Below are 57,671 nucleotides of genomic sequence, written 5' to 3' on the forward strand. Positions count from 1 at the left end.
TTGGCACTCGGTGGCGCGGAACGACGTGAAATCGTGCTTGCCGAGCAGATGCTGCGCCCCCTGCAGCATCCGTTTGATGTCGAGCGGACGGTATTCGTGCGTTATGCGCCGAGCAAGATACGTCGGCCGTGCGGGGCGATTCAGAACGCTGTAGTGATAATGCCGACCTGTAGCGGAATAACGCGCATGAAAACTGTTATCCACTGGTCCGGCCCACAGGAAAACAACGTCGGGAGGAAGATTGCTGTTTACGCCACGCACCCACGAATAATCGCTGCGCTCGGCGCTGGTATCGAAGTGGATCACCTGCCCGGCAGCATGCACGCCGGCATCCGTGCGCCCGGCCACCGTCACCTGGATTGGTTCGTCCGCCACTTTGGACAGCGCTGCTTCCACGATGCCCTGCACCGAACGCGCCTGGTTCTGCCGTTGCCAGCCGGAAAAGTTTGAACCGTCGTATTCAAGGATCGCGGCAACACGCATAAGGGGCGTATTCTACCTGCTCATTTTTTCCCTGGGTGGAATTAAAACCACAGCGGATGGCGCCTGCTGAACTCAGTCAATGCCGTCACGTAACAGCATTTTCATGGTCGTGGAATGATGTTCGCGCAGGTACAGCACCACGGTCACGAGCGTGGTCGCGGCCACGAACACCCACGGGTGCACGAACCAGCCGAGCGCGGCAAGGCTGAAATAATACGCGCGCAACCCCTGATTGAAGTCCTTCGAGGCATGAGTACTGACTTTGGCGGCACGCTGCGCATAATCGCTGTCCACGGTTTTTGGCGCAGCGCCAATCAGAACCGAGCAGTAATTAAACTGGCGCAACGCCCAGGTGAACTTGAAAAACGCATACACAAAGATGATACCCAGCACGAGCAGTTTCAGCTCCCACTGTCCCAGCGTGGTGCTGGCCGCGAATGGCAGCGCACGCACGATTTCAATGCCTCGGTCGCTGGCGCCAAGAATGGCCAGTAATCCGGCGAGAATCAGTAGCGTAGTCGAGGCGAAGAACGACACCCCCTGCAACAGATTGCGCAGAATATTGACATCGGCAACACGGTTGTCGCGCAATACCATCTGGCGCATCCATTCCTCACGATGCGCATGCATGACGGCGCGCAGTGAACGTTTGCGCCAGGGTCCGCGGTCCGCGTACCAGGTGTAACCAACCCAGATGATGACGAACCACGACAGGCTCAAGATATCAGCGGTGGGGATGTCGAACATGCCTGCCTCCGTTTTTACCGTCCGGATGACACTGTCTCATGCCTTGAGCTTTTGTTCCACGAGCTGCTTCAGTTCCTCGAGCGAGGCGCAACGGTTGATTTCCTCTCGGGTAATCCACTCTTGCAGGCCGTTTTCAGCTTTGCGGAATATCGCCGGCAGCTTTGGATCACGCAGACCATAGCGCTGTGCCAGTTCGTCCCGGTGCAGGAATTCCACCGGCACAGCGATCCCGGCGACGAAGTTTTTCCATTCGTCGCGCATGCTGAAGGTGGAGTGCGTGATCGCGCAGAGATTGCAGGAATAGGTTTTCGGCGAGACGATCTTGTGACCGATATCAAGCAGCGCGCTTACGAATCCGCTGTCGGCGTTATATACGAAAACGAGGGTTGGTTGTCTCATGGCGAAACCGCCTCCCGCAATTCGACAAATTGTTTAGAGAGCGCCAAGGCCGCTCGCGCGGCCTGACTATTACTCTTTCACTTCGATCCCCTGTACTTCCTGATATCCCTTGGGCAATCTTGATCCACGCTGGGCGCGTTCGCCTTCGTAAAGCTCGATCTCCTCGCGCGAAACAGTGAGGTCGCCCTTGCCGGTATGAACCACGAGCGGTTTGCCCTCGCTGAAGACAACCACACCAGCGATGGCTTCCTCGCTCTTGGCGAATTTCGCCGTGGGTACATTGAGAATCTTGTTGCCCTTGCCCTTGGGCATTTGTGGCAAATCCTTCACCCTGAATACCAGCATCTGGCCAGTGGTCGTGGCTGCCGCGAGGTAATCCTTTTTAATATCGGTCACGAGCCGCGGCATGAGTACTTTCGCGCCCTTCGTCGCCTTGAGCACCGTCTTGCCGGCCTTCTTGTTCGCGACCAGATCTTCGAGCTTGGCGACGAAACCATAACCGGCATCGGTCGCGAGCAGGAACAAGTCCTCGGGGTTGCCCATCATCACGCCGGCCCAGGTTGCACCGGGAGGGGGATTCAGGCTGCTCGAAAGCGGCTCGCCATGGCCGCGGGCGGACGGCAGCTTGTGCGCCGGCAATGAATAAGTACGGCCCGTGGAGTCGATGAACACCGCCAGTTGATTGCTCTTGCCGCGCGCGGCCTGGTGGAATTTATCGCCGGCCTTGTAATCAAGCGTCCTGGGGTCCATCTCGTGGCCCTTGGCGGCGCGCACCCAGCCCTTCTCGGACAGCACCACGGTAATCGGCTCGGTCGGCAGCAGCGCGGTCTGGTCGATCTGTTGTGCGGCTTCGCGTTCGACGAGCGGCGAACGGCGTGTATCGCCGAATTCCTTGGCGTCTTCGATGATCTCGTCGCGCACCAGCTGCTTCAGCAGCCGCGCGGATTTGAGCGTTTTTTCGAGGTGGAGGCGCTCGCGCGTGAGCTCGTCCTGCTCGCCGCGGATTTTCATCTCTTCGAGTTTGGCCAAGTGACGCAACTTGGTCTCAAGTATTGCCTCAGCCTGGATCTCGGTCAGCTTGAAGCGCTTGATGAGCTTCGGTTTGGGCTCGTCCTCGTGGCGGATGATGCGGATGACCTCGTCCAGATTCAGATAGGCGATCAACAAGCCGTCAAGGATGTGCAACCGCGCCGTCACGCGATCGAGCCGGTGCGTGAGCCGCCGGCGCACGGTCTCGATGCGGAACTTGATCCACTCCTTGAGCAGGTCCTTGAGGTTGTACACCCGCGGCCGGCCGTCGAGGCCGATCATGTTCATGTTCACACGGTAGCTGTGCTCGAGATCGGTGGTCGCGAACAGGTGTGACATCAGCTCTACCGGGTCGATGCGGTTGGAGCGCGGCATGATCACCAGGCGCGTCGGATTCTCGTGGTCGGATTCGTCGCGCAGGTCCTCGACCATGGGCAGCTTCTTCTGCTGCATCTGCTGTGCGATTTGCTCGATGACCTTGGAGCCCGACACCTGATATGGCAGTGCCGTGATGACGATGGCGCCGTCCTCGCTTTCCCATTTGGCCCTGGCGCGGATCGAGCCGTTGCCGGTTTCGTACATCGCGCGGATTTCGCTCTTCGGCGTGATGATCTCGGCCTCGGTTGGATAGTCCGGACCCTTGATGTGCTTGAACAAGTCCTTGAGGCCGGCGTCCGGCTCCTCGAGCAGGTGCACACAGGCGGCAGCGACTTCGCGCACGTTGTGCGGCGGGATATCAGTCGCCATGCCAACGGCGATACCGGTGGTACCGTTCAGTAGCACGTGCGGCAGACGTGCCGGCATGATTTTCGGCTCCTCCAGCGTGCCGTCAAAATTGGGCGTCCATTCGACTGTTCCATGTTCGAGCTCGGACAGCAGGATTTGCGCGAAACGCGTGAGTCGCGACTCGGTATAACGCATGGCGGCAAACGACTTGGGATCGTCGGGCGAGCCCCAGTTGCCCTGGCCATCGATCAGCGGATATCGGTAGCTGAACGGCTGGGCCATGAGCACCATGGCTTCATAACAGGCGGAGTCGCCATGCGGGTGGAACTTGCCGAGCACGTCGCCCACGGTGCGCGCCGATTTCTTATGCTTGGAGGCGGCGTTGAGGCCCAGTTCCGACATGGCGTAGATGATGCGCCGCTGTACGGGCTTCAAACCGTCGCAGATGTTCGGCAGCGCGCGGTCAAGAATGACATACATGGAATAATCCAGGTACGCCTTTTCGGTGAAGGCCGCGAGTGGCAGGCGCTCAATCGAGACGGCGCGTGGACGCGCAATCGGCTGCGCCTTGCCACGCTTGCCAGTGGATTTTTTACTGGCGGTGCTTTCCTTGCTGGAGGTTTTCTTGGCCATCAGCGTTTCGCTTCGGCGGTTCGTTTCAACGCCAGATTCATCAGGCTGAATGCCTTAAGTGTTTTCTTGTTAATAAAAGGCATTATCAGTGATGCAAGCACGCCGGAGAAGTGCTCGCGCTGGATGAAGCGCACACCGTCTACGCCATTCGGGATGATGAAAAATGCCTGTTCGCGATCGAAAATCCCTTCGAGCACGCGCCGACGACGCCAGCGCAGTTCGGTGGCGGGGATGGCCTTCACCACGCGCGCCGTAAACTGCGAAGGATGTCCGCCCGGATAGCGCTCCTGAATTTTCAGGCGCTGACCCGGCACCGGTGGACCGTATATGGAAACCAGAAACGGGTTCCAGTGCGGGTAAGCGTTAAAATCGGTCAGCACGCGCCAAACAATTTCCGCCGACGTGGCAACGTCAATGGCAGTCTTGATGGTTGGCATTAGATGACCTCTGCCTTGTTACCATTCTTCTCGAGCCAGTTCTTGCGGTCGGACGCGCGTTTCTTGCCGAGCAGCATGTCGAGCAGCTTGTTGGTGTTGTCGCCGGACTGGATTTCCAGTTGCACCAGACGGCGCGTTTTCGGGTCCATGGTGGTGACGCGCAGCTGGTCGGGATTCATCTCGCCCAAACCCTTGAAGCGCGTGACCATCGGCTTGGCGCGTGAGCCGCTTGATTCGATACGCTTGAGTACTGCCTTTTTCTCTTCATCATCCAGCGCGTAATGAATTTCCTTGCCCGCGTCGATACGGTACAGCGGCGGCATGGCGACGCACACACGGCCGTCCGCCACCAGCGGCCGGAAGTGACGCACAAACAGCGCGCACAGCAGTGTCGCGATGTGTGCGCCATCGGAATCGGCGTCAGCAAGAATGCAGACCTTGCCGTAACGCAGGCCTTCGAGATTACTCGAGCCTGGATCGACGCCGAGCGCGACCGCGATATCGTGCACTTCCTGTGAGCCCAGCACCTCGGCCGATTCCACTTCCCAGGTGTTCAGAATCTTGCCGCGCAGCGGCATGATCGCCTGAAATTCACGGTCGCGCGCCTGTTTGGCCGAACCGCCGGCGGAATCACCCTCCACCAGGAACAGCTCGGTGCGTGACAAGTCCTGGGCCACGCAATCGGCGAGCTTGCCGGGCAGTGCCGGGCCGGAGCCAATTTTCTTGCGCGCGACCTTTTTATCGGCGCGCTGGCGCTCCTGAGCGGATTCAATAGCGAGGGCGGCGATCTTCTCGGCATCAGCCACATGATGATTGAGCCACAGGCTGAAGCTGTCTTTGGCCACGCCCTGCACTAAACCAGCCGCCTCGCGCGAGGTCAGGCGCTCCTTGGTCTGCCCCGAAAACTGGGGATCGCGCAGCTTGAGGGAGAAAACATAACTCGACTTGCCCCAGATGTCCTCGGGCGCGAGCTTCACGCCGCGCGGCAACAGATCGCGGAACTCGCAAAATTCGCGCATGGCATCGGTGAGGCCGGCGCGGAAACCGTTGATATGCGTGCCATCCTGCGTGGTCGGAATGAGATTGACATAGCTCTCCATGATCGGCTCACCGCCCGCCGGTAGCCACACGATGGCCCAGTCCACCTCGCCGTCATCGCCTTTCTGGTGACCGACAAAGGGTTCAGCCGGCAAATATTCCCAACCCTCAATCTGAGTTTTCAGATAATCCTTGAGGCCGTCTTCGTAATGCCACTCTTCGTTGTCCTTGGCATCGGACTCGTGGGTAAAGCTGATGTAGAGGCCCGGACACAGTACCGCCTTGGCGCGCAACACATGCTTCAGGCGCGGGACGTGGAATTTCACCGTGTCGAAGAACTGGGCATCAGGCCAGAAGCGAATGATGCTGCCGGTGACGCCTTTTTCCGCCTTGCCGACCGCCTTCAATTCCGAGGTCTTCTGTCCGTCGGCATAGGACATGCGGTATTCCTTGCCGTCACGCCGCACCGTGACTTCGAGTTTGTGCGACAGGGCATTCACCACGGACACGCCCACACCATGCAGGCCGCCGGAATAGGTGTAGTTCTTGTTCGAGAATTTTCCGCCCGCGTGCAGGCGCGTGAGAATCACCTCGACGCCCGACACGCCCTCTTCCTTGTGCTTGTCCACCGGCATGCCGCGGCCGTTGTCCGCGACCGAGACCGAACCGTCGACATGCAAAGTGACGTCTACCGCGCTGCAATGGCCGGCGATGGCCTCGTCCACGCTGTTGTCGACTACTTCCTGGGCGAGATGGTTAGGCCGGTCCGTCTGGGTGTACATGCCCGGACGGCGACGCACCGGCTCGAGTCCGGTCAGGACTTCAATCGCAGAGGAATCGTAGGCGGTGCTCATGGACGGTCAGATAATCATGAAATGAACAAAGTTCATCGGCATTACTGGGTCAACAGGCGCACGAGATCTTCGGGCGCCCGGGCAGATGCATGCGTGTCGCACATATAATGACGGTAAAGATGATAACGGAATGCGTTTATCGCAGGCTGTGGAATTCTTCGCCACGCCGCCTCTTTAACCGGCGTGAAAACATGCTCCGGGCTTCCAAAAGCATAGGTCTTGTATTCCCGGGTTTCACAGCGCAGACCGTCATAGAAAACACTGCGCGCACCGGAGGGGCTTTCTACCACGAGCGAAAACCGGGCGACGCGATCGACACCGCGCGAAAGAGACGCACGGTCAATATAAATTTTAAGGTTGTCTGTGGCCGGTAAGGGCACCGCCAGGAGGTCCTGGTCCTTCGGATAAGGCGGGAGGATTATCTCGCTTTCCTTCCACTTCTCCACCAGGCTTTCATCGAAATCGAATTGCTCCGGTCCAGTTCCGTATTGATCGCGCTTGGCATGGAGTGGATGAATGGCGGCGAACAACGCCAAGGACAGCAGCAGACGACCGAAGAAAAATCTTTTCCCTCCGATACGACGGACAATAAAACGAGTGGCTCCTTGCATCGGGCGCGCAGTATACAGCAGATGTGCGTCGTGCACGAGGAATCACCCCGCGGGATTATCTCGTCGCGGTTGACAGCACACGCGAATGATATTCGTCAGTCTGACAGGTCCTGCGCCAGGGAGTCGCGCGTCACCGCCGGAACGGGATCGACCAGATGGGTATAGGCCGGGTGATCGATGCCCATCGTTACCGCGGCGCCTTGCTTGACTGCCTTGACCATGTCGGGTGTCAGCTCGAAGCGCAGAAAATGGACGGACGAGGTTTTTTCTTCATCTTCGCGCTCCAGATCCTCGTCTGCGTGCGGGCGCACCGGCTCAAAACCCGCCACACGTGCCCATACCTGGTTTTCCACGCCTTTCAGGCGCTTCAGGGCCACACGGCGCTCCTCGGCATCCGGAAACTCAACCATAAAAGTCGCCTTCCAGTTATGCCCATCCGGGATGAGGGGGTTATAAACCGCCAACTCATCATTGATGCCTTCCGCTTCAAAAATCCGTTCAATGCGGAGCATTTCCTGAATCTGGTACTGCATGGTCATCCGATCCTCGAAATAGAGCGTGGCATTCGGACCGATAGCCACCTGGCGATTCTGCTTGTGCGCCATCACCTGAGCACGGAATCCGGAGCGAAGCTCGGCATATTTTTCAAGCGGATAAAGATCGTCGCGGCTCAGCTTTTTCATCACAGGGTTTTCGATCAGTTGACCGGAGGATTTATTCATCATTGACTCACTCCTTGCCCTTGTGTTCCAGGCCGGTTATGGGTTTTTTGGTAAACAGATAGTCCCGCAGCTCTTTTTCAAATCGCTTATCGTGGCGGCGAATCCATTCGAGCACCATCGCAGCGTGTTCTTTTTCTTCATCGCGGTTGTGTGCCAGGATGGCGCGCAATTCCTTGTCCCGGCAGGCATCTACCCGCTGGTTATACCAGTCCACCGCTTCCAATTCCTCCATCAACGATACGATGGCGCGATGCATGTCGCGGGTTTCCTCAGACAGTTCTTCAAGTGGCTCGTGATAACCTTCGTTAGCCATAGCAGTCACCCTCTATATAGTTAAAGGCCGTAGGCAATACGCAACAATGTCAGCGGATGCTCTGGATTTTTCGCACCGCCCAATCCATTTTCGATCTGATGCCCGGCCATGGGGCAATCGCTGGAATAATGATCCGGCTTGGCCTGCTCAACCCGGCTGACCACGGGTTTGCAGATCTTCATCGAAATCTTGTGGAATTCGCTTTTCACCGCGTAGGTTCCATCATGCCCGGAACAACGTTCAATGGTGTCGATTGTTGTGTTGGGAACAAGATTCAGCGCCTCACGCGTCTTAAGGCCGATATTCTGCACACGCAGATGACAGGGCGCATGATAAGACACGGAGCCCAGTTCCTTCTTGAAATCGGTTTTTAATTTTCCTTCCTTGTGCCGCAACATCAGATATTCGAAGGGATCGAAAATAGCCTCTTTGACCTTGGCCACATCGGGATCGTCGGGAAACATGAGCGGCAATTCCTGCTTGAACATCAACACACAGGATGGCACCGGTGCAACAATATCCCAACCTTCATCCACGAGTTTCGCCAGCACCGGGATATTGGCTTCCTTGGCGCGCGCCACGGATTCAAGGTCACCCAGCTCGAGTTTGGGCATGCCACAGCACTGCTCCTTCTCGGCCAGTTTCACGGGAATACCGTTGTGCTCGAAAATGGCGATCAAATCTTCACCCAAATGCGGTTCATTGTAGTTTCCGTAACATGTGGCAAACAATGCCACCCTGCCACGCGTGCGTCCGGCCGGGACGGCAACCAGGTCATCGCGATTCCGGTTCTTCATGCGCTTGCGCAAGGTATTGCTGTGATACTCCGGCAATACCGCCTCCGGGTGCACGCCCAACACCTTGTCCAGCATTTTTCGCATGGCGACGGAATGGTTCGCGGCATTTACCGCCTGCACCACCACCGGGATACCGGCCAGTTTGCCGACCATGTCGGTATTGGTGAGCAACCTGTCACGTTTCTTGATATCGCCTTTTTTGAATTTCACCGCTTTGGCGCGCAGCATCAAATGCGGAAAATCCACGTTCCATTCGTGCGGCGGTACATACGGGCATTTGGTCATGAAACACAGATCGCAGAGATAACAGTGATCAACGACCTGCCAATAATCCTTCTTCTTGACTCCATCCACTTCCAGCGTCGGTGAATTGTCGACGAGATCGAACAAGGAGGGGAAAGAATTGCACAAACTGACACAGCGACGACAACCGTGGCATATGTCAAAGACGCGCTCGAGCTCTTCCATGAGCGCTTCTTCATTGTAAAACCCGGGATCGCGCCATTCCAGAGGATGCCTCGTCGGCGCCTGGAGACTGCCTTCACGTCGGCCTTCAGTTGGTTGGCTCATGATTGAATCTGCATGCTGATAAATTCAGAATATTTTCTGCTTTACGAGCTTGGCCAGTATTGACAGCCATCAAACCCGGTCAGGGAGAAGCGACGGGGCGCAGAACAAGCCCGCCCCGTCGTTCACGACTGAAGCCTACTTGCCCAGGGTATCGAGGGCTTTCTGGAACCGGTTGGCGTGTGAACGTTCGGCCTTGGCCAGCGTCTCGAACCAGTCGGCAATTTCGGCAAAACCTTCGTCTCGAGCGGCCTTGGCCATACCCGGATACATGTCAGTGTATTCGTGAGTTTCACCGGCAATAGCGGCCTTCAAGTTATCCGAGGTTGGGCCGATTGGAAGACCCGTGGCCGGATCGCCGCACTGCTCAAGATACTCCAGATGACCGTGTGCATGGCCGGTTTCGCCTTCCGCGGTAGAACGAAACACCGCTGACACGTCGTTAAAGCCTTCCACGTCGGCCTTGGCGGCAAAATACAGATAACGCCGGTTGGCTTGGGATTCACCGGCGAAGGCATCCTTGAGGTTGCCTTCGGTCTTGCTTCCTTTGAGTTTTGTCATGATTTATTCCTCGATTTCAGTCGATTTACGGTAATATCAATTTAAAGAAATTTAGTTTTAAAACTTTGATTTACAACAATAAAAACCAATATGATACTTTGATTTAGAATAATTCTAAATTAGAGGAAAGCCCATGTCAACAACCGTGCGTGGCCAGGGACGAGTCCAAATGGAGATTAAGAGGAATCTGGCTATTCTTAGGGTTCGGATGTCATTCATGGTCCTCTTGGGTGCGATGACAGACCGCAAGGCATATTTCTCTGGCAATACACCAGTCACGACCGGTGGTCGTGAACCCACAAGAAATTAACGGATGCCAATATGACAGACGCACGTAAATACCGGAAAACAGGAGGAAAAATAATTTGGCGCATCCAGATATCTAAACTATATTTGAAAGATTCAGCGCAATAGCACTGACGCTTACCTGAATCCACCACGATGGCAACCGCAAGCACGGCAACGAATCTGAGCGGCCTCGCACTGAGGCTGGTGCGCGACAATCTGCTCAGCCCCACGGATGCGGAACGCATCCAAACGGAGGCGCTTGCCAAAAAGACCTCCTTTGTCACACAGCTGGTTGAAAGCAAAAAACTCGATAGCGCCACCATCGCCAAGGTGGCGTCCGAAGATTTCGGCATCCCCCTGTATGAAATCAACTCGCTCGATCTGGAAATGGCCCCGGTCAAGCTGGTTGATGAAAAGATCATCCGCCGTCATCACGTCCTTCCCCTCTTCAAGCGCGGGACAAGACTTTTTGTCGCGGTCGCCGACCCCACCAATTTGCAGGCGCTGGATGAAATCAAATTTCATACGGGACTCGGCACGGAACCGATTCTGGTCGAGGAAGCCAAGCTCGCCGCCATTATCGAAAAATCTCTCGACGCCCAAGATACCAGCCTTTCAGATCTGGCTGGCGATGACAGTCTCGATAACCTTGAACTCATCGCCGGTGAGGAAGACAAGGATAAGGGGGGCGCCGGAGGAGAAGAAGGCGTCAACGATGCGCCGGTCGTCAAATTCGTTAACAAGATTCTGATGGATGCCATCAATCGCGGCGCCTCGGATATTCACATTGAACCGTATGAAAAAATCTACCGTGTGCGCTATAGGCAGGATGGCATCCTGTCCGAAGTGGCCAATCCACCGATAGCGCTGTCAGCGCGTATTGCGGCACGTATCAAGATTCTTTCCAGGCTCGATATCTCGGAACGGCGCGTCCCACAGGACGGCCGTATCAAGATGCGCATTTCGAAAAATCGCTCGATCGACTTCCGCGTCAGCACGCTGCCGACTTTGTGGGGCGAGAAAATCGTGATGCGTATTCTCGATCCGACCTCAGCCACGCTCGGCGTGGAAAAACTGGGATTCGAGGATTTTCAAAAGGAACTTTTCCTTGAGGCGATTCATCGACCCTACGGTATGGTGCTCGTCACTGGTCCAACCGGTAGTGGCAAAACTGTTACCCTCTATACGGGCGTGAATATCCTCAATACACCGGACAATAATATTTCCACGGCCGAAGATCCGGTGGAAATTAATCTGACCGGCGTCAATCAGGTCAATATCAATGAAAAGACCGGGCTCAACTTCGCTTCGGCACTGCGCGCCTTCTTGCGCCAGGACCCGGACATTATTCTGGTCGGCGAAATCCGCGACCTCGAAACGGCCGAAATTTCCATCAAGGCCGCGCAGACGGGGCACATGGTGCTCTCGACCCTGCACACGAACGATGCGCCCTCCACGCTGACCCGTCTTGCCAACATGGGCGTACCCCCGTTTAACATCGCTTCGGCGGTTAATCTGATCATTGCCCAGCGTCTGGCACGGCGATTGTGCGCGCATTGCAAGAAACCCCTTGATATCCCCAAACCGGCGTTGTTGAAAGCTGGCTTTAAGGAAGAAGACCTCCCGGACCTTGTTGTTAATGGCCCCGTGGGTTGCGATGCCTGTAATGGCGGCTATAAAGGACGTGTGGGTATTTATCAGGTCATGCCGGTATCGGAGGAAATTGGCGCCATTATCATGCGTGGCGGCAACCAGTTGGATATCGAATTGCAGGCCAGGAAGGAAGGCGTTCCTGATTTGCGCCAGTCGGGCCTGATGAAGGTCAAGCAAGGCGTCACCAGTCTCGAAGAAATCGAGACGGCAACCAACGAGTAAGCCATGGCAGAAGCGGCGAAAAAGAAATCGAATTTCGATGCCTTCATGTGGGAAGGCGTCGACAAACAGGGAAGGAAGGTCAAGGGCATCATGGAAGCGGCCAGCGTCGCCTACGTGAATGCCACATTGCGCCGGCAGGGGATCAATCCCGTCAAGGTAACCAAGCAGCGCAAGATGACCTTCAAGTTCAAGCAAAAAATCACCACCAAGGACATCTCCATTTTCACCCGCCAGCTTGCCACTATGCTGAACTCAGGCATACCGATGGCTCAATCCTTTGAAATTGTCGGCAAGGGGCATGAAAACCCTTCTATGCAAGAAGTGATCATGTCAATCAAACAAGATGTGGAGTCGGGTACTGCCTTGGCTCCAGCCCTAGGCAAGTACCCGCTTTATTTCGATGCCCTGTATTGCAACCTGGTACAGGCCGGTGAACAGGCCGGTATCCTGGATGGCATTCTGGACAAAGTCGCTACGTACAAGGAAAAAATCGAGGCCATCAAGGGCAAAATTAAATCTGCCCTGTTTTATCCAACCGCAGTCATCGTAGTGGCATTCATCATTACTGCCGTACTGCTGGTATTCGTTATTCCACAGTTCGAAAGCTTGTTTGCCGGTTTCGGCGCCGACCTGCCGGCCATGACCAAGATGGTTATCGATATGTCCAAGGCATTCCAGGAATGGTGGTGGGCGATTATCGGAACAATCGTCGGGTCCGTTGTATTCCTCAGCTACTCATACAAACGTTCAGATAAAATGCAACATACGATGGATCGCCTCTTGCTCAAGGCGCCCGTGATTGGCGATATCGTCAAAAAAGCCACCATCGCCCGGTTCGCACGCACGCTGGCTACCATGTTTGCTGCCGGCGTGCCACTGGTAGAGGCGCTGGATTCTGTCGCGGGCGCCGCGGGCAATCGCGTTTATTATGAAGGCACCCTGGCCATCAAGGCCGATGTCAGCACTGGCATGCAGCTGCAGGCATCCATGGGTGCTACCGGACTTTTCCCCAACATGGTGGTGCAGATGGTCGCCATCGGCGAGGAATCGGGCGAGCTCGACAAAATGCTCAGTAAGGTTGCTGATTTCTATGAACAGGACGTTGACGACGCCGTGGCGGGCCTTTCCAGCCTGCTTGAGCCGATCATCATGGCCTTCCTGGGTATCGTCATCGGCGGTCTGGTTGTCGCCATGTATTTGCCGATCTTCAAGATGGCGGCCACGGTTTAATCCCATAGCAAGCTCTGCTTTTATCCTCGGCATTTGGGCATAATGGCGCCCGATGAGTGATCTCTCCGTCCTCTTTGCCAACTACCCCGCGGCTTTTCCATGGATCGCCGGTGTATTCGGACTGGCGATAGGCAGTTTTCTGAACGTCGCGATTTACCGTCTTCCTGTCATGCTGGAGCGGAAGTGGCGTAGTCAGTGTCAGGAGATCCTCAAACCGAATAAGAAAACCCGGAACGCCCCCAAACGTTTTGATCTGGCAGTGCCAGGCTCGCGCTGTCCGCATTGTGGCCATGCCATCACCGTTCTCGAAAATATTCCGGTTCTGAGTTTTCTCTGTCTCCGCGGAAAATGTTCGGCTTGCGCCAAGCCCATTTCGTGGCGCTATCCGCTGGTGGAGCTGCTGACAGGATGCCTCACGGCAATGGTCGCCTGGTATTTCGGATACGGAATGGCTGCACTGGCCGGCATGGCGCTGACGTGGGCTCTGATTGCACTCAGTTTCATCGATTTTGACCGACAGCTGTTGCCGGACGATATCACCCTGCCACTGTTGTGGGCAGGATTGCTGTTAAATGTTTTTTCTGCTTTCACTCCGCTGTCATCGGCGGTCATCGGGGCCACCAGCGGTTATGTTTTCCTCTGGCTGGTCTACCAGTTTTTCAAGCTGGTAACCGGCAAGGAAGGCATGGGTTATGGCGACTTCAAACTCTTTGCCGCACTGGGCGCCTGGCTCGGATGGCAGAGCCTGCCATTAATTATCCTGTTTTCATCGTTGGCTGGTGCCATCGTGGGAATTACCTTCATCGTGTTTTTCGGCCACGACCGCCGCATGCCCATGCCCTTCGGACCGTTCTTGTGCGTGGCCGGTTGGGTTGCGCTCCTTTGGGGCGATACCCTGACACGTTACTACCTGCAGTTCGCCCGCATCGGTTCCTGAATCCAGCACTCATGTTGCGCGTAGGTTTGACCGGCGGCATCGGCAGTGGCAAATCCACCATCGCCTCGTTGTTCACCATGCGCGGAGTGCCGGTGATCGATACCGACGAGATCGCGCGTGGCCTGACTGAACCGGGGCAGGAATCGTTTGACGAAATTGTCCGTGCTTTTGATGGCTCGATCCTGGATGAAAACCACCGGATAGACCGCAATAAACTTCGTGAGCGAGTCTTTGACAATGCCGATGAACGTCGTCGTCTCGAGACGATTTTGCATCCGCGCATTCGTGCCATTGTCCGGGAGAAGCTCGCCACGCTTGAGGCGCCCTATGGCATTGTCGTTGTGCCGCTCCTGATCGAATCCGGCTTTACCGACCTCGTGGATCGTATTCTGGTCGTAGACGCATTGGAAAATGTGCAGGTTCAACGCACCACCACCCGCAGCGGATATAGCGAACCGGAAATACGGAAAATCATGTCGGCACAAGCAAGCCGGGCGCAGCGACTGCAACAGGCCAATGACGTGATCGAGAACAATGGCGACAGAAAACAGCTTGAAGGCGAGGTAGAGCGCAAACATCAATGGTATTTGTCGCTCGCAGCCACGACGAAAAAAATATAAGTTTCACCGCAGAGTACGCAGAGATCACAGAGATTTTTCAGTTAATTTTCGTGGTTCTTCTCTGCGTCCTCTGCGCTCTCTGCGGTAAACAATCAATAAATCAAACCTTCTTTAACTACGATACTCGGCGTTGATGCGCACATATTCGTGCGACAAGTCTGAGGTCCAAACTCGAGCGGAAGCGCTGCCCGCCCCTAACTCCACCCCGATCCGGATTTCCGGCAGCTGCATAACGGAGAGCCCCTTGGCGTCGGTATAGCCAGCGTCCGCGGCACCATGGCGCACCACGCATAGCTCATTAAGATAAATCCCCACTTTGGCGACATCCAGTTGCGCAACCGGTGCGCGTCCGATCGCCGCCAGAATGCGCCCCCAATTGGGGTCGCTGGCAAAAAACGCCGTTTTCACCAACGGTGAATGCGCAATGGTATAAGCCACCGCGAGACAATCTGATTCAGTGCGGCCACCCTTCACCTCAACGGTTATGAACTTGGTCGCGCCCTCGGCGTCGCGCACAATGGCTTGAGCAAGCTCCATGAATACTTCCGTGATGGTTCCCAGCAATACGGTATAAGCCTCTCCACCAGTCTGATCAATCACCGGATTTCCGGCTGTTCCGGAAGCAAGCAATACGCAAGCATCGTTGGTCGAGGTATCGCCGTCCACGGTGATGCGATTAAAAGACTGGCTCACGGCAGCTGACACGCACGCCTGAAGTGCCGGCGGTGCCACAGCAGCATCCGTTGCGACAAATGCCAACATGGTTGCCATGTCCGGCCGGATCATGCCGGCGCCCTTGGCGATACCCGTCACCGTAACCGTACGCGAACCGATTTTGACCTGACGTGAGCTTCCCTTCGGCAAGGTATCGGTCGTCATGATGCCATGCGCCGCTTCGGCCCAACCGTTTTGATTGAGACTGGCGAGGCAGGACGGCAGGCCGGCAACAATTCGCTCACGCGGAAGCCGCTCGCCGATCACGCCCGTGGAGAACGGCAAGATTTCAGCAGCTTTACAGCCCAACTGGCTGGCGAGCGCCTCGCAACAGGCGCGCGCGTCTTCGATGCCAAGATCACCAGTCCCGGCGTTGGCAAAACCGGTATTGATGAGCAAGGCGCGGGGCATAAAGTTGGCGAAGTGCTCGCGTGCCACGGCGACGGGAGCGGCACAGAAGCGGTTTTGCGTAAAGACAATGGCTGCCTGTGTTCCCGACGCGCACTCAATCACCACCAGATCGCGTCGATCTTTTTTGCGGATACCAGCGGCAGTGGTGCCCAGACGAATGCCGGAGACGGAATGCAGATCAGGTAAACCATGCAAACCGACCGCCATGGATCAGTCCAGCTTTCCGTGACAATGCTTGTACTTTTTGCCGGAGCCGCAGGGGCAGTGCTCGTTACGTCCGATCTTGGGCTGGCGGCGAGTAACGGGTTTTTGCGCCACCGCCACGTCATCGTCACCCTCGTTTTCTTCCGGCTGACTGCCGGCATTGAGCGTCGGGTGAACGAATTGCATTTCCTGAGGCTGGCGATTCTGGTTTTCCAGCGCCTCAACATCCTGCGGTGCCTGCACCTGAACATGTGCCAACAGATTGATCGCATCGTGCCGCACGCGGGTTAACATATCGGAGAACAGCACAAAAGATTCGCGCTTGTACTCTTGCTTCGGGTCTTTCTGGGCATAACCGCGCAAGTGAATGCCCTGACGCAGGTAGTCCATTCCGGCAAGATGGTCCTTCCACTGGGTGTCCAGCACTTGCAGCATGATCGCCTTCTCCAGATGGCGCATCACATCGGGCCCAATGGAAACACTCTTTTCAGCATGCTTTCGGTCAGCCTCGCTGATGACGCGCGCGCGCAATTTCTCCTCGTCCAGAGAGGACTCTTCCTTGAGCCAGTGAGCAATCGGAAGTTTCAGGCCCAGGTCGCGTTCAAGGCTCTCTTCCAGACCCGGAATATCCCACTGTTCTTCCAGGCTCTCCGGCGGAACATGCTGGCTGATCATTTCATTAACGACATCGTGTCGTATGGTGGTAATGCTTTCCGATATATCTCCCACATCCATGAGCCGGTTGCGCTGCTCATATATCACCTTACGCTGGTCGTTCGCCACATCGTCATATTCCAACAACTGTTTACGGATGTCGAAGTTACGTCCCTCCACCTTGCGCTGGGCATTCTCAATGGCGCGCGTCACCCACGGATGTTCAATGGCCTCACCCTCCTGCATGCCAAGCTTCTGCATGAGGCCAGAGAGGCGGTCGCTTCCGAAAATGCGCAGAAGATTGTCTTCAAGGGAGAGATAAAAACGTGAGGAACCGGCATCACCCTGGCGACCGGAACGGCCACGCAACTGGTTGTCGATACGGCGCGATTCATGCCGTTCGGTGCCAATCATGTGCAGTCCGCCCGCGTCCAGGACTTGTTGATGACGTTTGTCCCACTCGGCGCGCGCGCGTTCGCGTTTCGGCTTGTCGTCGCCGATCTCTTTGAGTTCCATTTCAAGATTTCCGCCAAGGACAATATCGGTGCCGCGGCCCGCCATGTTGGTGGCTATGGTCACGGCGCCGGGACGACCGGCCTGCGCGACAATCATCGCCTCTCGTTCATGATGCTTGGCGTTTAAAACCTGATGCTCAATCTTCTCTTTCTGCAGCAGGCGCGAGAGATGCTCCGAGGCCTCGATCGTAACGGTGCCTACCAGCGCCGGCTGGCCGCGCTGATGACAATCCCGGATATCCGCGAGTATCGCGGCGTGTTTTTCCGCCGCGGTACGGTAGATCTGGTCGGCCATGTCCTTACGAACCATCGTCCGGTGGGTCGGTACCACCACCACTTCGAGACCGTAAATTTGCTGGAACTCAAAGGCCTCGGTGTCGGCCGTGCCGGTCATACCGGCAAGTTTGCCGTACAGCCTGAAATAATTCTGGAAGGTGATGGTCGCCAGCGTCTGATTCTCGTTCTGGATCAGCACGCCTTCCTTCGCTTCCACCGCCTGGTGCAGCCCGTCCGACCAGCGCCGCCCCTGCATCATGCGCCCGGTAAACTCATCGATGATAATGACCTCGTTATCGCGCACAATGTAATCCACCTCGCGCTTGAAGAGCGCATGCGCACGCAGCGCGGCGACAAGATGGTGCATTAATATAAGATTCGAAACGTCGTACAGACTCGACCCGGGTTGCAGCAAGCTGGCCTGGGCCAGCAGTTTCTCGACCGTTTCATGGCCGGCCTCGGTCAGATTGGCTTGGCGGGTCTTTTCATCCACGCTGTAGTCGCCCGGTCCGTCCTCCGTTTCCTGCTTGGTCAGGTGTGGAATGATGGTGTTGACCTTGACGTACAGATCGGTGCTTTCCTCAGCCGGTCCGGAAATAATAAGCGGCGTGCGCGCCTCGTCGATCAGGATCGAGTCTACCTCGTCGACGATGGCGTAGTTGAGCCTGCGCTGCGAGCGTTCCTCGGCACGAAACGCCATGTTGTCGCGCAGGTAATCGAAACCGTATTCATTATTGGTGCCATAGGTAATATCGGCGGCATAGGCCTCGCGCTTGGTCTGGCGGTCTTGTCCGGGAACGACCACGCCCACGCTCATGCCCAGGAACTGGTATATCTGACCCATCCACTCCGCGTCGCGCCGGGCAAGATAATCGTTGACGGTCACCACGTGCACGCCTTTACCCGAAAGCGCGTTCAAATAGACGGGCAGCGTGGCAACCAGTGTTTTGCCCTCACCGGTTCGCATTTCCGAAATCTTTCCCTGGTGCAACACCATGCCGCCGATCAGCTGCACATCAAAGTGACGCATACCGAGCGTGCGCTTGGAGGCTTCGCGCACCACCGCAAAAGCCTCGCTTAAAAGGCTGTCCAGTGTCTCGCCATTAGACACGCGGGTTTTGAATTCAGCAGTTTTCGCACGCAGTTGCTCGTCGGTAAGTTGAGAGATCCCGGGTTCGAGCGCGTTGATGCGCGCCGCGTCCTGCTGCATGCGCTTGATCAGGCGTGTATTGCGGCTGCCAAAAATCCTGGTAAGTGCTTTCGTAATCATGAAAATCCGTGCGCCTCACGGGGAGACGTATCAAAAGAACGGCGATTATGGAGGAAAAACGAAAAGACTTGAAGCTTCGCGGTGGTGTGACCTATTTGCTGGCTTGCTGCAAATACCGCATGGGGTTCACCGCGGTTCCATTGCGCACTACCTCGAAATGCAGGTGAGGGCCGGTGGAACGACCGGAAGTGCCGACCAGCGCGATGGACTGGCCTTTCTGTACGCGATCACCCGCCCTGACAAGGACGGCGCTGGCATGGGCATAACGCGTCGTCAAACCGGATTCATGCGTGACCTCGACCATCATTCCATAACCGGCCTTGTCTCCGCTGTGGCTGACAACACCATCACCCACGGCATGCACCGGCGAACCCATGCTCGAGGCGATGTCCACACCGTCATGTTGGGACTGATGGCCATTGAAAGGATCGGCGCGCACACCAAAACCGGAGGAAATCCATCCGCCGTCCACCGGCCAGCCGGATGGCGTCACAGCCGCGTTGAGCTTGCGATCCAGCAGCAGGTTTTCGAGCGCGCTCAGGCGCTCTTGCTGGCGCTCAATCTCTCGTGTCAGGCGATCGAGCGAATCCATGAGTTCGGGTGGATTCGACGAGGCGGCTGTCTTTTCGGGTCCACCCATGGCCGCTTCGACGGAAAAATTGAATTCGCGTGCATCCAGCCCTGCCATGCGCGTCAGGCGGGAGCCCAGCGCATTGAGTCGCATCATTTGTGCCTGCATCTGGCCCAGCCGCTGTGCCAACGCGTTGAGATGCGTCTCGGCATTGCGCTTGGCCTCGGCCACCGCCGTGCGCTGCGCTGCCAGTTCGCGGCGCTGAGCCGCCAGCAGCGAATCCGCGTTGTAGGCGGTGAGCATATCCTGCGCATGGTAGGCAACGATGCCGACCAGAACCGGCAGTGCGAGAAAAACCACCAGGGCGATAAGGACAAGATGACGATGGGAAAAGGTAGTATTGCGCCCTTTGCCACGTTGACTGTTGGGTACCAGGATAATATTCATGCCGCGTTTCGCCTTTTAACTTCCCGCTCGCTGTGCGCCGGTCAGGTTGCCGGAACCGTGCGCACGAAGGCGATAGGCGCCTCGTCGTTTTCATCGTAAGTGATGAGTTCCCATGCTTCCTGGTTCGTCACCAACTCGCGCAGCAGACGATTATTGAGAGAATGACCGGACTTGTGCGCGCTGAAGGCGCCGATCAACGGGTGTCCCAACAGATACAGATCACCAATGGCGTCCAGCACCTTGTGTTTGACGAATTCGTCTTCGTATCGCAAGCCGTCATCATTCAGGATGCGGTAATCATCCATCACAATGGCGTTATCCAGACCGCCACCGCGCGCCAGCCCCACGGCACGCAAGGCCTCAAGATCGCCCATGAAACCAAAGGTGCGGGCACGACTGACCTCCTTGACGAAGGAGGTGGTGGAAAAATCGACCGTGGCATTCTGAGTCGAATTGCGGAAAGTCGGATGATCGAATTCGATGGCAAAGGAAACTTTGAACCCTTCAAACGGCTGAAAGCAGGCCCACTTGTCGCCCTCTTCCACGCGTACTTCCTTTTTGATGCGCATGAAACGTTTCGGCGCGGTCTGCTCGGCAATACCGGCCGACTGCACCAGGAACACAAAGGGACCGGCACTGCCGTCCATGATCGGCACTTCTGCCGCCGTCAAATCGACGTAGGCGTTATCGATACCGAGTCCGGCAAACGCTGACATTAGATGTTCCACCGTGGACACCCTCGCCCCATTAAATTCAAGTGTAGTTGAGAGGCGGGTATCGGAGACATTTTCCGGGCAGGCGCGAATTTCCACCGGATCAGCCAAGTCGATGCGGCGAAAGACAATTCCAGTTTCGGAAGAGGCGGGCCGGAGGGTCAGATAGACCTTTTCGCCTGTATGCAAACCCACGCCTGTTGCGCGGATAACGTTTTTCAGTGTTCGTTGTTTAATCATTGAATACTTCTTCTTGAAGATCCCTTTCTTGCGAAAAGGCGTGCATTTCTCCGCCGGGGCGGGAAATAGTCACGCTGGGTTAAGTTGGTGCATGCAACCCTGCATACCGATTATGATTTCACTCGGGTAAGGTTTACGGAAAAATCAGTCCCTACCTGTAATTTAAGGATAAAACCCCACACCTGTCCAGCCAAATCTCGGTTTGGAAGCTGCGACCGGGAAACCAAGCCCGATAAACGGCCTGTTCCAAGGTTAACGCCTCCTGGCCGCCGGGTCCCATAGCGTCGGAAACTCCCTTCCGTGGCGAAGCTCCTTTGAGGGGCGTTCGCCTCGGGCGTAAGGCGCTAGTCCGCCTGCTTACGCAAAAACGCCGGGATATCCAAGTACTCGATGGCCGCCTCAGATGCCGTGGCCAGGGGACGCTCTGTACGCCGATTCCGGATCACCGTCGGAGTCTCGTAATCCTCGAAGTCAGTCGTACCGGTTCCGGTCTTGACCACCTTGTACGGCTGCTTGCGCTGCTTTTCCTGTCCAAGGCCCGTCGCCACCACCGTCACGCGCAGTTCCTCGCGCATCTCAGGCTCGATCACGGTGCCAATCACCACGGTGGCATCTTCGGAAGCAAATTCCTTGATGGCATTACCAACCTCCTCGAATTCCCCGATAGACATGTCGAGTCCACCCGTGATGTTGACCAGAATCCCGCGGGCGCCGGAGATATTGATGTCCTCCAGCAAGGGACTCGAAACCGCCGCGATCGCTGCTTCGCGCGCGCGTGACGGCCCACTGGCGGAGGCCGCACCCATCATGGCCATGCCCATCTCCGACATCACGGTGCGCACGTCGGCAAAGTCCACATTAATAAGTCCGGGACGGGTAATCAGCTCGGCGATGCCCTGTACAGCGTTTTGCAGCACTTGGTTGGCTTTACCGAAGGCATCGAGCAGTGTGGCATCCTTGCCCAATACCGTCAGTAGTTTCTCGTTCGGAATCGTAATGATGGAATCGACGTACTGGGCCAGATCCGAGATTCCCTGGTCGGCGATGCCCATGCGCTTGCGGCCCTCGAACGGAAACGGCTTGGTCACGACAGCTACCGTCAGGATACCCATATCCTTGGCCACTTGCGCCACCACCGGCGCGGCGCCAGTGCCGGTACCACCGCCCATACCAGCGGTGATAAAGACCATGTCAGCACCGGAAAGCGCCTCGGCGATGCGTTCGCGATCCTCGACAGCGGCCTGACGGCCGATATCGGGATTAGCGCCGCAACCCAGACCCTTGGTGAGATTGGTTCCCAGTTGCAGAATGGTCTTCGCCTGCGATCGCTTGAGCGCCTGCGAATCTGTGTTGGCATTGATGAACTCCACGCCCTCGATGTTGGCGGAGACCATGTGGTCGACGACATTACCACCGCCCCCGCCAACGCCGATTACCTTGATTACCGCTTGCTGCCCATAGGTATCCATCAGTTCAAACATGTGTAACCTCCAGTGTAGGTTTCCTTGATTTCATTAATCGAAACATCTTCCCGTTTCCCACTTTAAAAATTCCCCTGAAACCAGCTCTTCATCTTGCTCCAGACTCCTTTCACACCCACGGCTGTACCAGGATTCTGCACGTACGTCTTGCCTTCCCGGCACCGTGCGCCGTACAGCACCAGACCCACGCCAGTGGCGAAGATCGGGTTTTGCACCACGCCCTTCAACCCTCCGATGTACTGCGGCACGCCCAGGCGCACCGGCATGTGAAATACCTCTTCCGCGAGATCGACCACGCCTTCCATCTTGGCGCTGCCTCCTGTGAGCACGAGACCACTTCCAATCACGTCCTCGAAACCACTGCGACGCAGCTCCGCCTGCACCAGGCTGTAGAGTTCCTCGATACGCGGCTCGATGACCTCGGCGAGCGTCTGGCGCGAAAGCTTGCGCGGCGGTCGGTCGCCTACCCCTGGCACCTCGATGGTTTCATCGCGATGTGCCAACTGGGTAAGCGCACAGCCGTATTTTTTCTTGATATCCTCGGCATACTGCGTCGGCGTGCGTAGCGCCACGGCGATGTCATTCGTCACCTGATCGCCGGCGATGGGGATGACAGCGGTGTGGCGGATCGCCCCATCGGTGAACACCGAGATGTCGGTGGTGCCACCGCCAATGTCCACCAGGCACACGCCCAGCTCTTTTTCGTCCTCCGTCAGCGTGGAAATACCGGAAGCGAGTTGTTCGAGAATAATGTCGTCCACCTCCAGCCCGCACCGACGCACGCATTTAATGATGTTCTGTGCCGCACTGACCGCGCCGGTCACAATATGCACCTTGGCCTCGAGTCGCACGCCGCTCATGCCGACCGGCTCCCGGATACCCTCCTGCTTGTCGATGATGAATTCCTGGGGAAGGATATGCAGTATCTTCTGGTCCGCGGGGATGGCGAGTGCGCGCGCCGCCTCCATCACACGCTCTACGTCGCCCTGCCCAACTTCCTTATCCTTGATGGCGACAATACCGTGCGAGTTAAAACTGCTGATGTGCGAACCCGCGATGCCGGCATAGACCGAATGAATCTGGCAACCGGCCATGAGTTCTGCCTCTTCCACCGCGCGCTGAATCGATTGCACCGTGGATTCAATGTTCACTACCACGCCCTTTTTCATTCCGCGCGAGGGATGATGTCCCACGCCAATGATCTCGACCTCGCCCGTTGGCGCAATTTCGCCGACGATCGCGAGCACCTTGGAAGTGCCGATATCGAGGCCCACAATCAGCTTGTCATCGTCTCTCTTCGCCATAATTACCCCTTCTTGGCTGCTGCTGTCCGTCCCGTGCCGATGGCGTCTGCGTGCCCCGACGTATCTCGATGACCGGCGGCTTGCGCGCCGGCCTGCTGTACTGCAAATCCGTTGGTATACCGCAGGTCTATCTGTGAGATTTTCGCACCCTGGTGTTTCAGCGCTTGCGCGTATACACGCGCAAAACGTTCCAGTTTGTATTCCGGCTGATCCCGATCCAGCACTATGATCATCGTCGCTCCCGGAATCCTCCCTCCCGTATCGCCATTCGACACTACCAGTCTCCAGACACGTCGAGGCGTCAACGTGATGTTTTCCAGTTTCAGCCCGACTACCGCCAGGATCTGGCCGAGTTTTTTGTAATGCTCCAGCACCTGTGCTCCGGCACCATCCGGCCCCTCGAGCTGCGGGAGCTCAGCCGACGGATCGCTCTGAGTCACGCGCATCACATCGCCGGCCTGATTTAAATAAGCGCTGTTACCCCAGCGTGCGGCGAGCTGCTGCTCGGTGAACTGGACATGCACATCCTGTGGCCACTGGCGGCGCACCGACGCCCGGTAAACCCAGGGCAAGGATTCCACGCGCGCCTTCACCGCCTCCAGATTGAGCAGGAAGAAATTACCGCGCACGACGTTCATCACGGCAGTTTGCAATTCCTGCTGCGTCACCTGTTTGAATTCGCCTTCGAAGCGCACGTTTCGCACCGGAAAATGATCGGTACGCAGCAACCAATCGGCGCCGAAAGCCAGTACCAGTAACACTGACAGCAGCGAGAACAACAGCACTGCCGCCTTGAACAGGCTGATGCCTTCGTCGGCCTTTCCGCGTGTCATCTCAGCGCCTGACATCGGCTGTCTCCAGTATGCGCAACACCAATTCATCGAAATCCATGCCCACCTGCTTCGCCGCCTTGGGCACGAGACTGTGATCCGTCATGCCCGGCACCGTGTTCACTTCCAGCGCGTATGCGCGCCCGCTTTTGTCGAGCATGAAATCCACTCGGCCCCACCCGCCGCAACCGAGCACGGCAAACGCCCGTTGCGCGAGCGTCTGGATGGCGCGCTCCTCGTCCGCGGGCAGGCCGCAAGGACAGAGATAGCGCGTGGTATCCAGCAGGTACTTCGCCTCGTAGTCGTAAAATTCGCGATCGGTCTCAATCTGGATCAGCGGCAGCGCCTGTTCGCCGAGAATCCCGCAGGTAATTTCCGCGCCGTCGATGAAGCGCTCGGCCATGACCTGATCGTCGTATTTGGCTGCGCTTTTCCATGCGTCCTTGAGCTCAGTCACTGACTTGGCCTTGCTCACACCAAGGCTCGAACCTTCGCGCACGGGTTTAACAAAAACCGGCAAGCCGAGTTTCGCGGCCACCTTGTCGAAATCGGTGCTGGCTTCGAGCACAGCGTATTCCGGCGTCGGGATGCCGGCGGCGGACCAGAGAAATTTGGTTCTGAGTTTGTCCATGCCCAGTGCCGAGCCCAGCAAGCCGCTGCCGGTATAGGGAATATCCAATACTTCCAGCGCCCCCTGAATCACGCCGTCCTCACCCCAACGTCCGTGCAGCACAATGAATACGCGTTCGAATTCCCCGTCTTCCAGCAGCCGCAAAACAGACCTGTCGGCATCGAAGCCATAAGCATCGACCCCTTTACGTTTCAGGGCGGCCAACACAGCGTTGCCGCTCTTGAGCGATACCTCGCGTTCCGCCGAAGGACCTCCCATCAGCACCGCCACCTTGCCAAAGTTTTTACGGTTCATGCGTTAATCTCGCCGATGACTCGCACTTCGGTTTCCAGCGTCACCCCGTGCAGGTTTTCCACCGTGGCCTGGATCCGTGATATCAGGCGTTCAATCTCTGCCGCCGTGGCGCTACCCTGGTTAACGATGAAATTCGCGTGCAGCTCGGAGACACAGGCCTTACCTTCGCACGCGCCCTTCATTCCACTGGCCTCGATCAAGCGCGCGGCATAATCGCCGGGGGGATTTTTAAAAATGGATCCGGCGTTTGGCAACTGCGTCGGCTGGGTCGCTCCACGCTTCGCCAGCAGGGTCTTGATAAGCGTTTTCCCCTGAGAGACGTCTCCGCTATCAAGCCGGAAATGCGCGGCGACAAACCATTCGCCCTGGGGGCCGCCGACTTTGCGATAATCGATTGTGTAATCCGATGGCGTGCGCGTGCGCCGTTCACCGTGGCGGTCAATGGTTTCCACTGCCTCGACGATGTTCCAGGTTTCTCCGCCGAAGGCGCCAGCGTTCATCGCCAGTGCACCACCGACCGTGCCGGGGATGCCGGCCAGAAATTCCGCGCCAACCAGCTCACGCTCGGAGCAGAAACGGGCCACTTTGGCCCCTGCCACGCCGGCCTCAGCACGCACCACGCCAGCGCGTAAAATGGCCAAGCCGCTCAGCGCGCCACTGGTCATGATCACCGTGCCGCGCACGCCACCGTCACGCACCAACAGGTTGCTTCCCAGCCCCACCCAATGCAGCTGCTCTGGCGCCGGCAATGACATGAGAAACGCCGCGAGATCATCGAGATCGGCGGGAATATAAAGCCGGTCTGCCGGTCCGCCGACGCGCCAGCTGGTGTGGCGCGACATCGGCTCGTTCATGAGCAGTCGTCCGCGCAGGCTTGTGCTGGATTTCGCCGGCATCATCATTTTCCTCCCTTGCCCAGCGTCTGCGGCAGCGAAGCAGCAACGTTGCCGATTGAACCTGCCCCCAGGGTCAGCAACACGTCGTTACCGTGCAGCACATCGACCAAGGCCTGCGGAAGCGTACTGACATCTTCCAGGAAAATCGGGTCGGCCTTGCCGCGCGCGCGGATGGCGCGGCACAGGGCGCGGCCGTCCGCACCGCTGACCGGTTTCTCGCCCGCGGCATAAACCTCCGTGATGAGCAAAGTATCGATCTCTGCCAACACGGTGCTGAAATCGTCCAGCAGGTCATGCGTGCGCGTGTAGCGATGTGGCTGAAACACCACGACGAGCCGGCGCTGCGGCCAGCTGGCGCGGGCGGCTGCGACGGTCGCGGCGATTTCACGCGGATGATGCGCATAGTCGTCCACCAGGATCACATCACCACTGTCCTGCTTGATGCGTCCGTTGATCTGGAAACGCCGTCCAATGCCGCCGAAGGCGGCCAACGCCCGTGCAATCGCTGCCTCGTTCACACCCAACTCGTGCGCGATGGCTATGGCCGCAAGCGCATTGAGCACGTTGTGATGACCCGGCTGATTCAACTCAACCGTCAGCCAGTTCTTCTGGCCGCGCAGCTCGGCGGTAAAATGCATGCGAGTTTCCTGCTGGCGAATGTTGACGGCACGCAAATCGGCTTCCGGCACCGTCCCATAGGTCAGCAATGGGCGATGTACCCGTGGGATGACCTCGCGCACCACCGGGTCATCGAGACACAGAACGGCCAGACCGTAGAACGGAAGTTGCTGCAGAAAATCGACAAAGGCCTGCTTCAGCCGATCGAAATCACCACCGTAGGTGGCCATGTGATCAGCGTCGATGTTGGTCACGACCGCCATGAACGGGGCGAGATGCAGAAAGGAAGCATCGCTTTCATCGGCCTCTGCGACCAGATATTGCCCGCGTCCCAGTCGCGCATGCGTGCCGGCACTGTTGAGTCGTCCGCCGATCACGAAGGTGGGATCAAGCCCGCCTTCAGCCAGGCAACTGGCGATCAGGCTCGTGGTAGTGGTTTTGCCGTGTGTGCCGGCAATGGCAATGCCACGCTGCAGGCGCATTAATTCGCCCAGCATCTCGGCACGCGGAATGACTGGCACGCGCGCCAGACGCGCCGCGCGAACTTCCGGATTGACATCATCCACGGCTGACGACACCACCACCACGTCCACGGCTTTAATAAGCTGTGGATCGTGGCCAATGGCAACTTTGATGCCGAGGGAGATCAGGCGCTTGGTGTTGGGCGACTCACGCACATCCGATCCGGTAACCTCAAACTGGAGGTTGTGCAACACTTCGGCAATACCGCACATACCCGCGCCGCCGATGCCGACAAAATGCACGTGCTTCACACGGTCACGCATGCGTGTGCTCCAGGCATAATCTCGCCACGGTTTCAGCCGCATCGGTCACGGCCAGATGACGCGCCGCTTGTGCCATCTTCAACAAGAGCCCACGGTTGCCGGCGAATCCGCCAAGCAGCTCGCATACACGGGCATTGTTGAATTCCGCCGGCGGGATCAGCACCGCCGCGTCACGCTCGGACAAAAATTTCGCATTCGCGGTCTGGTGATCGTCGACCGCATAAAGATAGGGAACCAGAATCGCCGCGGACCCGGAGGCGGCGATCTCGGCGATCGTCATAGCCCCGGCGCGACATATCACAACGTCTGCCCAGGCATAGGCCTGCGCCATGTCATCGATGAATTCCATCACCTTGGCCGGCACGTCGCCGTATGCACGCTGCACCGATTCCGCGGCGTTACGGCCACACTGATGCCAGATCTCCGGTCGAATGTCGGCCGGCAATTCCTGCACGGCATCGGGCACAACGTCGTTGAAAATCCTGGCCCCCAGGCTGCCGCCGACAATCAGCAACCGCAGCCGGCCGCGGCGGGAGGCCAGTCTTTCATCCGGAGGCGGCAGCGCGGCAATTTCGTCACGCACCGGATTGCCCACGGGGCGCGCGACCAGATGTCGGCCGAAGGCATTCGGGAAACCGCTCAGCACCTGATCGGCGAGCGGCGCCAGCCACTTGTTGGTCATGCCGGGAATCGCGTTCTGCTCGTGGATGAGCAACGGAGTACGCGTCAACCAGGCCATCAAACCTCCAGGACCGGCAACGAATCCGCCGAGAGACAATACGGCATCGGGCTTTCTGCGGCGCAGCACGCGGAACGCCTGCGCCATGGCATATATAAGAGTGAACGGGAACAGCAGCCAGCGCAGCCAGCCCTTGCGCCGCACGCCCTGGATCGTCAGCCATTCCATTTCGATAGCAAGCCCCGAAGCCGGCACCGCATGCGCCTCCAGGCCCCGGCGCGTACCCAGCCACACAACTTGCGTACGTTTTTCGAGCAATCGGCGCGCCACGGCGAGGCCGGGGAACACATGCCCTCCGGTACCGCCCGCCATAATCAGCACGCAAGTCATTGCTCCGCCTCCGATAGCACTACAATATTCCACATTCCGTTTTGTCGGCGTCTGGCGGCATTCGCCACGGTTGCATCCCCACGCTTCGCGTGGGGGGCGCCCCGGAGCGTCGCCCGAGGGACCCGCGCAGCGGGATCGGGCAGCGGAGGGGATGCCAGCGACCGCATGCGGGGCGCCGGCATCCCCGCATCCCCGAAGGGGCCCCTGCTCCGCGCTGCGCGGTCGCCATCGCCCTGCTCATGCCGCCCCCCAATTGCCGCCGCGCGCCGCGCGCCCGATGAGAAGCAGCAGACCCATCGCCATGCAGCTCACCAGCATGCTGGAACCGCCATAACTTACGAATGGCAGTGTCAGTCCCTTGGTTGGCAACAAACCCATGTTGACACCCATGTTGATCATGGCTTGGCCACCGAGCAGCAGCCCGATGCCTTGCGCCAGGCGCGCGCCGTAGATCTGGCCGGCAACTTCCGCCTGGTGCGCGATGACGAAGGCGCGCACGATAATAATGCTGTACAGCACCATCATGCCGAGCACCGCCACCAATCCGAGTTCTTCGGCCATCACGGCGAACACGAAATCGGTGTGCGACGCGGGCAGATAAAAAAGCTTCTGCATGCTGGCGCCCAGCCCGGCGCCAAACCATTCGCCGCGCCCGAAGGCAATCAACGACTGCACCAACTGGAATCCGGTGTTGAACGGATCTGCGAATGGATCCATGAAACTCGTCGCCCGCGCCATGCGATACGGAGAGATGATGGTGAGCAGCACCATGCTGCCGGCACCGGCGCCTAGGACCATCATGAAGTGCCAGAAACGCACGCCGCCGAGGAACAGCATGGAAAACACTGTCACGGTAATTACCACCAGCGAACCCATGTCGGGTTCCATCAGCAGCAACGCCCCAATCACCGCCAGCACGAGGCTGACCATCACGATGCCCTGGGTAAAATTCTTGAGCGCCTCCTGCTTGCGTACCAGATATCCCGCGACGTAAATCACCGCGAATAGCTTCATGAATTCCGACGGCTGCACGTTCAGGACGCCAAGCCGAATCCAGCGCGAACTGCCGTTGACGTGCGCACCTATGCCAGGCAGCAGTACAACAAACAGCGAGACCATGCCGATCAGCAGAAGATACGGACCGGACTTTTCCCACCAACGCACGCGCGTGCGCATGGTGAGCGCCATGAACAGCAAACCCAGGATTGTGTAAGAGGCATGGCGGATGAGGAAATAGGCGCTGTTGTTCATCTCGCGATCGGCGTAAGCGACAGACGCTGAATACACCATGATTACACCCGTCGCGAGCAGCACGATGGTGCTGCCCAAAAGCCACGGGTCCCACGCCGGGCGTGCCCGACCCGCCGAACGCAGCACACCCGGCATGATGACAGCGCTCATGCCAATTCCTCGCGCACGGCCTGACAGAAAACTTCGGCACGGTGCTCGTAATTGCGGAACATGTCGAAGCTGGCGCAGGCAGGTGAAAGCAACACCACGTTTCCCGGTTGTGCCAGTTTCTTGGCAATTCGCACGGCATCGTGCATATCCTTCGCGTGATGCACCTTCACGGCCTTGCCAAGCGCGGCCTCGATCTGTGGCGCATCGCGCCCGATGAGCACCACCGCGCGGGCATGCTGGATGCACGCCGGTTTCATATCGCTGAAATCCTGTCCCTTGCCGTCGCCGCCGGCGATGAGAATCACCGGCGAGGTCATGCCGTTCAACGCCGCCACGGTGGCGCCGACGTTCGTCCCTTTCGAATCGTCATACCAGCGCACATCCTGGTGCTCGGCCACCAGTTCGGTGCGGTGCTTGAGTCCTTTGAATGTCCGCACCGCCGCACAGAAAGCCTCGGGCGCGACTCCCACGGCCTCGGCCAGCGCCATGGCCGCGAGCACATTGGCCAGGTTATACCGGCCGGTAAGCGGTACTTCGCGCACGGGCATGAGCGATTCCTTTCCGCGCATCAGCCAAGTCTCACCGCGGATTTCATCGAGACCATAATCCTGCGCCGTAAGCGGGCGACCAAGTCCGAAATTGACAACGCGACGACCCGACTGGCTCATGCGCAGCACCAGGGGATCGTCGGTATTGATCACCATGGTGCCGTTGCCGCGAAAAATTTGTGCCTTGGCTCCGGCGTATTCATTGATATCACGGTAGCGGTCCATATGATCCGGCGTTATGTTGAGCACCGCCGCGGCGCGCGCATTGAGACTGGTCGTTGTCTCCAGCTGGAAACTCGACAGCTCGAGGACGTAGACATCCGGCTCGTCACCCGCGAGCAGCGACAGTGCCGGTACACCAATGTTGCCGCCGACGGCGGTCCTGAGGCCCGCGTGCCGGCACATCTCTCCGGTCAGGGCAGTGACCGTGCTTTTGCCATTCGTGCCGGTCACGGCGATGACCGGCGCTGTCGCTTCGCGAGCGAACAGCTCAATGTCCCCAACCACCTCGGCGCCATGCTCTGTGGCACGCGCAATCTCGCTTTCCCTGACCGACACGCCCGGGCTCACCACCAGCAGACCCGGGTCGTCGAAAAGCGCCGCAGGCAAGCCACCGGTGTGTACGGCGACCCGCGGTAATTCGCGCCGCAGTTCCGCCAGCTTTGGCGGTTGCTCGCGGGTATCCACCACCACGACCTCATAATCTCGCGCGATGAGATGACGCACGCAGGAAATTCCTGTAAGCCCGAGGCCCACCACCAGCGCGCGTTTTGTTTCCGTCTTTTTCATCGCCACCACATTCACGTTCTGTCCTGACCTCTTTCCCCTCGTCCCTGCCCTCTTCCGCAATGGAAGAGGGAGATTGGCGAGGGTCTTAATTCCTATCGAAGCTTCAATGTCGCCAGTCCAATCAGCACCAGGATCAGCGAGATGATCCAGAAACGCACAATCACGCGCGGTTCGGGCCATCCCTTCAATTCAAAATGATGATGCAACGGCGCCATGCGGAAGATGCGCTTGCCCGTGAGCTTGAATGACGCTACTTGCAAGATCACCGACACCGTCTCCATAACGAACACCCCGCCCATGATGAAGAGCACAATTTCCTGGCGCACCGACACCGCCACGGTCCCGAGCGCCGCGCCCAGTGCGAGCGCGCCGATATCGCCCATGAACACCATGGCGGGATAGGTGTTGAACCACAGAAAACCGAGCCCGGCGCCAACGATGGCGCCACAGAAAATCAACATTTCGCCGGCACCGGCGATATAGGGGAAACCGAGGTAGGCGGAAAATTTCAGGTGACCCATGACGTAGGCAAAGATGCCCAGCGCCGCGGCCACCATGACCGTCGGCATGATCGCCAGGCCATCCAATCCGTCCGTCAGATTCACGGCATTGCTGCTGCCCACGATGACGAAATAAGCGAGCAGGATATAAACCGGGCCCAGATCAATGATGATGTTCTTGAACAGCGGAACGATGAGCGCCGTATCGGCTGGACTCTTGGCGGTGTAATAGAGGAACAGCGCGATCGCCAAACCGGAAACCGTCTGCCAGAAAAACTTGGCCTTGGCGCCGATACCGCGCGGATCTTTATTGATGATCTTCTTGTAGTCGTCGACCCAGCCGATCGCACCGAAGGACACGATGGAGAACAGCACCGCCAGCACGAAGCGGTTGGTGAGGTCCGCCCACAGCAGGGTGGAGACGGCGATCGCCACGATGATCAGCGCCCCGCCCATGGTCGGCGTACCGGCCTTGGCAAGATGGCTCTGCGGGCCGTCCTTGCGCACAGTCTGTCCCAGCTGCCGCACGCCGAGACTCCGGATCATGGTCGGCCCAATCCAGAAGCTGATCATCAGCGCCGTGAGTACGCCCAGGATACCCCGCAGCGTGAGATAACGAAACACGTTGAAAAACGAGAAATCCCGCGCCAGCGATTCGAAAAGATAATAAAGCACTTAGCGTTTCCTCCCGTTCTCGCCGGCGGCCGGGGATTTTTTTGTAATGCCGGCGACGATCTGTTCCATGTGCATCATGCGCGACCCCTTGACCAGCACCGTCATGTCCGCGTGCAGGCAGTCCTGAAGGGCTTCGATGAGGGCCTCATGACTCTCGAAATGACGCGCGCCCTTGCCGAAAGCGCCTACGGCAATGCGTGAAAATTCTCCAATGGCGAACAGGCGCTGGATGCCAAGACGGCCGGCCAGTTCGCCGACGCGGAAATGGATGTCGGCGGCGGATGACCCGAGCTCACCCATGTCACCGAGCACCATTACACGCTCGCCGGAAAATTCCTTGAGCACCTGCAGCCCCGCCGCGACGGAGGTGGGATTGGCGTTATAAGTATCATCAATTATGCGCGCGCCGCTGACGCCCCTTTTCACTTCGAGGCGGCCGGAAACCGTTTGTAGTTTTTCGAGGCCGTTTTTCACCTGTTCAAGCGAGGCGCCAGCCGCAATCGCCGCGCCCGCGCCCGCCAGGGTGTTCATGACATTGTGTCTGCCCAACAAGGGTACGCTCATGTCGATGTCTCCATGGGTGGTGGTTTTCAGATGTATCAGACTGCCGTTGTCGGTAAGCCGGTAATCCGCGCTCACGTCCGCCTTGTGATCCAGCCCGAAGGTCAGGCACTTGCGCCCGGCAACCAACGTCCTCCAGAGAGGAAAAAATTCATCGTCGGCATTGAGCACGGCCGTTCCCGCCGTTCTCAGGCCGGTGAAAATCTCCCCCTTGGCGCGTGCCACACCTTCGACCGTACCGACCCCCGCCAGGTGCGCCTCGCCAGCATTAGTGATGAGCGCGACCGTCGGCCGCGTCATGCGCGACAAATACTCGATCTCACCGAAATGATTCATCCCCATCTCAATAACGGCAAAGCGGTCACTGGAGCGCATTCGCACCAGCGTCAATGGCACGCCGATATCGTTGTTGAAATTTCCGCGCGTAACACACCCGGTTCCGATCTCACCCAGAATGGTGCCGATCATTTCCTTGACCGTGGTCTTGCCGTTGCTGCCGGTGATGGCGACGACCGGGACCTGAAATTGGTTGCGCCAGAATGCCCCGAGATTGCCATAAGCCAGTCGCGTGTTCGGCACATGCACATAGGGCAACGGCGTTTGCATATCGCGTCCCAGCAGGGCCCCCACGGCACCCGCACTGATGGCTTCGGCCAGAAAGTTGTGTCCATCGAAGCGATCGCCCTTGATCGCGACATACAAGTCACCGGCCTGTAATGTACGCGTGTCATGACTGACGCCCGTGAACACGGCGTCCGAACCCTTGCGCGGGCACTTCAGAACATCGGCGAGAATTTCGAGAGACATCACGCTGCCGCTCCCATCAGCTGTCTTACCACTTCCCGATCGCTGTAAGGCAGACGTTCGTCGCCCACCTGCTGGTAATCCTCATGTCCCTTGCCGGCGATGAGCACGATGTCATCCGTAGCGGCGGTCTGAATGGCTGTTTTGATGGCGGCGCGGCGATCACGGATGATCCGCGGTGAGGCACGCATGCCGCCAGCAATCTCCGCGATAATGGCATCGCCCAACTCATGGCGCGGGTTGTCGTCAGTCAGCATAACCACGTCCGCCAGTCGCTCGGCGATCTCGCCCATCTGCGGACGCTTGCCACGGTCGCGGTCGCCACCACAGCCAAAGACGCACCAGAGCTTTCCCTGCGCGTGCTCGCGCAGTGCCATCAGGATTTTTTCCAGCGCATCCGGCGTGTGCGCATAATCCACCACGACCAGAGGCAAACCCTTGATGCCGCCAAAACGCTCGGCACGTCCGGCGGGGGCATGCGCCCGAGCCAGTCGCGCGGCCGCATCCTTCATGTCCACTCCCAGAACCAAAAGGGTCGTGAACACCGCTAACAGGTTGTACACGTTGAAGTGTCCGATGAGCGGGCTACGCAATTCAATTTCACCGTTGGGCGTCTGGATCCGCAGCCACAGCCCCTCGGGCGAAGGTCGTACCTCGCACGCGCGCACATCGCCACCCTTGATGCCGTAACTCAAGGAAGTCACCGGCGCGCTTATATCGGTCAGCAACCGGCGCCCAAAATCATCGTCATGATTGGTCACCACGTATTTCAATCCTTCCGTGGCAAACAATTTCGCCTTGGCCAGGCCATAAGCTGTCATGTCTCCGTGATAATCGAGATGGTCGCGCGTCAGGTTGGTGAAGACCGCCACATGGAACAGCACGCCATTCACTCGCCCCTGATCGAGCGCGTGCGAGGAGACCTCCATCGCCAGATGCGTGGCACCTTGTCCGAGAAAGTCCGTCATGAGCCGCTGCACCGTCACGGGATCGGGTGTGGTGTGGATCGAGGCGTTAAGCACGCCGGGGAATCCGCTACCGAGCGTGCCAATCACCGCGCAGCGCTTCGGAGGCTGGTCGAGGGCCTGCGCCAGGAGTTGTGTGCAGGTGGTTTTCCCGTTGGTGCCGGTAACGCCGACCACCACGAGCCGTCGCGAGGGCGAACCATAAAAGCGGTCCGCAACGAAGCCGAGTTTCTGACCCAGCCCCGAGACACCAAAGGCGGGCACCGGCACTCCGCGCAACGCATAACCGTCATCTTTTTCGTAGACGATGGCGCAGGCCCCCGAGGCTACGGCATCGCCAATATACTCGCGCCCGTCAGCCACCATTCCCGGCAGCGCCAGAAACAGGTCGCCCGGCTGTACGCGCCGACTGTCCGTTTGCAGCCCGCGTACCTCGCGGCTGGCTACGCCCGGCACACGCGCTATGCCTTCGAGCAGTTCACGCAGGTCAATTATTCTCGGCGTCATTCGGTCATCCGCTCGCTTTTCACTGTCAAGAGACGCGTTTCCTTCCGTGGTGCATCGGGCGGGATGTCAAGCAATCGCAATGCGCCGGCCATCACATGGCCGAAAGCCGGCGCGGCCACTTCGCCGCCGTAGTAGGCGCCACGCGCCGGTTCGTCCACCGTTATCACCATCACGAGGCGTGGTGAGTTGATGGGCGCGAATCCGGCGAACCACGCGACGTATTTGTCTTCGGAGTATCCCTCCGGGGTCAGCTTGCGTACCGTGCCGGTCTTGCCGGCCACGCGGTAATCCGCCACCTGCGCCGCTTTGCCCGTACCGGCATCGCTCACAGCAAGTTCCAGCATGGACTGAAGATGGCGCGCAGTTTTGCCGGACATGATGCGCTCACCTTCCGGTATGGTTTCGGAATGTTGCATCGTCAACGGCAGCGCCGTTCCGTCATTCGCGAGAGCAAGATAGGCGCGCGCCAGTTGCAGTGGTGTTACGGAAATTCCGTAGCCAAAGGAAATGCTCGCCTGGTCGACCGGGACCCACCCTGAGTAGGGATTGAGAAGTCCCGACACTTCGCCCGGAAGCTGCACGCCGGTAGATTGTCCAAACCCGGCGTGGCGCAGCATCTCCCACATGCTCTTCTTGTTCAGCGCCAGCGCAATCTTGGAGATTCCGACGTTGCTCGATTTCTCGATAATGCCCGCGACCGTCAGCACACCGTAATTGTGGTTATCGCGGAATGTGCGATCACCCACCCGCAACACTCCCGGCGTGGTATCGATCACGCTGCCGGGCGAATATTTTCCGCTCTCCAATGCACACGCGATGGTGAAGGGCTTGAGGGTAGACCCCGGCTCGAAGAGATCCGTCACGGCGCGATTGCGGAACTTGCCGCTGCGCAGGCCGGCGCGGTTGTTGGGATTGAAGTCCGGCTCGTTAACCATTGCCAGCACCTCGCCGGTACGTGCATCCAGCACGACAGCGCTGCCGGCACTCGCGCCATGCTCGACTACGGCCGCCTTGAGCTCACGATAGGCGAGATACTGGATACGCCGGTCGATGGAAAGCACCAGGTCCCGGCCCGGCTTGGGCAATATCACGCTCTCGGCGACTTCCACTGCATTGCCCCGCAAATCGCGCAACAAACGCTTGGTCCCGGGCACGGCGCGCAACGAGGCATCGAAAGCGAGTTCAACGCCTTCCTGACCCTGATCGTCAATATTGGTGAAGCCGATAACATGACCAGCGACGGAACCCAGCGGATAGTAGCGCCGATATTCGCGCTGCAGCGCCACGCCCGAAATCTTGAGCGCCATCACCCGCTCGGCTAGCGGCGGCGGGACATGCCGCTTGAGATACATAAACTCACGACCTTCATGCCGGCGCATCAGTAACGTAAGCTCGCGCGGGCTCATCTCGAGCAGCGCCGCCAGCCGTGGCCATTTCCGGCGTTCCTCCGCCAGCGTTGGCGGATGCGCCCACACCGAATCCACCGGCGTGCTGACAGCCAGCGGTGAGCCATGACGATCGAGGATCATCCCCCGGTGCGAATTATCCTTCACCAAACGCGAGTGACGCTGATTACCCTGACTCTGGAGAAAATCGGAATTGAGCACCTGCAGGTACACCGCACGCGCCGCCAGCAGTACAAGCCCGCTCAGAAAAAACAGCAAGACAATGGCGTTACGCACCGGGTGACGGGTTTTGGCGTGGCGGCTCAAAGCGCGGAATCCGGTGTCACCCGCACGACGCGGATGCTCGCGGCCTCGGGTGTGTTCATGTCAAGTCGACTGCGCGCCACGATCTCGATGCGGCGGTGCTGCGACCAGGCGCCTTCCTCAAGCAACAGCTTCCCCCATTCAACATTCAGCGCGTCCCGTTCTGCCTGTTGTACCTGCAATTGCGCGAACCGTTGGCGGCTTTCATGCCGCATTTGCACCACGACGACTGAAACCACGATTACCGCCGCGAAAAGAATGACCAGACGCCTAGGCATCGGTGGTTGCCTCTTCGGTACGTTCCGCCACGCGCATCACGGCACTTCGGGCACGCGAATTCCGACGGGTTTCCGCCTCGCTGGCCCGGATCGTCTTGCCGATGATTTTCAGGCGCGCACGGAATTGATCATGGCGTACCGGTAATTCGGGCGGAAGCTCCAGCCCTTTCGCTTCCGTGCGCAAAAAATGTTTGACGATCCGGTCTTCGAGCGAATGAAAACTGATCACCGCCAGTCTCCCACCGGTGTCGAGCAATTTCACCGCCTGCGGGAGCGCTTCGGTCAATTCCTCGAGCTCACGATTGATGTAAATCCGGATGGCCTGAAATGTGCGCGTGGCAGGGTCCTTGCTCTTCTCGCGCGTGGGCACGGCGCGTGCGACGATCTCAGCCAGGCGCTGTGTGGTAGTAATGGGCTCAATGGATCGTTCACGCAGGATCGCGCGCGCGATGCGTCGGGCAAAACGTTCCTCGCCGTATTCACGCAGGACGCGCACAATTTCATTTTCCTCTGTGCGATTGATCCATGCCGCGGCCGATTCACCAACCCGTGGATCCATGCGCATGTCGAGTGGCCCTTCGGTACGAAAACTGAAACCACGATGAGGATCGTCAAGCTGCGGCGAGGATATGCCGAGATCGAAAAGAATACCGTTGATTTTTCCAGTGAGATCCAGATTCTCAATCGCCTGTCCGATCATCGAGAACGGTGCCTGGTGGATTTGCATGCGCGCGTCGTCGCCAAATCGGCGGCGCGCGTCTTCGCAGGCGTGTGGGTCCCGGTCAAACGCCAGCAGCCGTCCCCGCTCGCCGAGCTTTCTCAAAATTTCCTGCGCGTGTCCGCCTCGCCCATAAGTGGCATCCACATACACTCCGTCTTCCTTCACCTGTAGAGCCTGCAATGCCTCCTCCAGCAATACCGGAACATGGTGATATCCATTCACGCTTTGTTTCTAAAGCGAGAGCGATTCGAGATCGGGCGGCAGCTTGTCTTCGCCGTCCTTGCCTTCATCTTGGAGCCATTCACTGCGACGCGCATTCCATGTGGCGTCGTCCCATATCTCGAATTTGTTGCCCTGACCAATCAGCACAACGTCTTTGTTCAATGCCGAAAATTCACGTAGCGGCGGAGCCAGCAGAATGCGTCCGTTGCCGTCCATTTCGCATTCAGTGGCGTGACCAACCAGCATGCGCTGCAACTTGCGCGTCTGCTTGTTAAAACTCGAGAGCTTCATGATTTTGCGTTCGATCTCCTCCCACTCCGGTTGCGGATACAGCAGCAGGCAGTGATCGCTATCGAGGGCATTGATGGTGAGCACCATCTGGCCGTTGCACGCGCGCGCCAGTTGATCGCGATAACGCGTCGGGATGGCCATGCGACCTTTGCTGTCGAGCGACAATGTATTGACACCGCGAAACATTTTTCCCCGCTATTTCCCGCTGTAATCCACAAAAAACCACATTTATCCACTTAGTGACACTATAGATAGCAGCGATAAGGAGTGTCAAGACAAAACTGTTATTTATTAAAGATTTCTTCTTTGCAGGACAGTGAGTTAGTGACAAAAGATGAAACTTTGGGGGATGAATGCGAGGTGGAGCGCTTTTAGGGCAAATGCGATAGCATTTGTAGGCGGAAGTGAGACTAAAAACTGCATTAAAAACAAAAAATTATAGAACTAACTTAAAGTGAAAAAAGGAGTTGGCCGTTAAGCCGGGTTCTGTCGTGGACAGCCATTCATCTGGGACGCCTGTCGCCAAGCGCCTCATGCGGCCTACCCGGGAACAGTGCGGGCAGCACTATCGTTCCCCTATTTGGCCTTACTCCGGGTGGGGCTTGCCCTGCCACGGGATGTTACCACCCGCGCGGTGCGCTCTTACCGCACCATTTCACCCTTACCAGCCCTTTCGGACTTCGGCGGTATATTTTCTGTGGCGCTTTCCATCGGCTCGCGCCGCCCAGGCGTTACCTGGCACCCTGCCCTGCGGAGCCCGGACTTTCCTCCACTCGACCACGCGAACGTGGGCGGGCAGCGGCTGCCTGGCCAACTCCAGTGACTATTATACCAGTCACTGCCGATTCGTTTCCGAAAACCTCAAGTCTGTACTGGCCCCACATTAAATCCGATGGATATTCGGGAGCCGTCGGATTCGTTGCGCATAACCTCGTGCAGTACATCAGGCTTGAAATACACGATTCGCCCCGCCCGGGGCTCAACTTCTGCACGCTGTGAGCCCTTCGTCAGCAATAACTTCCCTGATCGGGGCGGCACGACTATGTAATAAACGCCCGAAAGCAATTCATCTGCGTCGTCATGCGTATGCGGGTACGTATAATCTCCCGGTCGCATGATATTGAGCCACCAGCCAATAACGAGTTCTTTCTTTGGCTGGTCCAGGATGTGTGCGGCCTGTGCTGTCGCCAAGTCCAGAATCACGCGCATTTCCGGGATTGCATCGAGCACAACATAGAGGTTCTCGTAGCGACCACCCAGGAAATGATTCCGATGGAATATTTCATTCTCAGTCAACAACTCAATGCGGGCAAGCAGCGTCGCATTCAGCGCCTCACAATCCTGGCATTCACCGAGTTTATAGAACGCCGAACTTCCATTATTTTCCGGATTTCTTTCCGGGGGAGAAAAGATCACTGAGTTTATCCCGCGCTGTATCCGCGTTGTCGTCGGAGGTTTGGGTGCCGCCAAGAAAGTCATCGAGTCTGGCCTTGGCCGCCTGTGATTTTCCCGCGCCACGCGGGCGGTGCGCCTCGGGACGCGGCTTGAACCAGTCGCAGAAATTCGCACCTTCCTTGTTGAGCACTTCCTCGGCGCGGTCTTCGTCGCACTGCTCCGCCACGTTCGAATTGAAAAACTGGCATAACCGACAACAGTGCAGATAGGCGCGACATTGGGGGCATTCCGCCTCACGGCTCAAAGGCAATGGCAACTCGGCCAGGGAAGCACCGCATTTCCAGCAAACCAGATCTGTCGCGAAGCGCATTAATCAATCAGTTAAAGACAAGCTTCAGGAACGATTGCAGATCGGACCATGAAGCCTGATCGGCCTGGGCGTCATAGGCCAGCGGTAATTTAAACTTGGCGCCATTGGCGTCGGCGTTGGGATTTGTGAAGCTATGCTTGGCGCCCGGGTAGTTGACAAACTTGTAGTCAGCCTTGGCGCTTTCCATTTCTTTCTTGAAGGCCGCAATCTGCTCCGCCGGCACGAAAGGATCCTCCGCCCCGTTCATTACCAGCACCTTGGCCTTGATCTTCCCCGGCTTGGCCGGATTTTCGGTCGCCAGACCCCCATGGAAGCTTGCCACACCGCGCAATTTTTCTCCGGCGCGCGCCATTTCCAGCACCACACTGCCACCGAAACAGTAACCGATCGCGGCCAGGCGCTTGCTATCAACGCGCGACTGTTTTTCAAGGAGTTTCATACCGGCTTGAAAGCGCGATTTCATCAGTGATTGATTCTTGCGCACCTCGCCGGAAAACTTACCGGCATCGTCGGGGTGATGCGCCTGTTTGCCGTCGCCGTACATGTCCAGCGCCAGCGCCACATAGCCGGCCTCGGCAAGCTTGCGGGCGCTGTTGCGTGCGTGCTCATCGTGTCCCCACCACTCGTGGATCACCAGCACGCCCGGGCGCTTGGCCATGATGGCATCGTCATACACCAGATAGCCATTGTGAACCGTGCCATTCGACTTGTATTCGACCGGTACTCCCTTGATCGCCGCCTGCGCCGACGCCAGCCCGATGAAAGCTGTCAGGACTGTAAATAAAAGTCTCCGCATGACCTGTCTCCTTGTCGTAACTATTGCCTGGAAAATTGCCTTGGACATTTCGCCGAAATGCTCGAGACGCTAGACTCAGCCTAATGCCGCGCCGGCTTGCCCGTCAAATCCATCATGCCCATTGAGAAAGACATTGCCTGCCGATTCGTTCCGAACGGGAATATCACCGCCATCCAGCCGTATGGACTGGGACTGATCAACGATACTTTTCTCGTCACCACCGATACCGGCCGCCAGATCATTTTGCAGCGGATTAACCGTCACGTCTTCCCGCGACCCGAGCGCATCATGGAAAACCTGCGCGTGCTGGCCGAACATGTTCGTCAACGCGCCGCAACTGACAGCGCCAGTGGACGTACGCTGCGTCTGCCCGAAATATTAATGGCCCGCGACGGCAGGAATTTCACAATCGATGCCAAGGGTGGATTCTGGCGCGCGCAGGAATTTATCGAGCATACACGCACGTATGACAACATCTGCAATATCGCACAGGCCGAGGAAATCGGTTTTGCCCTCGGCCGCTTCCATGCGCTCATCCACGACCTCGATCCTGTGCGGCTGCATCAGACGCTTCCGGGTTTTCACGATGCCCCTGGGTATTTTGCGCGCTTCCTGCAAGCCTCGGCCCGGCCGCGCCAGTCTGAGGCGAGTCGCGAGCTGCTTCATGGTTTGTCGTTCGCGCAAGGGCATGAGAGCCTTACGCGCGTCCTGGAGAATGCCAGACACGAGGGAAAACTGGTTGTAAGAGCGATCCACGGGGATACCAAGCTCAACAATTTTCTATTCGACATACAGACCGGCAAGGCAGCAAGCCTGATCGATCTCGACACCGTGCAACCGGGGCTGATTCATTATGACGTTGGCGACTGCCTGCGCTCATGCGCCAACCCTGCCGGCGAATCGCCCAGAGAGATCACTGCCGTACACTTCGATCTCAGCATCGGGCAGGCAATTCTGAAAAATTATCTGGCTGAAACCCGGGGCTTCCTGACACAGCATGACTACGACTATTTATATGACGCTATCCGTCTCATTCCCTTCGAGCTGGGGCTACGTTTTCTCACCGACCATCTGGAAGGAAATCATTATTTCAAGACCGAATGGGCGGGACAGAACCTGCACCGGGCGCTGACACAGTTCCGCCTGACCGCCAGCATCGAGGAACATGAACGACCGATCAAGGCGCTAATCGCAAGCCTGGTCACGGGGTAACCCGCCTTAAGACATGCATTATTGAGTCGGAGAAGATTCGGCGGGTACAAATAGTTCACGTTTTCTGTTCTGTAAACCCGAAGAGTAGAACATCTTGCCGTCCACATCGATGATCACGGCATCGATCCCCGGGATGGATTCGATCAGGCGCAAACCCTTTCCCGGACCGAGAATAAACACCGGCTTGGTGAGGCCGTCCGTGGTGGTGGCGTCGGGGCCAATCACCGACACGCTGTGCACACCGGTGGCGGAGCGGCCAGTCTTTGGATTAATGATGTGGTGATATCGCACCCCATCGATTTCGAAGTAGCGCTCGTAGTCCCCCGAGGTTGAAATAGCCGAGTTGATCAGGGGTATCACGGCAACCACATTATCTTTCCGGCGCGGATCGCGAATACCCACCATCCACGGCCTGCCTCCTCTGTCGCCAATGACACGGCTGTCGCCACCGGCCGTGATGATCGCCTGCGTAATATTGCGTTTCTTCAGCAACGCGATCCCGTTATCCACCGCATGGCCTTTGCCGATGCCTCCGAGGTCAATGCGCACGCCGGGGCGTGCGAATTTGACCGTTTGCTTTTTTGCATCAAGCAGTATGTGGCGATAATTAATCCCGGGCAGGGCTCTCTCGATTTCCTTGTCCGTCGGTTTTATGTGATGGCGATAATCGTACAAATAACCAACGCTGGAAAAAGTAATATCAAATGCCCCGCCGCTGAGTTTCGAGAATTCAATTGAGCGCGACAGGATATCGAACATTTCTGCGCTGATGGGCACGGGACTTTTCGCCGCCTCGCGGTTGATCCGTGATAATTCGCTTTCCGGCTTGTACGGACTCATTTCCCTGTCGATTCGGTGCATCTCCTCCATCACCGCGGCGATGGCGGCCTCGCCCGTTGCCTTGTCGTCCGCCCACAGCTCGACACGTATCGCCGTACCCATAATGGCTTCTTCACCGGTCAGCCATTGCGCATGCGCCAACGCTGCCCCCATTGGCAACGGGACGCAGAGCAGTGCGACTTTCAGCAAAAAGGTAAAAAATGCTTTATCAGACATATTCGACTAATCATGTCCGTTCGATTAATAGAGTCTTGCCGGCCAAGTAGATGAGTTTCTGGTACCGGTAAAACCGGTATCTGCCCTGATTGTAGAGTATTGGAGCCGGGCTTCCCCCGCCTTCAGTTACACGACTATCGGACGATCTGGCCTCTATGTCAGGAACTCCGGAAATTCAGATTTAATCCCGGCAAAAGAGATTCCACGCCAATCAACCGGGCGCAGCTGACGAATCGCGGTATAGGGGGGAAATTTCCGATATTTCCTGTTGATCTTGGCGGCAAACCAAGGGCAAAATGCGCCCCTTCGCGGCCGGGCTGACGTGGCCGCTAGCGGATTTCACGATTTCATATTGGCTCACTAAAGAGAGGAATAATCATGAAGTTGATACTGTTAGGCGCCCCGGGTGCGGGCAAGGGCACGGTTGCGAAGCAACTGACACAGCTGGACGGCTCGGTACAGATTTCCACCGGCGACATCCTGCGTGGCGCGGTGCAGGCCGGTTCCGATCTCGGCAAACAGGCCAAGGCCTACATGGATCGCGGTGATCTGGTGCCGGATGAACTGATCATGGGCATCATGGAAAAGCGCCTGCAGGAACCCGACTGCCAAAAGGGTTTCCTGCTCGACGGTTTCCCGCGCACTATTCCCCAAGCCGAGGCCCTGAAAAAACTGCTGGTGAATAGCGGCATCAAACTCGAGATGGCGGTCAACATCGACGTGCCGCGCAACGTCATCCTCGACCGCCTCACCACCCGCCGTACCTGTTCCAATACCAAGTGCCAGGCGATTTACAACGTCAAAAGCATGCCACCGAAGAAGGAGGGCATTTGCGACAAGTGTGGCAGCCCCATAGTGCAACGCGAGGACGAGACCGAGGCCGCCATCAGCCACCGGCTCGATACTTATAATAAGAAAACCGCCCCGCTCATCGGTTTCTATGAAAAAGAAGGCATGCTGCTGACCGTCAGCGCCACCTCGAGCGAAGCCGTGATCGACGCCATCAAGAAGAAACTCGGCAAGTAATCGCTGAAAACGAAAAGGCCGGTGTCTGTCGCACCAAGGCGGACAGACACCGGCCTTTTTATTTCCCACCCACATAACGGTCAGCTGGCACGCTACGTGGTTCTGACTCAAGCAAGTGGCGCAGATGCGCCCAGACATTTTCCAGCATGCGCGGCTGCGCCCTGGCGCTGGCATGAATCCGATCCGGCTGCATGAGGTCGTTGCGGGTGGCGATTCCCTCCAGCAGGGACGGTACCAGCGCTACGCCCTGTTCGGCCGCGATTTCACGGTAGATGGCCTGGAACCTTTCGGTGTATGTTTTGCCATAGTTGGGCGGGAGCTGCACGCCGACCAATAACACACTCGCGCCAGGGCGCTTGGCCTTCGTAACCATCATGCTGATATTATGTTTCATCTGCTCCAGCGAGAGTCCGCGAAGACCATCGTTGCCACCGAGCTCAATGATGACAAGGGTGGGTTTGTGTTGGGCCAGGAGTTTGGGGAGCCGCACCAGACCATTCGCCGTGGTGTCGCCGCTGATGCTGGCGTTAACGATCCGGTAATCGAGGTTTTCCTGCTTGAGGCGCATGCCGAGCAAGACCACCCAGCCGGACTGTACCTCCATGCCATAGGCCGAGCTCAGGCTGTCGCCGACCACGAGCAGTGTGCGCGCCGCGGCGGACAGGGGAAACAAACCGACCAACAACAGTACTGTCAACAAGATACGACGCATGCCTGCACACCTTAATAATGGAATCATGGTTTCCGCGACCCATCTTTCGAAGCGGGTTAGTACCGCCGAGGGCTTTCTCGACATCTTGTCGGGTGTGAATCTTGAGATCAAGACCGGTGAACGTGTGGCAATTATCGGCGTATCGGGCTCAGGCAAATCCACCCTGCTCGGGCTGCTGGCCGGTCTCGATTCCCCCACGCAAGGCGAGGTGATGCTTGCCGGCGAGCGCCTCGACCGGCTCGATGAAGACGGGCGGGCACGCGTGCGTGCCGGACGTGTCGGGTTCGTGTTCCAGAGTTTTCAACTGCTTCCCGGCCTGACCGCTCTGGAAAATGTCATGCTGCCGCTTGAACTGGCCGGATTCGATGACCCTGAAAATGACGCCCGGGGACTGCTCGAACGCGTCGGTCTCGGTGAACGGCTTTCGCATTATCCGCGTCTGCTTTCAGGCGGCGAACAGCAGCGCGTGGCGATAGCGCGCGCCTTCGCGATCAAGCCCGCGATCCTGTTTGCCGACGAGCCCACCGGCAATCTCGACAGCGCCACCGGCGCGCGCGTTATCGACCTGCTTTTCGATCTCAATCGGGAACTGCAGACCACGCTGGTGCTGGTGACGCACGATGAAAGCCTCGCTTCACGCTGCGAACGCCATATACATCTGGATGCCGGCCGCATCGTGAAGGATTGTTGACCATGCACAGCTTGCGCCTGTTCCCGCTGGCGTTGCGCCTGCTGATGCGCGACTGGCGTGCCGGTGAGTTGCGCATTCTGGCCGCCGCCATTGTGATTGCCGTGGGCGCGGTCACCGCCATCAGCTTTTTCAGTGATCGACTGAATCGTGCCATGACCTATCAATCGGCGGACCTGCTCGGGGCGGATCTGCGTTTGACGAGCACTGAGCCGGTGCCGAAATCCTGGCTCAAGGCCGCCGCCGATTACAACCTGCGCGAGACAGAAACACTCGACTTCGCCAGCGTGGTCGTGCATGGCGAAAAATTGCAGCTCGCCAGCCTCAAGGCCGCCGGGGCAGGTTATCCCCTGCGCGGGGTTTTGCGGACGGCGCTTGCCTTGCATGCCTTGGAAACGGCAACCAGTGAAATACCCACGCCCGGCACTGCCTGGGTCGAGCCACGCATCATGCAGTCGCTGGGTTTGACCGTCGGCGCGAGCATTGAAATCGGCAGCGCGGCGTTCACCGTTACACGTGTTCTCACTTATGAGCCGGGACGCGGCGGAAGTTTTTTCACTCTCGCGCCACGCGTGCTGATACACGGGGATGATGTCGGTCGCACGGGAGTGATTCAACCCGGCAGTCGCGTAACTTACAGTTACCTGTTCGCCGGTACTGACAATGATCTGGCGCGCTACAAGGAATGGCTCAAGACCCGTCTTGGTCCACATCATCAATTGCTCGACGTGCGCGATGGCGGCAGTTCCCTTGGCCGCGCACTGGGACGCGCCGAACGTTATCTCGGCCTCACCAGTTTGCTGGCCGTGATCCTGGCAGGGGTGGCGATTGCCATGGGGGCACGACGCTACAGTGAACGCCACTTTGATGTCAGCGCCATGTTGCGTTGTCTTGGCGCCACGCAACGGGATCTTGTAGCGTTGTTTGTGCCGCAATTCCTGTTGCTTGGGCTGATCGCGAGCGCCATTGGCTGTCTATCCGGCTGGCTCACACAGGAAGCCATCTTTTATTTGCTCAAGGACCTGCGACCCATGCGTCTGCCGGCCGCCGGGATCGCGCCGGTGATGTTCGGATTCTTCACCGGTCTACTGGCGCTCGCCGGCTTCGCGTTACCGCCGTTGCTACGCTTGCAGCAGGTGCCACCGCTGCGGGTCATACGCCGCGAGCTGGCGCCGTTGCCGCCAACAGCGTGGTTTGTGTACGGCTCCGCCAGCGCGGCAATACTGATACTGATGTGGCGCCACACCGGCAGCTTGCTCCTCACGGCTTCAGTGCTGGCCGGTAGCCTCGCGGCGTCCCTCGCACTGGCGGCTATTGCCGGCGCGCTGCTGGTCTTCAGCCGTCGCGTGCACCAGCGTGTCGGTGTGGCCTGGCGTTTCGGGCTGAACAATCTGTGGCGCCGTACGCAAACGAGCATCGGCCAGATCCTTGCCTTCGGGCTCGCGCTCATGGCGATGGCGGTGATCGCGTTGCTGCGCACCGATCTGCTGAACACCTGGGAGACACAGTTGCCGCCCGATACGCCGAATCATTTTGCATTCAATATCCTGCCGCAGGACGTGACGGCCGTGGAGAAATTCTTTACGACACACCGGATCCCGGCAAACGCGCTCTACCCCATGGTGCGCGGCCGCCTGACCGGGATCAATGGCAAACCGGTGGTCGAGGCAGTCACAAAAGAAGAATCGGGCAATGAAGCGATCCAGCGCGAGCTCAATCTCACGTGGACCGATACCGTGCCGTCTGACAATCGGATCGTGCATGGAACATGGTGGGACCGCACCGCACCCGACAATCGGGTTTCTGTCGAGGAAAAGCTCGCCAAAAAACTGGGGGTCAAGCTTGAAGATGAATTGACGTTTTCAATTGCCGGGGCTGAGCTGCGGACGCGCGTGGCAAATATCCGCACGGTCCAATGGGATTCCTTCCATCCCAACTTCTACATGATCTTCCCTCCCGGAACGCTCGATACATTCCCCGCCACTTATCTCACGAGCTTTTATCTGGGACCGGACCAGAAGCCGCAGCTGACTTCGCTGGTCCGCGCCTTTCCGGCAATAACGGTGCTCGAGATGGATCAGGTGCTGTCGCAGGTGCGGACCATTCTCGCGCAGGTGACGGCCGCCGTGGAACTGGTGCTGCTGTTTGTGCTGGCCGCCGGATTTGCAGTCCTGTTCGCCGCTTTGGCCACCAGCCTGGATGAGCGTTTTTACGAAGGCGCGCTGCTGCGCACGCTCGGTGCACGCCGGCAACAGCTACGGGCCGCGCACTTCGCTGAATTCTCCGTGCTCGGCCTGCTCGCCGGCCTGCTCGCCGCGATTGGCACGGAACTCATAGCCTATGTGCTCTATACGCGTGCTTTTGAACTCGAATACAGTTTCAAGTGGCCGGTATGGCTCGCCGCGCCGTTCCTGGGGGGATTATTAATCGGATTGGCCGGTTATTGGGGCACGCGCCGCGTGGTGCGCCAAAGTCCACTGACTATCCTGCGCGAACTTTGACATGACAATCACGGGATACGCTTTCCTAAAAAATTCCTGGAGGGGTCCCATCAGGGAAATCATTGTGGTATAATGGTTTTTTTCAAGGCTACCCGGGCTTTTTCCAGTTCTGGGTGGCTGTTTTGTTGCGTTTTCCCTGTTGGAAACACTTTTAACTAACACTTCCGCCGTTTTACCGCGGAACAGGCCCATGGTTCAGAAAATGACTGACACGACAACTGCTACAGCAAAAGCCAGCCGACCCTCCATGCCGCGCCCGTTTAAAGTGGCACGCGTGGAAAAAACCGACGCACCGGACGGGGGCCAGGGACAGGATTGGTACCGCTATGTGCTTGAAAGCGGCCGCTCTACCATCACCGGACAGCGTTGTGGATCACGCAAGGACGTTATTGCCTATGCCACGCAATGTGCCGAGCAGTTGAACACCCGCGGAGTAACGGGGCAATCCATCTGGAGCCCGCGCGGAAGAAAACCCGCCGCCGCTCTGGCCGCAAAATAAAAAAACCCCGCCAACTGGCGGGGTTTTTGTTTCAGGCATCATTCACAAAGCTTTACCGGTGCACATCAAACACAACCCGTCGGTTTAGGCAGGCCACCGTACTTGGTGATCGGTTTCATCGGGCCGGTCATCCAGAGCTTGAACAGGTCTTTCTGATCCTCCTCGATGAACTTCGCGAATTTTCGAATCGGCGGCACCACGCTAAACTCTTCGTAATAATCACGCGCTTTCGTGATGTGCGACCACTTCAGGTCATCAAGCGCTACACCATCGACCTCCGCCATGGCGCGGCCAATTTCCGGTGTCCACGCGTCTCGATCAATCAAGTAACCATCACCATCACGTTGCGGAATTTCCATTACAACCTCTCTTCAAAAAAAACCAAACCGAATACCAAGCATCTCTGTTTAAGCTGATTAATTATCATGCAATAACATAGCAAAAGAATCAACTTTTAAAGAAATAGGTGTTTGCAGATTACCCTGAGTATTTTTCCGTCCAATATTCCACCGCGAGCGTGTGACGGCTGCCTTTCCTGATTGTCACCACATTTTCCGCCGCGTTAGCGCTCTCAACACAAACCATCCCGCGCCAGCCATCCGGGCCAAAATCACCCATTTTATTGGCCTTCTCGGTCCAGGGATTCCACACCACGGTTGAGTAACTACCCGATTTCGCTACATGGATGCGACGCTTCAAGCGCGGATCTTCAATCACGCACTCGGCATCGGTATTCGAATAAATCCGGTCTGTCTCTGCGGAGAAAACCACCGGTCCGTCCTGGCGGCGATGCACATTGCCGCCACCCACCTTGTCGAGGTAGTCACAACCTTCCAACCCGCCGATGCGGATATCAGCAATGTCACCAATGTGAAAATAAGCATGCAAGGCCTCACCAATGACTGCATCTTCATTCCCGAGATTGTCGGTGGCAAGCGCAATCTTGAGTCTCGGCCCCACGGTGATGGTAATAGATAACTTTGTCCGATGTGGCCACATGGTGCGCGTCTGATCTGTTTCCACCAGAGTCAGCGCTATTTCAGTTGCACCGTTATCGAGTGCGCGCGTGGCGGTCACTTCCCATGGCACGGTACGAGCGAACCCATGCGTCGGTCGCTTGGGATCTGTCGCGTGTGTCCCAAACCATGGCCAGCACACCGGCACACCACCGCGAATAGATTTCCCGGGAGTAAAATTGGCGGCGCGCGATAGCCACACCACGGGCTCGGTTTCCGATTTCGGCTGCCAGCTCATGATATGCCCACCTTGCAGGGCAAGGGTGGCACTGGCATGGGCATTAATCACTTCCATAACAGCCAGGCCACCTGGCATTTCCTTGAAAGAAATCTGTCCAGACAGACCAAAACGCAGGTTTAAAGCAGATAAATCAGCCATGCGAGGGGTTGCGCCCGGAATTCGCTGAAAATAATCGATGAGTGAAGTTAATCATGCGCGGCCATTGTAACGACTTCATCCACCGTGCCTAGCGGCCGGGACCGCCCGGCATGTGATCAGTCAGTCGTCCTGCAAGAGGAATGGCGAGTCAAATTTCTGCAGGCGCCGCCACTAGGCGCTGGCCGTTTCCTGTTCTTCCTCCACTTGCAAGACCGAATTGAATCCACCTGAATAATTCGGCACCTGTTCGGGATTGGAGGGATCCTCCTGCCAGATGCCATCAACAATTAAACGATACTGATATGCGCCGGGCATCAACATGACAACTTTTTCCACAAAGTCGTTTTCCGTACGGGTAACGATGCCTTGATCCGGCCGCCAGTCATTGAAACTTCCAGCGAGCTTCACATCCCTGCCGTTGAAATCGTAAAAGCGCAACACCACCTTTTGTCTTCCGCCATGCCCAGCGAGACGCGACCTGGCTTCTTCGAAGGCGCGCTTCATCGCGGTCAGGCGCGACAAGGTCTCGCTTTCGCTTTCACCCACTGCCGCCGCAGGGTCCTGCAAAATAAACATCAGCTCATTCGCCAGCCGATCGTACTGCACGGCAACAGTCGAAGTCGGGTCATAGGCAATGATCGGCACACCCTGGCGCACGGCCTCTTTAAGCCGCACCGTGAACTGCACCATGACGGACAGCACATCATCGGCAAAGCGCTCTCCCACCTCATGCAAAAACTGCCGACACAGGCGCGTGCGACTGTCGACCAACGTGGGCAGAACACGGATAGGAATTTTACGTCCATGGCGTTCACGCAACTCACGGATGATTTCGTACATCCGGTCGATGCCGTGCATGCCAAACAGACTCATCTCGATCGGGATCAGCACCAGGTCCGCCGCCGTCAGCGCATTGAAGCAGAGCAGCCCCATTGAGGGTGGGCAGTCGATAACGATATAGTCGTAGCGATCGCGGATCGGCGCCAAGTGTTTCTCAAGCTGAATGTCGCGCTCATCGCTTCGAACCGGCAGATGTTCCGCCGCGGCGAGCATCTTGGTCGCTGGGGCCACATCCACGCCGGTGAAAACATTGGGCAGAATAATATCTTCGATACCGATTTCCCCGGTTAAAACATCATACAAATCGCGCGCGTCCTCGTTGTATACACCGAATCCCAGCGAGGAGTGGCCCTGCGGGTCCAGGTCCAGTAACAATACACGCTGTTCTTTTTTTCCAAGACAGGCAGCGAGATTGATAGCGGTAGTGGTTTTCCCGCAACCACCCTTCTGATTGGCAACGGCAATGATTTTCATGAGACTGATACCTCCGGCCTTCGGCCAATAAAAAAGAGAGCGGTAATTCGCTCCCTTGGTTTTGATATCGGTTTAGATTCGGCATTCGCTGCCAAGGTATAGCGCCAGGCAGTTCGGATTGAAGGAAAATCGAATGTAATAACCCCCTCCCGGGAGATTCTCCGGGACGACGGCTACTGGATAGTTTGGAAAAAAAGACGAAATGAAAAAAGCGGGAAGGATATCGCTCTTGCAAGGAGCGTAACGGAGTAACCGGATCGGTTACGTGGTGGCGAACAGGCCACCTCCCCGTCGTGCGGGACGCACTGGTGTTGCTGTTAGTAAACCCGAGTTGGTCAATCCGTTGAACCTCCAAGGGAGCAGATGGCGAGAAAGTTTATGGACTCGCTGTCAAAAGTCAAGGAATAACAAGACGCTTGCACGAGATGAGCCGGGATGAGCCGGACTGTACGACTGCTCTGGGAAATTTTCCAAGCGCGACGCGGATTATTCATCCTGCCTTTCCGGCTGTGACAACCACTGGTCGATGGCAGGTTGCAGCTCATCGAACGGACGGTAGCCGTTGGTCAAAAGCGTGCCGGTAGCTCCGTCTTGCAAAACCACGGTCGGGAATCCACGCACTCCGGATTCGCGGGCGATCTGAAAATGTGTTTGCGTCTTTTTCTGCATTTCGTCAGATCGAAACCGATCGAGGAACACCGTCCTCTCTATATTATGTTGCTCTGCCAGCTCTGCCAGTGTTTCTGGCTGGGTGACATTCCGCCCGAGCGCATAAAATGCCTCCTGCACCGATTTGAAATAGGGAAAGATAGCCTCGGAATTAATGTCAGCCACGGCGATCACCGCGCGACTGGGTGGTTCAGTATCGTAGACAAATCCTTCAGGCATCGCGCCCTCGAAAGTGAAGGGCTGGCCCGTCATGCGGTGCACATCCTGCCAGTGATGCAGAATTTCTTCGCGTGATTTTAGCGCCATGGGTTCGGTCGTGCCCGGTCGGAGCCCGCCCAGCATCAGGGCTATCTTCACGCGGTCGGAATAGGCCTCCTTGATCGCGCTGATCACGGGCGCGAAGCCCCAGCACCACGAACACATGGGGTCGGCGAAATACCACAGGATCCGTTGTGTCGGCATTGGAGCTTTCCTTCAGCGCGTAAATCAACAATAGCCTACACCCGCACTGATAACTTATGAACCACATCAACTTCTTTCCAGGGGTTAAAGATATTCCCATTCGTGTATCAACACCGCCTGCCCGGACGGCTTGCCGTGCGCATCCATAACGTTCCATACGGTGGCACGCTGGATATGAAAGCGCCGGCCGGTGGCGGAGAGGCGAATTCCACTGTAATCGTCAGTGAAGCCCTGGCGCCTCACACGTTCCAGCAGTTGTGCCCGCTCCTCGCGCTCCATCGGTTCCGCTGACAGGCGCGAAGGAGTAGATGTGAAATCATTCCATCCGGCTTCAAAAAGCGCGAGTGCCGCACGATTGGCATAATTGAAAATCGGATCGGTCTCGGTACCGTGCGAGGCCACCACGAACGGTGCTTCGTGAATTGCCCTCGCCTGTTGCAGCGGAGACATCCCGGAATCAACCAGATTGCGACCAGTCCAGTGACGAAAACTGTTTACCAACAGCGATACATGAGATGAAAGAAAATCGTTACTTACGTCCGGCTCGCGGAATCCTGCGTGACCGGATTGTGCGCCATTCTTCTTATCTCTACCCCCTCCATTCTTGCGAATCTTCGGCACCCGCTGGCGCCACAACCAATACAGCGCCAAGCCGGTGAGCACAATGTTCAGAACAATTCCCACTACAAAAAAATTAGACATGATTCGCGTGCATGCTCGTGAGGTGATTTTTCCTGGCGCAGCCATTACACCAATTGACGAGGAATCCTAACATAGAGACATACACGCTACGGAAAACAAAACGGGCGGCAACACCGCCCGTCAAATCCTCTGATAAAACAACTCCCGATATCAATCTTCTACTTCCTCCCAGCCGGTAATCATGGCCTTGATGTGGGAGGTCGGTGTGTGACCGGTAGTAGCGAGATAAACATGGGCGATGAAAAATATCAGGATCATGTAGGCGCCCAGCACATGGAAGAACGACACCCATTCCAGCGAAAGGTAACCGGCCACGCCCAACTCCGCCCACTGGCCATAGAACAGGTAAAACCAGCCGGAAAACCAGATTACCGGCGATATCACCAGCCAGAAAAACAGGTAGGCCAGGCGCTGCAGCGGATTGTGCTTGCGCAGCGTGGTCTGGCGGAACGGATGCGGCGCACGGGTGAAGATGCCGGTCAGATAATAATTGAACATGGCGCCAACCTTTTCGAGCGTTGGAACGTACTGTTTCCATTCGCCGGTGGTTAGATGCCAGAACACAGCGAACACCCACAGCGTAATCAGCGTCCAGGCGGCTATGGTGTGCAGGTTCACCGCCGTGCCGAAACCGAAAAGTTTGTAGGCGCCATGCACCTCGAACCCCGTGAGCAACAGGAAGATAATCGTTGCCGCCTGCGCCCAGTGCCAGAACCGCTCGAAGCGCCTGAAAATATAGATTCTTTCGGCTGCCATGTTATTTCCCTCCCTTGCGATTGCTGAAGATGCGCAGAGAACCGTGGCCAATCACCCCGAGCAAGGCGAAGAATGCCGCGCCCCCGCCAAGGAGATCGAGCCAGCCATGGGAATCGCGCCCCGGCATGTAGATTCCGGCGATGTTTTTCAGGCGTCCGTCAGCACGGTGGCATTCGATACAGGCAAGTGCCTTGTCTTTCGGCGCCACCATATGCGTGATGGGCCAGCGCATTTCGGTCTCGATGAAGTCATACTTGCCGGAGTATGGCGCCTTCGCACTGGCCATGCCAACGGTGATGGCCTTATCCCATCCGAAATTCGTCCAGTAAGCGGTGGTGTCTTGTCCCGCCGTATGCGGCTTGACCAGCGTGTTGTTCACTGGGTCGAACGGCTGCTTGCCGCGGAACACTTTGACCGGCCAGATCAACGATTTGCCGTCGTCAGGGCTGCCGTCAAAACGATTAATCGGCGTGACGCCAGCGCTCTTGTCGACCTTGTCGGTGATCAAAGTGAAACGAACCTTGCCGTTGAACCACTGATACTCTGGTTCGACATTCTCACCGAGCACGAAGTCGCCCTTCTTGCTGTCGTAGATGACATGGCCCTTCTCGTCCTTCTTGACGATCGGCTTTCCCTTTTCGTCCATCTTGCCCGAGGTAGACCAGTCCCAGATCATTTTTGTCGCCACACCGCCACGTGCGATTGTCGGGATGTGACATGTCTGACAGGCGACCTTGCGTGCGTGGTCGTTGAGCCTGGCTTCCTTGAGTGAGTGCGGTCTGTCGCTATGACAGGCGACACAGGTGGCCGGATTGCCTTTCGAGACCTTGCCGCGGAGGTGGCGACCTTCGGTATCTTTCGCCGTGGGTACGTAACGACTGCCCGGAATATCATGCGCCGAAGTGAGGTGGCAGGTGCCGCAGGTGAAATCCAGCCCGGCGGCGTCCATGTGTACGTCGAGCTCGTGATCCGGAACGGTTAGTGAGCTGTCCAGGTCACCGTGCTTGACGCCGTCGCCGCCACCGCTGAAGAAGTGACATCCGCCGCAGGTATCGCGGCTGGTTTTCCCGATCTTCTGTGCGACCTGGGTCAGGTCAACCGGCTTGACGATCTTGCCGGAACCGGGCGGCAGTTCCATCTCCTTGTAGGCCGGATGACCGGCCAGGCCCGGCAACTTGCGGTACTTGCCGGTGGTGTCATGGCACACCAGGCAATCGACATTGGCTTCCGATTTGAAATCAAAATTGTCGTCCTTCCAGCCGTAGCCAACGTGGCAAGCCGTGCAGAAGGCGTAATTCGAAGCAACGGAAATGCAGAAATTATTGATGACGTTCTTCTTGCCGAGCCGCTGGCTGCTGTCGGGGTTCAGGAACTCCCAGGTCCAGTGCTTGGTACGGTGAACCTGCTTGGCCGCCTCAGTGTGGCAAGCGAGGCAGGCCTTGGTCACCTCGGGGCCGGAGGCGAAGGTTTTCTGCAGCTCCTTGAACTTGGAGTGGTCGGCGGTGGTGGTCTTGGACACGGCCAGCGCCGCGCCGCTGAACAGGAGGCCAAGCACCGTCAGCCAGATACCGATTATCGTCGCGCCAAATCGACAGCCACGCCTGTTATTCATGCAGCCTCCTTATATTCTCATGTCACCCGTCAGCTTCGTTTGCTGTGCCTGCTACGAAACGCCATTCCAGGCTTACATTGCCGCCCGCGCTCATTACACAATGGTGAATTTCTCAGTCGATTCGTTATAGCGAACCCATAGATACCAGGCGAGCAACACACCCAATGCAATCAGATAGGCATACGACCAGCCACCGAGCCATTCGGGCAGATAGACCTGTGTGCCGACCTTGGTAACCTCCACCAGGTCAAGCGACATCTCGGGTGTCATCACTTGCCAGTATCTTAGAATTCCGGAAAAGACCGAACCGGACCACGCGAAGAACAGCACCGCCACCCACAGCTTCAGATGACCTTCACCGACACGCCACAAAGCGCCCGAAGCGCAACCTCCGGCGAAAACCATGCCGATGCCGAAAATCGCCCCGCCAAGCAGCGAACCGATCCAGAACGTCGCCGGTATTCCCAGATACGGGTCGATGATTTTTTTCTGGAACAAAAGCGACGCCAGTGGAATTGCGATAGCGAGCGCGAGAATGATCGCCTTGGTCATTTCACCCTCGGCCGTCATGAACGGTTCGCGGAACGCGCGTGCAAAACAGATGCGCGACCGGTGCAGTACGAAGCCCATCGCCAATCCGGCCAGCACCAGGATGGCGCGGGCAGCCAGCTTTTCGTTCGGGCTGTTGATCCAGCTGGTGGCCCACACGCCGACGGCAACGATAATCAGAACTCCAATCAAGGGATGCCAGGCACGCAACGGTGCGTGCTTCGGCGGCAGGCCTTTGGTGCCCCAGGTGATGTGCTCCATGGTCCACAACAGCAACTTCAACCCCACCAGCGCGCCGAGAATCAATCCTGCCCACATGGCCCAACCGGCGGGAGAAGAGTGTATGGCCGGTGTGAAGAATCCGCCGGTGGTGCAGCCACCCGCGAGTGTGGCGCCGATGCCCATGAACGTTCCGCCGAGCGCACCCCAGATGTACTCCAGTTTTGGTGCACGATTAAACGCGAACTGGCGCGACATCAGCGCGGCGGCGAACGCCCCGAGCACCAGGGTCATGTTCATCAGCGACATCCGGTCGAGAAGCGGACTCTCGGGGGCGGACTTCATGTTCAGCAGAGGGCCGAGACCGAGCGACCAGTTGATCCAGTCGCCCCACAATTTGAGACCGCCGTAAATACCCCAGAACAATCCGCTGACCATAAGCACCGCAATGATCAACACCATCAAGATGGCACCGACATAGGGCGACCAGCTGTCGACGAATATGTGCTCGTAGTCGGCGCGCAACCCCGACAGCCATCGCGACTGGGTGACTGAACCCACTCCGTTTCCTGTTTCCACACCGTTGCTCATCTTAGTTTCCCCCGGTCTGAACAATCCGGGAACCGATCTTCGTTTATGAAACGCGGTCCCCGTGTGGCGCTGTTACTGACAGCGGGACGGATTGTCGGAATCTTTCGCGCCGTAAAGTACGAAGGCCATGATATCAGCTTGCAATTCGGCATCCGGAACATCCAGGTATTTCTCGGCGGCTTTATTTGCGCCCACGATGCTCTTGCGGTATTCGCGGCTGGAGTAATACTTCACCGAGTGGTTGGTCTTGCCTTTGACATCGTGTTTGTCAGCCTTCAGATAGGCGCTCCAGTCAGCCTTGACCCTGTCAGCCGGCGAGATGGTTTTGCCGGACGTGGAAAGGTGACAGCTGGTGCAGACTTGGCGGAAGTAAACACGGCCCCGCT

The 57,671-nt window shown here is 57.6% G+C and carries 54 protein-coding genes and 1 other RNA gene (2 of these 55 running past the window's edge); 9 read left to right on the forward strand and 46 right to left on the reverse strand.

From position 1 onward, the window contains the following. From truA to NUV55_RS10100, 11 genes are all read right to left on the reverse strand, one after another. Positions 1-483 carry the 5' portion of a tRNA pseudouridine(38-40) synthase TruA gene (truA, locus tag NUV55_RS10050; protein ID WP_296672581.1) on the reverse strand. It extends 306 nt beyond the left edge of the window, so 483 of the gene's 789 nt are visible here — the first part of the coding sequence; it begins with the start codon at positions 481-483; the stop codon falls past the left edge of the window. Positions 484-555: 72 nt separating this feature from the next. Beyond that, positions 556-1,230 carry a DUF599 domain-containing protein gene (locus NUV55_RS10055; RefSeq protein WP_296672582.1) on the reverse strand — a complete coding sequence of 225 codons (675 nt, stop codon included), beginning with the start codon at positions 1,228-1,230 and terminating at the stop codon, positions 556-558. A 36-nt stretch (positions 1,231-1,266) separates the two neighbouring features. After that, entirely contained in the window at positions 1,267-1,629 is a 363-nt protein-coding gene (locus NUV55_RS10060) for a hypothetical protein (protein ID WP_296672585.1), read from the reverse strand. Positions 1,630-1,698: 69 nt separating this feature from the next. Beyond that, positions 1,699-4,017 (reverse strand): DNA topoisomerase IV subunit A, encoded by a 2,319-nt coding sequence (parC, locus tag NUV55_RS10065; protein ID WP_296672587.1) that lies wholly within the window; start codon positions 4,015-4,017, stop codon positions 1,699-1,701. Continuing rightward, positions 4,017-4,454 (reverse strand): SRPBCC domain-containing protein, encoded by a 438-nt coding sequence (locus NUV55_RS10070; protein ID WP_296672589.1) that lies wholly within the window; start codon positions 4,452-4,454, stop codon positions 4,017-4,019. Before NUV55_RS10070 ends, parC begins: the two co-directional genes overlap by 1 nt. Continuing rightward, positions 4,454-6,346 carry a DNA topoisomerase IV subunit B gene (gene parE / locus NUV55_RS10075; protein ID WP_296672591.1) on the reverse strand — a complete coding sequence of 631 codons (1,893 nt, stop codon included), beginning with the start codon at positions 6,344-6,346 and terminating at the stop codon, positions 4,454-4,456. Before parE ends, NUV55_RS10070 begins: the two co-directional genes overlap by 1 nt. Before the next feature lie 41 nt (positions 6,347-6,387). Continuing rightward, positions 6,388-6,957: a CNP1-like family protein gene (locus NUV55_RS10080; RefSeq protein ID WP_296672593.1), complete on the reverse strand. Its 570-nt coding sequence runs from the start codon at positions 6,955-6,957 to the stop codon at positions 6,388-6,390. A 95-nt stretch (positions 6,958-7,052) separates the two neighbouring features. Further along, positions 7,053-7,640: a DUF3501 family protein gene (locus NUV55_RS10085; protein ID WP_367280400.1), complete on the reverse strand. Its 588-nt coding sequence runs from the start codon at positions 7,638-7,640 to the stop codon at positions 7,053-7,055. Between the two features lie 46 nt (positions 7,641-7,686). Further along, the gene (locus NUV55_RS10090) at positions 7,687-7,992 is read right to left on the reverse strand and encodes an encapsulin-associated ferritin-like protein (RefSeq protein ID WP_296672596.1); all 306 of its coding nucleotides are present in this window, start codon (positions 7,990-7,992) and stop codon (positions 7,687-7,689) included. Between the two features lie 20 nt (positions 7,993-8,012). Continuing rightward, a complete protein-coding gene (locus tag NUV55_RS10095) occupies positions 8,013-9,359 on the reverse strand; it encodes a heterodisulfide reductase-related iron-sulfur binding cluster (RefSeq protein WP_296672598.1) in 1,347 nt (448 codons plus the stop codon). 135 nt (positions 9,360-9,494) lie between these two features. Further along, positions 9,495-9,917 (reverse strand): rubrerythrin family protein, encoded by a 423-nt coding sequence (locus NUV55_RS10100; protein WP_296672600.1) that lies wholly within the window; start codon positions 9,915-9,917, stop codon positions 9,495-9,497. Between the two features lie 441 nt (positions 9,918-10,358). Here NUV55_RS10100 and pilB point away from each other — a divergent pair, with 441 nt between their 5' ends. From pilB to coaE, 4 genes are read left to right on the forward strand one after another with little or no spacing between them, the layout of a single operon-like run. Beyond that, positions 10,359-12,080, forward strand: a complete 1,722-nt coding sequence (pilB, locus tag NUV55_RS10105; RefSeq protein WP_296672602.1) for a type IV-A pilus assembly ATPase PilB — start codon at positions 10,359-10,361, stop codon at positions 12,078-12,080. 3 nt (positions 12,081-12,083) lie between these two features. Further along, positions 12,084-13,310, forward strand: coding sequence for a type II secretion system F family protein (locus tag NUV55_RS10110; protein WP_296672604.1), 1,227 nt, complete (start codon positions 12,084-12,086; stop codon positions 13,308-13,310). 52 nt (positions 13,311-13,362) lie between these two features. Beyond that, positions 13,363-14,247 carry an A24 family peptidase gene (locus tag NUV55_RS10115; RefSeq protein ID WP_296672606.1) on the forward strand — a complete coding sequence of 295 codons (885 nt, stop codon included), beginning with the start codon at positions 13,363-13,365 and terminating at the stop codon, positions 14,245-14,247. 11 nt (positions 14,248-14,258) lie between these two features. After that, entirely contained in the window at positions 14,259-14,867 is a 609-nt protein-coding gene (gene coaE, locus NUV55_RS10120; protein WP_296672608.1) for a dephospho-CoA kinase, read from the forward strand. A 111-nt stretch (positions 14,868-14,978) separates the two neighbouring features. On the opposite strand, the gene argJ is transcribed toward coaE, so the two are convergent. The 24 genes from argJ to NUV55_RS10240 all read right to left on the reverse strand — a co-directional run bounded on the left by argJ (position 14,979) and on the right by NUV55_RS10240 (position 41,322). Continuing rightward, complete coding sequence (gene argJ, locus NUV55_RS10125; RefSeq protein ID WP_296672610.1) at positions 14,979-16,199, reverse strand: bifunctional glutamate N-acetyltransferase/amino-acid acetyltransferase ArgJ; 1,221 nt, start codon at positions 16,197-16,199, stop codon at positions 14,979-14,981. 3 nt (positions 16,200-16,202) lie between these two features. Further along, the gene (gene secA / locus NUV55_RS10130) at positions 16,203-18,911 is read right to left on the reverse strand and encodes a preprotein translocase subunit SecA (protein ID WP_296672612.1); all 2,709 of its coding nucleotides are present in this window, start codon (positions 18,909-18,911) and stop codon (positions 16,203-16,205) included. A gap of 91 nt (positions 18,912-19,002) precedes the next feature. Then, entirely contained in the window at positions 19,003-19,929 is a 927-nt protein-coding gene (locus tag NUV55_RS10135) for a M23 family metallopeptidase (RefSeq protein ID WP_296672613.1), read from the reverse strand. 41 nt (positions 19,930-19,970) lie between these two features. Beyond that, positions 19,971-20,882, reverse strand: a complete 912-nt coding sequence (gene lpxC / locus NUV55_RS10140) for a UDP-3-O-acyl-N-acetylglucosamine deacetylase (RefSeq protein WP_296672615.1) — start codon at positions 20,880-20,882, stop codon at positions 19,971-19,973. Positions 20,883-21,226: 344 nt separating this feature from the next. Next, on the reverse strand, positions 21,227-22,363 hold the full coding sequence (gene ftsZ / locus NUV55_RS10145) for a cell division protein FtsZ (protein ID WP_296672616.1): 1,137 nt from the start codon (positions 22,361-22,363) through the stop codon (positions 21,227-21,229). A gap of 62 nt (positions 22,364-22,425) precedes the next feature. Further along, the gene (gene ftsA, locus NUV55_RS10150) at positions 22,426-23,667 is read right to left on the reverse strand and encodes a cell division protein FtsA (RefSeq protein ID WP_296672618.1); all 1,242 of its coding nucleotides are present in this window, start codon (positions 23,665-23,667) and stop codon (positions 22,426-22,428) included. A 2-nt stretch (positions 23,668-23,669) separates the two neighbouring features. Beyond that, on the reverse strand, positions 23,670-24,515 hold the full coding sequence (locus NUV55_RS10155) for an FtsQ-type POTRA domain-containing protein (RefSeq protein WP_296672619.1): 846 nt from the start codon (positions 24,513-24,515) through the stop codon (positions 23,670-23,672). Next, on the reverse strand, positions 24,502-25,422 hold the full coding sequence (locus NUV55_RS10160) for a D-alanine--D-alanine ligase (protein ID WP_296672621.1): 921 nt from the start codon (positions 25,420-25,422) through the stop codon (positions 24,502-24,504). Before NUV55_RS10160 ends, NUV55_RS10155 begins: the two co-directional genes overlap by 14 nt. Beyond that, positions 25,419-26,318 carry a UDP-N-acetylmuramate dehydrogenase gene (murB, locus tag NUV55_RS10165; RefSeq protein WP_296672623.1) on the reverse strand — a complete coding sequence of 300 codons (900 nt, stop codon included), beginning with the start codon at positions 26,316-26,318 and terminating at the stop codon, positions 25,419-25,421. The genes NUV55_RS10160 and murB overlap by 4 nt, the downstream gene beginning before the upstream one ends. 2 nt (positions 26,319-26,320) lie before the next feature. Continuing rightward, positions 26,321-27,721: a UDP-N-acetylmuramate--L-alanine ligase gene (gene murC / locus NUV55_RS10170; RefSeq protein ID WP_296672624.1), complete on the reverse strand. Its 1,401-nt coding sequence runs from the start codon at positions 27,719-27,721 to the stop codon at positions 26,321-26,323. Next, positions 27,714-28,790 (reverse strand): undecaprenyldiphospho-muramoylpentapeptide beta-N-acetylglucosaminyltransferase, encoded by a 1,077-nt coding sequence (murG, locus tag NUV55_RS10175; protein ID WP_296672626.1) that lies wholly within the window; start codon positions 28,788-28,790, stop codon positions 27,714-27,716. Before murG ends, murC begins: the two co-directional genes overlap by 8 nt. A 237-nt stretch (positions 28,791-29,027) precedes the next feature. Beyond that, positions 29,028-30,191, reverse strand: coding sequence for a putative lipid II flippase FtsW (gene ftsW, locus NUV55_RS10180; RefSeq protein WP_296672627.1), 1,164 nt, complete (start codon positions 30,189-30,191; stop codon positions 29,028-29,030). Continuing rightward, positions 30,188-31,528: a UDP-N-acetylmuramoyl-L-alanine--D-glutamate ligase gene (murD, locus tag NUV55_RS10185; RefSeq protein ID WP_296672629.1), complete on the reverse strand. Its 1,341-nt coding sequence runs from the start codon at positions 31,526-31,528 to the stop codon at positions 30,188-30,190. Before murD ends, ftsW begins: the two co-directional genes overlap by 4 nt. 92 nt (positions 31,529-31,620) lie before the next feature. Further along, positions 31,621-32,703, reverse strand: coding sequence for a phospho-N-acetylmuramoyl-pentapeptide-transferase (gene mraY / locus NUV55_RS10190; RefSeq protein ID WP_296672630.1), 1,083 nt, complete (start codon positions 32,701-32,703; stop codon positions 31,621-31,623). Further along, positions 32,704-34,071, reverse strand: a complete 1,368-nt coding sequence (gene murF, locus NUV55_RS10195) for a UDP-N-acetylmuramoyl-tripeptide--D-alanyl-D-alanine ligase (RefSeq protein ID WP_296672632.1) — start codon at positions 34,069-34,071, stop codon at positions 32,704-32,706. Further along, positions 34,071-35,540: a UDP-N-acetylmuramoyl-L-alanyl-D-glutamate--2,6-diaminopimelate ligase gene (locus NUV55_RS10200; RefSeq protein WP_296672634.1), complete on the reverse strand. Its 1,470-nt coding sequence runs from the start codon at positions 35,538-35,540 to the stop codon at positions 34,071-34,073. The genes murF and NUV55_RS10200 overlap by 1 nt, the downstream gene beginning before the upstream one ends. Further along, on the reverse strand, positions 35,537-37,252 hold the full coding sequence (locus NUV55_RS10205; RefSeq protein ID WP_296672636.1) for a penicillin-binding protein 2: 1,716 nt from the start codon (positions 37,250-37,252) through the stop codon (positions 35,537-35,539). The genes NUV55_RS10200 and NUV55_RS10205 overlap by 4 nt, the downstream gene beginning before the upstream one ends. Continuing rightward, on the reverse strand, positions 37,249-37,527 hold the full coding sequence (gene ftsL / locus NUV55_RS10210; RefSeq protein WP_296672638.1) for a cell division protein FtsL: 279 nt from the start codon (positions 37,525-37,527) through the stop codon (positions 37,249-37,251). Before ftsL ends, NUV55_RS10205 begins: the two co-directional genes overlap by 4 nt. Continuing rightward, positions 37,520-38,470, reverse strand: a complete 951-nt coding sequence (gene rsmH / locus NUV55_RS10215) for a 16S rRNA (cytosine(1402)-N(4))-methyltransferase RsmH (protein WP_296672640.1) — start codon at positions 38,468-38,470, stop codon at positions 37,520-37,522. Before rsmH ends, ftsL begins: the two co-directional genes overlap by 8 nt. 9 nt (positions 38,471-38,479) lie before the next feature. Continuing rightward, positions 38,480-38,947: a division/cell wall cluster transcriptional repressor MraZ gene (gene mraZ, locus NUV55_RS10220; protein ID WP_296672643.1), complete on the reverse strand. Its 468-nt coding sequence runs from the start codon at positions 38,945-38,947 to the stop codon at positions 38,480-38,482. A gap of 273 nt (positions 38,948-39,220) precedes the next feature. Further along, positions 39,221-39,579: RNase P RNA component class A (rnpB, locus tag NUV55_RS10225), an RNA gene on the reverse strand. A gap of 43 nt (positions 39,580-39,622) precedes the next feature. Further along, positions 39,623-40,231 (reverse strand): 2OG-Fe(II) oxygenase, encoded by a 609-nt coding sequence (locus tag NUV55_RS10230; RefSeq protein ID WP_296672644.1) that lies wholly within the window; start codon positions 40,229-40,231, stop codon positions 39,623-39,625. Next, positions 40,140-40,526: a hypothetical protein gene (locus NUV55_RS10235; protein ID WP_296672646.1), complete on the reverse strand. Its 387-nt coding sequence runs from the start codon at positions 40,524-40,526 to the stop codon at positions 40,140-40,142. Before NUV55_RS10235 ends, NUV55_RS10230 begins: the two co-directional genes overlap by 92 nt. 7 nt (positions 40,527-40,533) lie before the next feature. Beyond that, positions 40,534-41,322, reverse strand: coding sequence for a dienelactone hydrolase family protein (locus tag NUV55_RS10240; RefSeq protein ID WP_296672647.1), 789 nt, complete (start codon positions 41,320-41,322; stop codon positions 40,534-40,536). 114 nt (positions 41,323-41,436) lie between these two features. Here NUV55_RS10240 and NUV55_RS10245 point away from each other — a divergent pair, with 114 nt between their 5' ends. Next, complete coding sequence (locus NUV55_RS10245; RefSeq protein WP_296672649.1) at positions 41,437-42,534, forward strand: phosphotransferase enzyme family protein; 1,098 nt, start codon at positions 41,437-41,439, stop codon at positions 42,532-42,534. A gap of 18 nt (positions 42,535-42,552) precedes the next feature. Here the strand turns inward: NUV55_RS10245 and NUV55_RS10250 are convergent, their stop codons facing one another. Further along, positions 42,553-43,590, reverse strand: coding sequence for an FAD:protein FMN transferase (locus NUV55_RS10250; protein WP_296672651.1), 1,038 nt, complete (start codon positions 43,588-43,590; stop codon positions 42,553-42,555). 378 nt (positions 43,591-43,968) lie between these two features. Between NUV55_RS10250 and NUV55_RS10255 the strand changes: the two genes are divergently transcribed. Then, entirely contained in the window at positions 43,969-44,616 is a 648-nt protein-coding gene (locus tag NUV55_RS10255) for an adenylate kinase (protein WP_296672652.1), read from the forward strand. A gap of 58 nt (positions 44,617-44,674) precedes the next feature. On the opposite strand, the gene NUV55_RS10260 is transcribed toward NUV55_RS10255, so the two are convergent. After that, positions 44,675-45,328: an arylesterase gene (locus NUV55_RS10260; protein ID WP_296672653.1), complete on the reverse strand. Its 654-nt coding sequence runs from the start codon at positions 45,326-45,328 to the stop codon at positions 44,675-44,677. On the opposite strand from NUV55_RS10260, the gene NUV55_RS10265 reads away from it, so the two are divergent. The 3 genes from NUV55_RS10265 (at position 45,327) to NUV55_RS10275 (ending at position 49,016) form a co-directional block, all read left to right on the forward strand. After that, positions 45,327-46,019: an ABC transporter ATP-binding protein gene (locus NUV55_RS10265; RefSeq protein WP_296672656.1), complete on the forward strand. Its 693-nt coding sequence runs from the start codon at positions 45,327-45,329 to the stop codon at positions 46,017-46,019. The genes NUV55_RS10260 and NUV55_RS10265 overlap by 2 nt on opposite strands. 2 nt (positions 46,020-46,021) lie before the next feature. Further along, the gene (locus NUV55_RS10270; RefSeq protein WP_296672658.1) at positions 46,022-48,517 is read left to right on the forward strand and encodes an FtsX-like permease family protein; all 2,496 of its coding nucleotides are present in this window, start codon (positions 46,022-46,024) and stop codon (positions 48,515-48,517) included. A gap of 190 nt (positions 48,518-48,707) precedes the next feature. Then, positions 48,708-49,016 carry a hypothetical protein gene (locus NUV55_RS10275; RefSeq protein WP_296672659.1) on the forward strand — a complete coding sequence of 103 codons (309 nt, stop codon included), beginning with the start codon at positions 48,708-48,710 and terminating at the stop codon, positions 49,014-49,016. Between the two features lie 65 nt (positions 49,017-49,081). Here NUV55_RS10275 and NUV55_RS10280 read toward each other — a convergent pair whose 3' ends face one another. From NUV55_RS10280 to NUV55_RS10320, 9 genes are all read right to left on the reverse strand, one after another. Next, positions 49,082-49,375 (reverse strand): TusE/DsrC/DsvC family sulfur relay protein, encoded by a 294-nt coding sequence (locus tag NUV55_RS10280; RefSeq protein ID WP_296672662.1) that lies wholly within the window; start codon positions 49,373-49,375, stop codon positions 49,082-49,084. A 118-nt stretch (positions 49,376-49,493) separates the two neighbouring features. Further along, positions 49,494-50,327, reverse strand: a complete 834-nt coding sequence (locus NUV55_RS10285) for a D-hexose-6-phosphate mutarotase (RefSeq protein WP_296672663.1) — start codon at positions 50,325-50,327, stop codon at positions 49,494-49,496. 255 nt (positions 50,328-50,582) lie between these two features. Next, positions 50,583-51,725 (reverse strand): AAA family ATPase, encoded by a 1,143-nt coding sequence (locus NUV55_RS10290; protein ID WP_296672664.1) that lies wholly within the window; start codon positions 51,723-51,725, stop codon positions 50,583-50,585. 486 nt (positions 51,726-52,211) lie between these two features. Continuing rightward, complete coding sequence (locus tag NUV55_RS10295; protein WP_296672666.1) at positions 52,212-52,856, reverse strand: DsbA family protein; 645 nt, start codon at positions 52,854-52,856, stop codon at positions 52,212-52,214. Positions 52,857-52,940: 84 nt separating this feature from the next. Then, positions 52,941-53,558, reverse strand: a complete 618-nt coding sequence (locus NUV55_RS10300; RefSeq protein ID WP_296672668.1) for an MEKHLA domain-containing protein — start codon at positions 53,556-53,558, stop codon at positions 52,941-52,943. 150 nt (positions 53,559-53,708) lie between these two features. After that, positions 53,709-54,314 carry a cytochrome b/b6 domain-containing protein gene (locus NUV55_RS10305; protein WP_296672670.1) on the reverse strand — a complete coding sequence of 202 codons (606 nt, stop codon included), beginning with the start codon at positions 54,312-54,314 and terminating at the stop codon, positions 53,709-53,711. A 1-nt stretch (position 54,315) separates the two neighbouring features. Further along, positions 54,316-55,926 (reverse strand): tetrathionate reductase family octaheme c-type cytochrome, encoded by a 1,611-nt coding sequence (locus tag NUV55_RS10310; RefSeq protein WP_296672672.1) that lies wholly within the window; start codon positions 55,924-55,926, stop codon positions 54,316-54,318. A gap of 93 nt (positions 55,927-56,019) precedes the next feature. Continuing rightward, positions 56,020-57,273: a YeeE/YedE thiosulfate transporter family protein gene (locus tag NUV55_RS10315; protein WP_296672675.1), complete on the reverse strand. Its 1,254-nt coding sequence runs from the start codon at positions 57,271-57,273 to the stop codon at positions 56,020-56,022. An 84-nt stretch (positions 57,274-57,357) separates the two neighbouring features. Beyond that, positions 57,358-57,671 carry the 3' portion of a hypothetical protein gene (locus NUV55_RS10320; RefSeq protein ID WP_296672677.1) on the reverse strand. 88 nt of this gene lie beyond the right edge of the window, so only the last 314 of its 402 coding nucleotides appear in the window; the start codon falls outside the window, past its right edge; it ends in the stop codon at positions 57,358-57,360.

It is taken from the genome of Sulfuricaulis sp. (genome assembly GCF_024653915.1).
GTDB lineage: Bacteria > Pseudomonadota > Gammaproteobacteria > Acidiferrobacterales > Sulfurifustaceae > Sulfuricaulis.

Excerpts from the sequence above, each read along its gene's own strand:
- NUV55_RS10055 (WP_296672582.1), bottom strand. The coding sequence starts at position 1,230 with ATGTTCGACATCCCCACCGCTGATATCTTGAGCCTGTCGTGGTTCGTC.
- NUV55_RS10060 (WP_296672585.1), bottom strand. The coding sequence starts at position 1,629 with ATGAGACAACCAACCCTCGTTTTCGTATATAACGCCGACAGCGGATTC.
- parC (WP_296672587.1), bottom strand. The coding sequence starts at position 4,017 with ATGGCCAAGAAAACCTCCAGCAAGGAAAGCACCGCCAGTAAAAAATCC.
- NUV55_RS10070 (WP_296672589.1), bottom strand. The coding sequence starts at position 4,454 with ATGCCAACCATCAAGACTGCCATTGACGTTGCCACGTCGGCGGAAATT.
- parE (WP_296672591.1), bottom strand. The coding sequence starts at position 6,346 with ATGAGCACCGCCTACGATTCCTCTGCGATTGAAGTCCTGACCGGACTC.
- NUV55_RS10080 (WP_296672593.1), bottom strand. The coding sequence starts at position 6,957 with ATGCAAGGAGCCACTCGTTTTATTGTCCGTCGTATCGGAGGGAAAAGA.
- NUV55_RS10085 (WP_367280400.1), bottom strand. The coding sequence starts at position 7,640 with ATGAAAAAGCTGAGCCGCGACGATCTTTATCCGCTTGAAAAATATGCC.
- NUV55_RS10090 (WP_296672596.1), bottom strand. The coding sequence starts at position 7,992 with ATGGCTAACGAAGGTTATCACGAGCCACTTGAAGAACTGTCTGAGGAA.
- NUV55_RS10095 (WP_296672598.1), bottom strand. The coding sequence starts at position 9,359 with ATGAGCCAACCAACTGAAGGCCGACGTGAAGGCAGTCTCCAGGCGCCG.
- NUV55_RS10100 (WP_296672600.1), bottom strand. The coding sequence starts at position 9,917 with ATGACAAAACTCAAAGGAAGCAAGACCGAAGGCAACCTCAAGGATGCC.
- pilB (WP_296672602.1), top strand. The coding sequence starts at position 10,359 with ATGGCAACCGCAAGCACGGCAACGAATCTGAGCGGCCTCGCACTGAGG.
- NUV55_RS10110 (WP_296672604.1), top strand. The coding sequence starts at position 12,084 with ATGGCAGAAGCGGCGAAAAAGAAATCGAATTTCGATGCCTTCATGTGG.
- NUV55_RS10115 (WP_296672606.1), top strand. The coding sequence starts at position 13,363 with ATGAGTGATCTCTCCGTCCTCTTTGCCAACTACCCCGCGGCTTTTCCA.
- coaE (WP_296672608.1), top strand. The coding sequence starts at position 14,259 with ATGTTGCGCGTAGGTTTGACCGGCGGCATCGGCAGTGGCAAATCCACC.
- argJ (WP_296672610.1), bottom strand. The coding sequence starts at position 16,199 with ATGGCGGTCGGTTTGCATGGTTTACCTGATCTGCATTCCGTCTCCGGC.
- secA (WP_296672612.1), bottom strand. The coding sequence starts at position 18,911 with ATGATTACGAAAGCACTTACCAGGATTTTTGGCAGCCGCAATACACGC.
- NUV55_RS10135 (WP_296672613.1), bottom strand. The coding sequence starts at position 19,929 with ATGAATATTATCCTGGTACCCAACAGTCAACGTGGCAAAGGGCGCAAT.
- lpxC (WP_296672615.1), bottom strand. The coding sequence starts at position 20,882 with ATGATTAAACAACGAACACTGAAAAACGTTATCCGCGCAACAGGCGTG.
- ftsZ (WP_296672616.1), bottom strand. The coding sequence starts at position 22,363 with ATGTTTGAACTGATGGATACCTATGGGCAGCAAGCGGTAATCAAGGTA.
- ftsA (WP_296672618.1), bottom strand. The coding sequence starts at position 23,667 with ATGGCGAAGAGAGACGATGACAAGCTGATTGTGGGCCTCGATATCGGC.
- NUV55_RS10155 (WP_296672619.1), bottom strand. The coding sequence starts at position 24,515 with ATGTCAGGCGCTGAGATGACACGCGGAAAGGCCGACGAAGGCATCAGC.
- NUV55_RS10160 (WP_296672621.1), bottom strand. The coding sequence starts at position 25,422 with ATGAACCGTAAAAACTTTGGCAAGGTGGCGGTGCTGATGGGAGGTCCT.
- murB (WP_296672623.1), bottom strand. The coding sequence starts at position 26,318 with ATGCCGGCGAAATCCAGCACAAGCCTGCGCGGACGACTGCTCATGAAC.
- murC (WP_296672624.1), bottom strand. The coding sequence starts at position 27,721 with ATGCGTGACCGTGTGAAGCACGTGCATTTTGTCGGCATCGGCGGCGCG.
- murG (WP_296672626.1), bottom strand. The coding sequence starts at position 28,790 with ATGACTTGCGTGCTGATTATGGCGGGCGGTACCGGAGGGCATGTGTTC.
- ftsW (WP_296672627.1), bottom strand. The coding sequence starts at position 30,191 with ATGAGCGCTGTCATCATGCCGGGTGTGCTGCGTTCGGCGGGTCGGGCA.
- murD (WP_296672629.1), bottom strand. The coding sequence starts at position 31,528 with ATGAAAAAGACGGAAACAAAACGCGCGCTGGTGGTGGGCCTCGGGCTT.
- murF (WP_296672632.1), bottom strand. The coding sequence starts at position 34,071 with ATGTCTCTCGAAATTCTCGCCGATGTTCTGAAGTGCCCGCGCAAGGGT.
- NUV55_RS10200 (WP_296672634.1), bottom strand. The coding sequence starts at position 35,540 with ATGACGCCGAGAATAATTGACCTGCGTGAACTGCTCGAAGGCATAGCG.
- ftsL (WP_296672638.1), bottom strand. The coding sequence starts at position 37,527 with ATGCCTAGGCGTCTGGTCATTCTTTTCGCGGCGGTAATCGTGGTTTCA.
- mraZ (WP_296672643.1), bottom strand. The coding sequence starts at position 38,947 with ATGTTTCGCGGTGTCAATACATTGTCGCTCGACAGCAAAGGTCGCATG.
- NUV55_RS10235 (WP_296672646.1), bottom strand. The coding sequence starts at position 40,526 with ATGCGCTTCGCGACAGATCTGGTTTGCTGGAAATGCGGTGCTTCCCTG.
- NUV55_RS10240 (WP_296672647.1), bottom strand. The coding sequence starts at position 41,322 with ATGCGGAGACTTTTATTTACAGTCCTGACAGCTTTCATCGGGCTGGCG.
- NUV55_RS10245 (WP_296672649.1), top strand. The coding sequence starts at position 41,437 with ATGCCCATTGAGAAAGACATTGCCTGCCGATTCGTTCCGAACGGGAAT.
- NUV55_RS10250 (WP_296672651.1), bottom strand. The coding sequence starts at position 43,590 with ATGTCTGATAAAGCATTTTTTACCTTTTTGCTGAAAGTCGCACTGCTC.
- NUV55_RS10255 (WP_296672652.1), top strand. The coding sequence starts at position 43,969 with ATGAAGTTGATACTGTTAGGCGCCCCGGGTGCGGGCAAGGGCACGGTT.
- NUV55_RS10265 (WP_296672656.1), top strand. The coding sequence starts at position 45,327 with ATGCCTGCACACCTTAATAATGGAATCATGGTTTCCGCGACCCATCTT.
- NUV55_RS10260 (WP_296672653.1), bottom strand. The coding sequence starts at position 45,328 with ATGCGTCGTATCTTGTTGACAGTACTGTTGTTGGTCGGTTTGTTTCCC.
- NUV55_RS10270 (WP_296672658.1), top strand. The coding sequence starts at position 46,022 with ATGCACAGCTTGCGCCTGTTCCCGCTGGCGTTGCGCCTGCTGATGCGC.
- NUV55_RS10275 (WP_296672659.1), top strand. The coding sequence starts at position 48,708 with ATGGTTCAGAAAATGACTGACACGACAACTGCTACAGCAAAAGCCAGC.
- NUV55_RS10280 (WP_296672662.1), bottom strand. The coding sequence starts at position 49,375 with ATGGAAATTCCGCAACGTGATGGTGATGGTTACTTGATTGATCGAGAC.
- NUV55_RS10285 (WP_296672663.1), bottom strand. The coding sequence starts at position 50,327 with ATGGAAGTGATTAATGCCCATGCCAGTGCCACCCTTGCCCTGCAAGGT.
- NUV55_RS10290 (WP_296672664.1), bottom strand. The coding sequence starts at position 51,725 with ATGAAAATCATTGCCGTTGCCAATCAGAAGGGTGGTTGCGGGAAAACC.
- NUV55_RS10295 (WP_296672666.1), bottom strand. The coding sequence starts at position 52,856 with ATGCCGACACAACGGATCCTGTGGTATTTCGCCGACCCCATGTGTTCG.
- NUV55_RS10300 (WP_296672668.1), bottom strand. The coding sequence starts at position 53,558 with ATGTCTAATTTTTTTGTAGTGGGAATTGTTCTGAACATTGTGCTCACC.
- NUV55_RS10305 (WP_296672670.1), bottom strand. The coding sequence starts at position 54,314 with ATGGCAGCCGAAAGAATCTATATTTTCAGGCGCTTCGAGCGGTTCTGG.
- NUV55_RS10310 (WP_296672672.1), bottom strand. The coding sequence starts at position 55,926 with ATGAATAACAGGCGTGGCTGTCGATTTGGCGCGACGATAATCGGTATC.